50 protein-coding genes and 2 tRNA genes (1 of these 52 running past the window's edge) are annotated in these 56,196 nt (G+C 68.6%); 19 read left to right on the top strand and 33 right to left on the bottom strand.

The window, feature by feature from the left end:
• Positions 1 to 47: 47 nt before the first annotated feature.
• Genes cmk through aroA form a run of 4 tightly spaced genes read right to left on the bottom strand, consistent with a single transcriptional unit; the run spans position 48 to position 2,636 of the window.
• Positions 48 to 698 carry a (d)CMP kinase gene (gene cmk / locus ABC419_RS15290; protein WP_412876902.1) on the bottom strand — a complete coding sequence of 217 codons (651 nt, stop codon included), beginning with the start codon at positions 696 to 698 and terminating at the stop codon, positions 48 to 50.
• Positions 699 to 737: 39 nt separating this feature from the next.
• On the bottom strand, positions 738 to 1,028 hold the full coding sequence (locus ABC419_RS15295; RefSeq protein WP_412876901.1) for a hypothetical protein: 291 nt from the start codon (positions 1,026 to 1,028) through the stop codon (positions 738 to 740).
• Complete coding sequence (locus ABC419_RS15300; RefSeq protein WP_412876900.1) at positions 1,025 to 1,315, bottom strand: hypothetical protein; 291 nt, start codon at positions 1,313 to 1,315, stop codon at positions 1,025 to 1,027. The genes ABC419_RS15295 and ABC419_RS15300 overlap by 4 nt, the downstream gene beginning before the upstream one ends.
• The gene (gene aroA / locus ABC419_RS15305; RefSeq protein ID WP_412876899.1) at positions 1,308 to 2,636 is read right to left on the bottom strand and encodes a 3-phosphoshikimate 1-carboxyvinyltransferase; all 1,329 of its coding nucleotides are present in this window, start codon (positions 2,634 to 2,636) and stop codon (positions 1,308 to 1,310) included. The genes ABC419_RS15300 and aroA overlap by 8 nt, the downstream gene beginning before the upstream one ends.
• 133 nt (positions 2,637 to 2,769) lie before the next feature.
• Here aroA and ABC419_RS15310 point away from each other — a divergent pair, with 133 nt between their 5' ends.
• The 3 genes from ABC419_RS15310 to ABC419_RS15320 all read left to right on the top strand — a co-directional run bounded on the left by ABC419_RS15310 (position 2,770) and on the right by ABC419_RS15320 (position 3,609).
• Positions 2,770 to 3,234 (top strand): TIGR02300 family protein, encoded by a 465-nt coding sequence (locus ABC419_RS15310; protein ID WP_125901175.1) that lies wholly within the window; start codon positions 2,770 to 2,772, stop codon positions 3,232 to 3,234.
• Between the two features lie 131 nt (positions 3,235 to 3,365).
• Positions 3,366 to 3,441 (top strand) — tRNA-Ala (locus ABC419_RS15315).
• A 92-nt stretch (positions 3,442 to 3,533) separates the two neighbouring features.
• Positions 3,534 to 3,609, top strand: a tRNA-Ala gene (locus ABC419_RS15320).
• Between the two features lie 61 nt (positions 3,610 to 3,670).
• On the opposite strand, the gene ABC419_RS15325 is transcribed toward ABC419_RS15320, so the two are convergent.
• A complete protein-coding gene (locus tag ABC419_RS15325) occupies positions 3,671 to 5,287 on the bottom strand; it encodes an acyl-CoA dehydrogenase family protein (RefSeq protein WP_412876898.1) in 1,617 nt (538 codons plus the stop codon).
• 269 nt (positions 5,288 to 5,556) lie between these two features.
• Positions 5,557 to 6,486, bottom strand: coding sequence for an oxygen-dependent tRNA uridine(34) hydroxylase TrhO (gene trhO, locus ABC419_RS15330; protein ID WP_412877999.1), 930 nt, complete (start codon positions 6,484 to 6,486; stop codon positions 5,557 to 5,559).
• Between the two features lie 197 nt (positions 6,487 to 6,683).
• Between trhO and ABC419_RS15335 the strand changes: the two genes are divergently transcribed.
• Both ABC419_RS15335 and ABC419_RS15340 read left to right on the top strand, forming a co-directional pair.
• Positions 6,684 to 8,375, top strand: a complete 1,692-nt coding sequence (locus ABC419_RS15335) for an MFS transporter (RefSeq protein WP_412876897.1) — start codon at positions 6,684 to 6,686, stop codon at positions 8,373 to 8,375.
• Between the two features lie 153 nt (positions 8,376 to 8,528).
• A complete protein-coding gene (locus tag ABC419_RS15340; RefSeq protein WP_412877998.1) occupies positions 8,529 to 9,806 on the top strand; it encodes a D-amino acid dehydrogenase in 1,278 nt (425 codons plus the stop codon).
• A gap of 31 nt (positions 9,807 to 9,837) precedes the next feature.
• On the opposite strand, the gene ABC419_RS15345 is transcribed toward ABC419_RS15340, so the two are convergent.
• From ABC419_RS15345 to ABC419_RS15405, 13 genes are read right to left on the bottom strand one after another with little or no spacing between them, the layout of a single operon-like run.
• Positions 9,838 to 10,290, bottom strand: coding sequence for a chemotaxis protein CheE (locus ABC419_RS15345; protein WP_412876896.1), 453 nt, complete (start codon positions 10,288 to 10,290; stop codon positions 9,838 to 9,840).
• Positions 10,287 to 10,874, bottom strand: coding sequence for a response regulator (locus ABC419_RS15350; RefSeq protein WP_292058585.1), 588 nt, complete (start codon positions 10,872 to 10,874; stop codon positions 10,287 to 10,289). Before ABC419_RS15350 ends, ABC419_RS15345 begins: the two co-directional genes overlap by 4 nt.
• A 3-nt stretch (positions 10,875 to 10,877) precedes the next feature.
• Positions 10,878 to 11,252, bottom strand: coding sequence for a DUF8776 family protein (locus ABC419_RS15355; RefSeq protein WP_003166007.1), 375 nt, complete (start codon positions 11,250 to 11,252; stop codon positions 10,878 to 10,880).
• Between the two features lies 1 nt (position 11,253).
• Positions 11,254 to 11,799 carry a chemotaxis protein CheD gene (locus ABC419_RS15360; protein ID WP_412876895.1) on the bottom strand — a complete coding sequence of 182 codons (546 nt, stop codon included), beginning with the start codon at positions 11,797 to 11,799 and terminating at the stop codon, positions 11,254 to 11,256.
• Positions 11,796 to 12,185, bottom strand: coding sequence for a response regulator (locus ABC419_RS15365; RefSeq protein ID WP_003166009.1), 390 nt, complete (start codon positions 12,183 to 12,185; stop codon positions 11,796 to 11,798). The genes ABC419_RS15360 and ABC419_RS15365 overlap by 4 nt, the downstream gene beginning before the upstream one ends.
• 8 nt (positions 12,186 to 12,193) lie before the next feature.
• Positions 12,194 to 13,231 (bottom strand): protein-glutamate methylesterase/protein-glutamine glutaminase, encoded by a 1,038-nt coding sequence (locus tag ABC419_RS15370; RefSeq protein WP_412876894.1) that lies wholly within the window; start codon positions 13,229 to 13,231, stop codon positions 12,194 to 12,196.
• Complete coding sequence (locus ABC419_RS15375) at positions 13,228 to 14,094, bottom strand: CheR family methyltransferase (protein WP_412876893.1); 867 nt, start codon at positions 14,092 to 14,094, stop codon at positions 13,228 to 13,230. Before ABC419_RS15375 ends, ABC419_RS15370 begins: the two co-directional genes overlap by 4 nt.
• Positions 14,091 to 14,576: a chemotaxis protein CheW gene (locus ABC419_RS15380; RefSeq protein WP_200168005.1), complete on the bottom strand. Its 486-nt coding sequence runs from the start codon at positions 14,574 to 14,576 to the stop codon at positions 14,091 to 14,093. Before ABC419_RS15380 ends, ABC419_RS15375 begins: the two co-directional genes overlap by 4 nt.
• Before the next feature lie 4 nt (positions 14,577 to 14,580).
• Positions 14,581 to 16,884: a chemotaxis protein CheA gene (locus tag ABC419_RS15385; RefSeq protein WP_412876892.1), complete on the bottom strand. Its 2,304-nt coding sequence runs from the start codon at positions 16,882 to 16,884 to the stop codon at positions 14,581 to 14,583.
• A 12-nt stretch (positions 16,885 to 16,896) separates the two neighbouring features.
• Positions 16,897 to 17,262, bottom strand: coding sequence for a response regulator (locus ABC419_RS15390; protein ID WP_040346123.1), 366 nt, complete (start codon positions 17,260 to 17,262; stop codon positions 16,897 to 16,899).
• A complete protein-coding gene (locus ABC419_RS15395; protein WP_200216410.1) occupies positions 17,259 to 17,540 on the bottom strand; it encodes an STAS domain-containing protein in 282 nt (93 codons plus the stop codon). Before ABC419_RS15395 ends, ABC419_RS15390 begins: the two co-directional genes overlap by 4 nt.
• The gene (locus tag ABC419_RS15400) at positions 17,540 to 19,534 is read right to left on the bottom strand and encodes a methyl-accepting chemotaxis protein (RefSeq protein WP_412876891.1); all 1,995 of its coding nucleotides are present in this window, start codon (positions 19,532 to 19,534) and stop codon (positions 17,540 to 17,542) included. The genes ABC419_RS15395 and ABC419_RS15400 overlap by 1 nt, the downstream gene beginning before the upstream one ends.
• A gap of 49 nt (positions 19,535 to 19,583) precedes the next feature.
• Complete coding sequence (locus tag ABC419_RS15405; RefSeq protein ID WP_412876890.1) at positions 19,584 to 20,291, bottom strand: TorF family putative porin; 708 nt, start codon at positions 20,289 to 20,291, stop codon at positions 19,584 to 19,586.
• A gap of 293 nt (positions 20,292 to 20,584) precedes the next feature.
• Here ABC419_RS15405 and ABC419_RS15410 point away from each other — a divergent pair, with 293 nt between their 5' ends.
• The 5 genes from ABC419_RS15410 (at position 20,585) to ABC419_RS15430 (ending at position 29,588) form a co-directional block, all read left to right on the top strand.
• Complete coding sequence (locus tag ABC419_RS15410) at positions 20,585 to 21,967, top strand: two-component system sensor histidine kinase NtrB (protein ID WP_412876889.1); 1,383 nt, start codon at positions 20,585 to 20,587, stop codon at positions 21,965 to 21,967.
• Positions 21,964 to 22,566, top strand: coding sequence for a response regulator transcription factor (locus ABC419_RS15415; protein ID WP_200168001.1), 603 nt, complete (start codon positions 21,964 to 21,966; stop codon positions 22,564 to 22,566). Before ABC419_RS15410 ends, ABC419_RS15415 begins: the two co-directional genes overlap by 4 nt.
• A 76-nt stretch (positions 22,567 to 22,642) precedes the next feature.
• The gene (locus ABC419_RS15420; RefSeq protein ID WP_412876888.1) at positions 22,643 to 24,088 is read left to right on the top strand and encodes an NAD-dependent succinate-semialdehyde dehydrogenase; all 1,446 of its coding nucleotides are present in this window, start codon (positions 22,643 to 22,645) and stop codon (positions 24,086 to 24,088) included.
• Positions 24,089 to 24,250: 162 nt separating this feature from the next.
• Entirely contained in the window at positions 24,251 to 25,921 is a 1,671-nt protein-coding gene (locus ABC419_RS15425; RefSeq protein ID WP_459562596.1) for an MFS transporter, read from the top strand.
• Between the two features lie 292 nt (positions 25,922 to 26,213).
• The gene (locus tag ABC419_RS15430; protein ID WP_412876887.1) at positions 26,214 to 29,588 is read left to right on the top strand and encodes a hybrid sensor histidine kinase/response regulator; all 3,375 of its coding nucleotides are present in this window, start codon (positions 26,214 to 26,216) and stop codon (positions 29,586 to 29,588) included.
• 166 nt (positions 29,589 to 29,754) lie between these two features.
• Here ABC419_RS15430 and ABC419_RS15435 read toward each other — a convergent pair whose 3' ends face one another.
• Positions 29,755 to 30,369 (bottom strand): response regulator transcription factor, encoded by a 615-nt coding sequence (locus ABC419_RS15435; RefSeq protein WP_200167997.1) that lies wholly within the window; start codon positions 30,367 to 30,369, stop codon positions 29,755 to 29,757.
• Between the two features lie 182 nt (positions 30,370 to 30,551).
• On the opposite strand from ABC419_RS15435, the gene ABC419_RS15440 reads away from it, so the two are divergent.
• The 3 genes from ABC419_RS15440 (at position 30,552) to ABC419_RS15450 (ending at position 35,142) form a co-directional block, all read left to right on the top strand.
• Positions 30,552 to 31,901, top strand: coding sequence for a DcaP family trimeric outer membrane transporter (locus ABC419_RS15440; RefSeq protein ID WP_412876886.1), 1,350 nt, complete (start codon positions 30,552 to 30,554; stop codon positions 31,899 to 31,901).
• A gap of 36 nt (positions 31,902 to 31,937) precedes the next feature.
• Positions 31,938 to 33,875 carry an acetate--CoA ligase gene (gene acs / locus ABC419_RS15445; protein WP_412876885.1) on the top strand — a complete coding sequence of 646 codons (1,938 nt, stop codon included), beginning with the start codon at positions 31,938 to 31,940 and terminating at the stop codon, positions 33,873 to 33,875.
• A 208-nt stretch (positions 33,876 to 34,083) separates the two neighbouring features.
• A complete protein-coding gene (locus tag ABC419_RS15450) occupies positions 34,084 to 35,142 on the top strand; it encodes a CaiB/BaiF CoA transferase family protein (protein ID WP_412876884.1) in 1,059 nt (352 codons plus the stop codon).
• Positions 35,143 to 35,285: 143 nt separating this feature from the next.
• Here ABC419_RS15450 and ABC419_RS15455 read toward each other — a convergent pair whose 3' ends face one another.
• Positions 35,286 to 36,866: a GNAT family N-acetyltransferase gene (locus ABC419_RS15455; RefSeq protein ID WP_412876883.1), complete on the bottom strand. Its 1,581-nt coding sequence runs from the start codon at positions 36,864 to 36,866 to the stop codon at positions 35,286 to 35,288.
• Positions 36,867 to 37,088: 222 nt separating this feature from the next.
• On the opposite strand from ABC419_RS15455, the gene recA reads away from it, so the two are divergent.
• The 3 genes from recA to alaS all read left to right on the top strand — a co-directional run bounded on the left by recA (position 37,089) and on the right by alaS (position 41,924).
• Positions 37,089 to 38,168, top strand: a complete 1,080-nt coding sequence (recA, locus tag ABC419_RS15460) for a recombinase RecA (RefSeq protein WP_412876882.1) — start codon at positions 37,089 to 37,091, stop codon at positions 38,166 to 38,168.
• Between the two features lie 496 nt (positions 38,169 to 38,664).
• Positions 38,665 to 39,147, top strand: coding sequence for a ribonuclease E activity regulator RraA (rraA, locus tag ABC419_RS15465; RefSeq protein ID WP_412876881.1), 483 nt, complete (start codon positions 38,665 to 38,667; stop codon positions 39,145 to 39,147).
• A gap of 131 nt (positions 39,148 to 39,278) precedes the next feature.
• A complete protein-coding gene (gene alaS, locus ABC419_RS15470; RefSeq protein WP_412876880.1) occupies positions 39,279 to 41,924 on the top strand; it encodes an alanine--tRNA ligase in 2,646 nt (881 codons plus the stop codon).
• 221 nt (positions 41,925 to 42,145) lie between these two features.
• Here the strand turns inward: alaS and ABC419_RS15475 are convergent, their stop codons facing one another.
• Positions 42,146 to 42,697, bottom strand: a complete 552-nt coding sequence (locus ABC419_RS15475; RefSeq protein ID WP_412876879.1) for a DUF2939 domain-containing protein — start codon at positions 42,695 to 42,697, stop codon at positions 42,146 to 42,148.
• 325 nt (positions 42,698 to 43,022) lie between these two features.
• The gene (locus ABC419_RS15480) at positions 43,023 to 44,243 is read right to left on the bottom strand and encodes an NADP-dependent isocitrate dehydrogenase (protein ID WP_412876878.1); all 1,221 of its coding nucleotides are present in this window, start codon (positions 44,241 to 44,243) and stop codon (positions 43,023 to 43,025) included.
• A gap of 194 nt (positions 44,244 to 44,437) precedes the next feature.
• Here ABC419_RS15480 and ABC419_RS15485 point away from each other — a divergent pair, with 194 nt between their 5' ends.
• Positions 44,438 to 45,559, top strand: coding sequence for a DUF1176 domain-containing protein (locus tag ABC419_RS15485; protein WP_412876877.1), 1,122 nt, complete (start codon positions 44,438 to 44,440; stop codon positions 45,557 to 45,559).
• 81 nt (positions 45,560 to 45,640) lie between these two features.
• On the opposite strand, the gene ABC419_RS15490 is transcribed toward ABC419_RS15485, so the two are convergent.
• The 8 genes from ABC419_RS15490 to ABC419_RS15525 form a co-directional block, all read right to left on the bottom strand.
• Entirely contained in the window at positions 45,641 to 47,437 is a 1,797-nt protein-coding gene (locus ABC419_RS15490; protein WP_412876876.1) for a DUF885 domain-containing protein, read from the bottom strand.
• 93 nt (positions 47,438 to 47,530) lie between these two features.
• Positions 47,531 to 49,354: a DUF885 domain-containing protein gene (locus tag ABC419_RS15495; protein WP_412876875.1), complete on the bottom strand. Its 1,824-nt coding sequence runs from the start codon at positions 49,352 to 49,354 to the stop codon at positions 47,531 to 47,533.
• 127 nt (positions 49,355 to 49,481) lie between these two features.
• Positions 49,482 to 49,709, bottom strand: coding sequence for a hypothetical protein (locus ABC419_RS15500; RefSeq protein WP_125901118.1), 228 nt, complete (start codon positions 49,707 to 49,709; stop codon positions 49,482 to 49,484).
• 5 nt (positions 49,710 to 49,714) lie between these two features.
• Positions 49,715 to 50,548, bottom strand: a complete 834-nt coding sequence (gene fghA / locus ABC419_RS15505; protein WP_412876874.1) for an S-formylglutathione hydrolase — start codon at positions 50,546 to 50,548, stop codon at positions 49,715 to 49,717.
• Between the two features lie 19 nt (positions 50,549 to 50,567).
• On the bottom strand, positions 50,568 to 51,119 hold the full coding sequence (locus ABC419_RS15510) for a hypothetical protein (RefSeq protein WP_412876873.1): 552 nt from the start codon (positions 51,117 to 51,119) through the stop codon (positions 50,568 to 50,570).
• 11 nt (positions 51,120 to 51,130) lie between these two features.
• On the bottom strand, positions 51,131 to 51,517 hold the full coding sequence (locus ABC419_RS15515; protein ID WP_292060476.1) for a VOC family protein: 387 nt from the start codon (positions 51,515 to 51,517) through the stop codon (positions 51,131 to 51,133).
• Between the two features lie 92 nt (positions 51,518 to 51,609).
• Positions 51,610 to 52,074 (bottom strand): GFA family protein, encoded by a 465-nt coding sequence (locus tag ABC419_RS15520; RefSeq protein ID WP_412876872.1) that lies wholly within the window; start codon positions 52,072 to 52,074, stop codon positions 51,610 to 51,612.
• A 16-nt stretch (positions 52,075 to 52,090) separates the two neighbouring features.
• Positions 52,091 to 53,197 carry an S-(hydroxymethyl)glutathione dehydrogenase/class III alcohol dehydrogenase gene (locus tag ABC419_RS15525; protein WP_412876871.1) on the bottom strand — a complete coding sequence of 369 codons (1,107 nt, stop codon included), beginning with the start codon at positions 53,195 to 53,197 and terminating at the stop codon, positions 52,091 to 52,093.
• 200 nt (positions 53,198 to 53,397) lie between these two features.
• On the opposite strand from ABC419_RS15525, the gene ABC419_RS15530 reads away from it, so the two are divergent.
• Positions 53,398 to 54,099, top strand: a complete 702-nt coding sequence (locus ABC419_RS15530; protein ID WP_412876870.1) for an NAD-dependent deacylase — start codon at positions 53,398 to 53,400, stop codon at positions 54,097 to 54,099.
• Positions 54,100 to 54,250: 151 nt separating this feature from the next.
• Here ABC419_RS15530 and ABC419_RS15535 read toward each other — a convergent pair whose 3' ends face one another.
• Positions 54,251 to 55,036: an RNA methyltransferase gene (locus ABC419_RS15535; protein WP_412876869.1), complete on the bottom strand. Its 786-nt coding sequence runs from the start codon at positions 55,034 to 55,036 to the stop codon at positions 54,251 to 54,253.
• A gap of 105 nt (positions 55,037 to 55,141) precedes the next feature.
• Between ABC419_RS15535 and ABC419_RS15540 the strand changes: the two genes are divergently transcribed.
• Positions 55,142 to 55,813: a DsbA family oxidoreductase gene (locus ABC419_RS15540; RefSeq protein WP_412876868.1), complete on the top strand. Its 672-nt coding sequence runs from the start codon at positions 55,142 to 55,144 to the stop codon at positions 55,811 to 55,813.
• Positions 55,814 to 55,943: 130 nt separating this feature from the next.
• Here the strand turns inward: ABC419_RS15540 and ABC419_RS15545 are convergent, their stop codons facing one another.
• A protein-coding gene (locus ABC419_RS15545; RefSeq protein ID WP_412876867.1) for a hypothetical protein crosses the window boundary here: on the bottom strand, positions 55,944 to 56,196 show its final stretch. It continues 596 nt past the right edge of the window; the window shows 253 of its 849 coding nt (coding positions 597–849); the start codon falls outside the window, past its right edge — the gene reads right to left on this strand; it ends in the stop codon at positions 55,944 to 55,946.

A 56,196-nucleotide genomic window follows, 5' to 3' on the forward strand; every position in this document is an offset into this window, starting at 1 on the left:
GCCCGCGGCCGTCGAGGAGATCGGAGCGTTGGATTCGCCCGGCGGGATCAGATCCCGGCCCTGGCTCGCGCCGCCTCGACGATACGGCGGGCCGCATCGAAGGCGGCCTCTATACCCAGATCGGTCGTATCCAGCAAGACGGCGTCGTCGGCCTGGACCATCGGGGCGTCGTCGCGGCCGGCGTCGCGGGCGTCGCGGCGGCGGATATCCTCCAGCATGTCCTCGAAGGCGATGACCTCGCCGCGCGCGGTCAGCTGCTTCCAGCGGCGCTCGGCGCGCACTTCGGGGCTGGCGGCGATATAGAGCTTGGCCGGAGCGTCCGGCGCGATCACCGTGCCTATGTCGCGGCCGTCCAGCACCGCCCCGCCAGGTTGGGCGGCGAAGTCCTGCTGCAGCTTCAGCAGAGCCGCCCGCACCCCCGGATGGCTGGCGACGCGGCTGGCCGCCTCGCCCGCGCCGCGATCGGTCAGTCGGGGGTCATCGCTCAGGCTCGCCAGGTCGAGCGCCCGCGCAGCCTGCGCCGCCGCCTCGGCGTCGCCCAGATCGCCGCCCGCATCCAGCACCGCCAGACCCACGGCGCGATACAGCAGGCCGGTGTCCAGGTACGGCAGGCCGTAATGGGCGGCCAGGCGCGCGGCGATGGTGCCCTTGCCCGATGCGGCGGGGCCGTCGACGGCGATGACCAGGTTCTTGTTCAAATCAGAGTTCCTTCAAAGCGCTGCCGCGCCCTGTGCTTCTCACGGCTTCGGCTTCAGGACGCAAGCGACCCAGAAGCATCCGAGGCCGAAAACCAGCAGAACCGCGCTGGACGCCAGCATGGTTCCTATGCGCCGCCGGAACAGATGGGTCGCGACCGCTTCCGACAGGTCCAGGGAGGCGTGGCCGTCCATACGGCCATCGGCGAGGTCCAGCATGCCTTCGCCGAAGAAACCGACCGCGAACAACAGGAAGGCCGCGGCCAGAACCAACAGACTAACGCCGAGCGCCTTGAACACCACATAGGGCGGGAGAGAAGGCCGCGCCGTCATCGCCCCACGCCCCGCTTCCGCACGTCCTGAAAGGCCAGCGCCAGGCAGAAGACGGCGAATCCGACGCCCGCCAGAACAGCGACCCCGTAGAAACCGTTCAGCGCCCAGAAGACCAGCGGCCTGTCGCTGAGCGCCACGTCCGGCCCCTTGCCGTGACGCAGCAGCCCGGTTTCAAGCGCACGCCACACCTCGGACCCGCCCTTATAGCTGCACCAGGCGACGAAGGCGGCGGCGAGGACGAATTGCAGCCAGGACCAGAGCCCGGACGTCTTGCGGCTCTCAGCCACCCTGGCCGATCTCCGCCCCCAGCCCGTTCATCATCTCGACAAAGCCGGGGAAGCTGGTGGCGATCATCTCGGGATCGCGGACCGAGACGGGCTGTTCCGCCGCCAGGCCCAGCACCAGATGGCTCATGGCGATGCGATGGTCGTGGGCGGTATCGACGGTCGCGCCGCCCTTCACCGCGCTGGGCGCGCCGGTGACGATGAAGCCTTCCGGCTCCTCCTCAACCTGAACGCCGCAGGCCGACAGACCTGCGACCATCAGGGCGATGCGGTCGCTTTCCTTGACGCGCATCTCGCCGATGCCGCGCATGACGGTCGCACCGTCCGCAAAGGCGGCGGTCACGGCCAGGATCGGGTATTCGTCGATCATGGAGGCCGCGCGCTCCTCCGGGACCACGATCCCCTTCAGCGCCGAATGGCGGGCGGTGATGTCGCCGACCTCTTCGCCGCCGGCCATGCGGCGATTGGCGATGGTCAGGTCCGCGCCCATGTCCATCCAGGTCTGGAACAGGCCGGTGCGAAGCGGGTTCAGCATCACCCCCTCGACCGTCACCTTCGAGCCCGGAACCACCAGGGCCGCCGCCAGGGGGAAGGCCGCCGAGGACGGATCGCCCGGCACGGCGACATGGGTTCCCTTCAGCGTCTGGCCGCCTGGCAGGCGGATGCGCCAGCCGGCGCCCTCTTCCGTCACCTCGACCTCGGCGCCGAAGGCGCGCAGCATCCGCTCGGTGTGGTCGCGGCTCTTCTCCGGCTCGACCACGACGGTTTCGCCCGCCGCGTTCAGCCCGGCCAGAAGGATGGCCGACTTGATCTGGGCCGAGGCGACGCTCTGCACGAAGGTCACGCCCTTCAGCCCGCCCCCGTGCAGCATCAGCGGCACCCGGTCCTCGGCCGCGTTCCAGTCGAAGCGCGCGCCCATGTCGGCCAGCGGCCCGGTGACGCGCTTCATCGGCCGCTTGCGCAGCGAAGAGTCGCCGTCGAAGGTCGCCGTCAGATCATAGCCCGCGACCGCGCCCATCAGCAGGCGCACCCCGGTCCCGGCGTTGCCGCAGTCGATGACCGCCTCGGGCGAACGCAACGGCCCGCGCCCCTCGACCCGCCAGCGCCCCTCGCCGATCCGCTCGACCGAGGCGCCCAGCGCCTGCATGGCGCGGCCGGTGGCCAGGATGTCGTCGCCTTCCAGCAGGCCCTCAATTTCCGTGACGCCCTCGGCCATGCCGCCGAAGATCAGAGCCCGGTGCGACATCGACTTGTCGCCCGGCGCGCGGACCACGCCCTTGAGGTCGAAAACGCCGGACGCGGTGAAGGTCTGGGGAGTGCTCACCCTGATGCAGGCTCCGAATGTCAGGAAAGCCGCGCAGGCGCGGAAAAGAAGGCTTTTGACAGCGGCCCCCGCCGGTGGCAAGGGAGCCGCCCGTTTTCCAATTTTCCCTTAAACCCGCCGAAGGTCTAATCACGTGGCCAATCCCGAACTGGGCCAAAAGCAGGTCTGCCCGAACTGCCAGGCCAAATTCTACGATCTGAACCGTCGCCCGGCGCACTGCCCCAAGTGCGACACCGAGTTCGATCCGATGGAAGAAGCCGTCCGCAGCCGCCGCGTGCGCCGCGGCGCCGGCTACGCCGCTGACGAAGAAGAGTCCGAAGATCAAGTCGCCGACAAGTCGGTCGACGGCGACGAGGACGAAGAGGACGCCGAAGGCTCCACCCCCGAAATCGATCAGGAAGGCCACGAGCCGATCCTGACCCCGGACGACGACGACGGCGAGCCGGGCGGCGACGACGCCGGCATGGGTTCGTCCGACGGCGACGATGACGACGACGTCCTGGACGACGACGATGACGATTCCGTGCCCTTCATCGAGGACGAAGACGACGACGATCTCGACGAAGAGCTGGCCAAGCCGTCGCGCGACGACGACTAAGCGGCAAAGGTCGGAAAAATAAGCGGAAAAAAATCTGTCAGACCCGCTTGATCTTCAAAACGGCCTGACCTAGTTTCCGCGCCTCGCCGGGGGGCGACATTCTCTCCCCGGCGAGACCGACCGAAAGGTTCGGGGCTTTAGCTCAGTTGGTAGAGCGCTTGCATGGCATGCAAGAGGTCAGCGGTTCGACTCCGCTAAGCTCCACCATCGAAGGCCTCGCGGAACGCCCGCGGGGCCTTCGTCCTTTCCAGACGCCTCAGTCTGATCCGGTCGACGACATAACCCAGCCGATATGGCCTGGGGCTTTAGCTCAGTTGGTAGAGCGCTTGCATGGCATGCAAGAGGTCAGCGGTTCGACTCCGCTAAGCTCCACCACCGAAGGCCTCGCGGAGCCCCCGCGAGGCCTTCGTCCTTTCCGGCTCCTCTTTCCCGACATTCAGGCGGGCATCGCCCGCTCCAGCACCGCCCGCTGATCCACCTGCGCCTCATAGGCCCCATAGGCCATGCCGCGTGGGCGCAGACGAAGGGCGATGAAGGCCTCGGCCGAGGGACTGTCCATCTCCAGCAGGGCCGCCGCCTGGGCCGCCAGCGCCAGCCGCTCGACCGCCAATCGCGCGCCCGCCTCGTTCGTCGCCACGTCCAGCCCGGCGATAAAGCGGTCATAGTCGGCGGACTTCCCCGCCTGCGACGCCAGCCAGTCGCGCAGGGCCTCCACGCCTTCCGGCTCGCGTCCCGCCGCGCGCAGCACGTCCAGGGCGATGACGTTGCCCGAACCTTCCCAGATGGCGTTCAGCGGCGACTGGCGGAACAGGCGCGGCATCGGCCCGGTCTCGACATATCCGGCGCCGCCCAGAGCCTCCATCGCCTCATAGATCATGTTCGGCGCACGCTTGCAGACCCAGTATTTGGCGACCGGCGTCAGCAGACGTCCCACGGCGTCATCGGCATCGAACGTCGCCGCCAGCCGCATCGCCAGGGCCGTCGCCGCCTCGCTCTCCACCGCCAGATCGGTCAGGACGGCGGCCATCATCGGCTGGTCGATCAGCCGCTTCTGAAAGACGGTGCGGTGGGCGGCGTGCCACACGGCCTGCGCCAGCGCCCCGCGCATCTGCAGCGCCGAGCCGACCACGCAGTCCAGCCGCGTGTGCTGGACCATGCGTATGATGGTCGCCACGCCCCGCCCCTCTTCGCCCAGCCTCTTAGCCAGCGCGCCGTGATACTCGACCTCGGACGAGGCGTTGGAGCGGTCGCCCATCTTGTCCTTCAGCCGCATGACGCGGAAGCCCGCATTGCGCGTCCCGTCCGGCAGCCAGCGCGGCAGGATGAAGCAGGTCAGCCCGCCCGGCGCATAGGCCAGCGTCAGGAAGGCGTCGCACATCGGCGCCGAACAGAACCATTTGTGCCCGGTCAGACTGTACCAGCCGTCCTCGCCGACCGGCTCGGCGCGGGTGGTGTTGGCGCGCACGTCCGAGCCGCCCTGCTTCTCAGTCATAGCCATGCCCAGCGTCACGCCCGCCTTCTCGCTCGCCGGACGCACCGCCGGGTCATAGCGGCCGGACAGCACGCCCCCGATCCACGGCTCGCCCGCCGCCGGATCGGCCTGCAGCGCCGCCACCGAGGCGTAGGTCATGGTCATGGGACAACTGGTTCCCGAATCCGCCTGCCCCGTCAGGAACAGGATGGCCGCGTGCTGCAGATGCCCGTTCGGCGTCCCGTCCCAGGCGCCGGCGGCGAGGCCCGCGCCCAGCCCCAGATCCATCAGCTGATGATAGGCCGGATGAAACGTCACCTCGTCGATGCGGCGGCCGTAGCGGTCGTGCGTATCCAGCACCGGCGGCACGCGATTGGCCTGCACGCCCCAGTCGATCACCTCGGCTGAGCCACAGCGGCGGCCCAGATCGCTCAGCCGCTCGACATGCCCGGCCCCGCCCCAATGGCGCACGGCGTCGTGCAGCGCCCTGTCGCCGGTGAACAGGTCGACGCCCTCCAGCGGCGGAACCTGATTGGACACCTCATGGGTGTCCAGGCGCTCGACGGGACGAAAGGCGGACATGGGCGGGCCTCCTGACTGAAGCGAGGCCGGGAGGATGGCATGGGCGGGCGCCGCCCGCGACCCTCTGAGACTGGTCCGTCGCCACATACGCCCCGTCCACCGCCACACATGCCGTCATCCTCGGGCTTGACCCGAGGATCCAGTCCCGCGCCGGTCGGCCGATGCTGGATCGCCCCCTGCGCGCCACGATACGACGACAGCTTGCGGCAAGGCTGGATCCTCGGGTCAAGCCCGAGGATGACGGCGGAGGAGAGAGGGAGGAGCGCCTCCTAACCCTTCTGCGTCGCTCCCACGTGCGCCACGCCGCGGGCGCGGGCGATCTCCATCTGCTTCTGCCGTTCGGCGTAGCCTTCGCGCTGGACCGCGTCGCGGCTGCCCCAGCAGCGGTCGCAGGACACGCCCTCGACATAGCGCGCAGAGCGACGCCCCTCGGAGCTGACCGGCATGCGGCAGGCCCGGCACAGGCTGTGGTCGCCCTCGACCAGGCCGTGCCCCACGGCCACTCGCTCGTCGAAGACGAAGCACTCGCCGCGCCACAGGCTTTCCGGCTCGGGCACCGTCTCCAGATACTTCAGGATGCCGCCTTCCAGGTGATGCACGTCGCGCACCCCCTCGGCCTTCAGGAAGGCGGTGGCCTTTTCACAGCGAATGCCGCCGGTGCAGTACATCGCCACCTTGGGCGGCGTCGGCCGATCCAGCAGGGCGCGGCCCTCGGTGCGGAACCAGTCGGCGAACTCGCGGAAGGTGCGGGTGTTGGGTTGGACGGAGCCCGCAAAGGCGCCGATCTCGCCCTCATAGTCGTTGCGGGTGTCGATGACGACCGTGTCCGGGTCGGCGATCAGGGCGTTCCAGTCCTGGGCCGAGACATAGGTTCCCACGCCCTCGACCGGGTCGATGTCGGGTTGGCCCATGGTGACGATCTCGGCCTTCACCCGCACCTTCATGCGGTGGAAGGGCATGGCCTGCGCCGTCGAATACTTCAGCTCCAGCCGCTCGAACCCCGGCAGGGCGCGCACGCCGTCGATCACGCGGGCGACGTCGGCTTCGGGGCCGGCGATGGTGCCGTTGATCCCCTCATGCGCCACCAGAAGCGTGCCGCGCACCTCGGCCCCGCACAGGTCCAGCAGGTGCAGACGCAGCGCCGCCGGGTCGGCCACGGGCGCGAAACGATACAGGGCGGCGACGGTGAAGGGGGCCAAGGGCGACATCGGGGGAACGGCTGGGACGGTCACGGCCTTCCTATAGCGTCCCGCCGCCGCCCTCGCGACGCCAATAATCCGGAACCCAGAGTGACCGCTTCGCGTCTTGCTTCCCCCGTCGAAGCCGTGTGCATTGACCGCATGGTCGTCGTCGGTTCCCGCCTGCTCCGTATCGTCCATGCGAGGGGGCGCCCCGCATGAGTTCGACCGCCGACGCCTCTCCTTCCAATCCGCCGTCCGCCCCGCCGGAGCGCCCCTCGGCCCTGGCGCCGCTGCGGCATCCGATCTTCCGGGCGGTGTGGATCACCAGCCTGGTCACCAATTTCGGCGGCCTGATCCAGTCGGTCGGCGCGGCGTGGATGATGACCTCCATCGCCTCGGCGCAGATGGTCGCCCTGGTGCAGGCCTCCGTCACCCTACCGATCATGCTGCTGTCGCTGGCGGCGGGCGCGCTGGCCGACACGGTGGACCGGCGCAAGATCATGCTGGCGGCCCAGACCTTCATGCTGCTGGTCTCGGCCGGTCTGGCGGTCATGACGTGGATGGGGTGGATCACGCCCTGGGTGCTGTTGACCTTCACCTTCCTGATCGGCTGCGGCACGGCCTTCAACGGCCCGGCGTGGCAGGCGTCGGTCGGCGACATGGTCCCGCGTGAGGATCTGGCCGGGGCCGTGACCCTGAACTCCATGGGCTTCAACATGGCCCGCAGCGTCGGTCCGGCGCTGGGCGGGCTGATCGTGGCGGCGGCGGGCGCGGCGGCGGCCTTCGCCGTCAACGCCGTCAGCTATCTGGGCCTGCTGGTCGTGCTGTTCCGCTGGAAACCCGAGCGGCCCAAGCAGACCCTGCCGCGCGAAGGCCTGCTGGCGGCCATGGCGGGCGGGGTGCGTTACGCCTTCCTGTCGCCGCGCGTGACGGCCGTGCTGCTGCGCGCCGTGGTGTTCGGCGTCGGCGCCAGCGCGGTCCAGGCCCTGATGCCCGTCGTCGCGCGCGAAGGCGGCGGCGGCCCCCTGGCGTTCGGTCTGCTGCTGGGATCGTTCGGCATCGGCGCGGTCGGCGGGGCGCTGTTCGTCGGGCGTCTGCGCGCGAAATACGAGACCGAGACCATCGTCCGCGTCGCCGCCCTGGCCTTCGCGGCGGCGGCCCTGGGTCTGGCCTACATCCCCTGGCTGGCCGTCACCCTGCCGGCCCTGATGTTGGCGGGGGCGGGCTGGGTGCTGGTGCTGTCCAGCTTCAACGTCACGGTGCAGATGTCGGTGCCGCGCTGGGTCGTGGCGCGGGCGCTGGCGCTGTATCAGATGGCGGCCTTCGGCGGCATGGCGGGCGGCAGCTGGCTGTGGGGCGGCCTGGCCCAGACCCATGGCGTCGACGTCGCCTTGGGGGTCTCGGCGGGGGTGCTGTTTTTGTGCGTGCTGATCGGCCTGAAAGTGCCCCTGCCCTCGACCGCCAACCTCAACATGGACCTGCTGCGCCGCTGGACCGAGCCGCAGACCGCCCTGGCCATCGAGCCGCGTAGCGGGCCGGTCATCGTCTCCATCGCCTATCGTATCCTCGAGGAGGACATCGACGCCTTCCTGGCCCTGATGGACGAACGACGCCGCATCCGCCGCCGCGACGGCGCGCGACAATGGCGCCTGATGCGCGACTTGGCTGAACCGCAGATCTGGGTCGAGAAATACCAGACGCCGACCTGGCTGGACTACATCCGCCACAACCAGCGGATCACCCACGCCGACGCCGCCGTCAACGAAGGCATCCGCGCCCTGCATCAGGGGCCGGACCGGCCGGTCGTCCACCGCCTGATCGAGCGGACCACCGCCCCCCTGGCCGCCAATCTGCACGGCGACCGCCACTACGGCGAGCCGCTGACCGACCCGACCCGGTCGTCGTAGAGCCAGCTTGTCGCGCATGCCTGATATAGCGAGCAAATAATCAACCGTGATCGGCTGAACACAGGCAGTCCTTATCAACCCTGTCGATATTGCGGCGCACACAAACTGCGACTTGCGCGACGGGCGCAAAATCTGGTCTAGGGGGCCACGCGTCTGGTTCGCGTAAGGTCAAGACCCATGAAGATCGCAATCCTCGGCGCCGGTGTCATCGGCGTGACCACCGCCCACTACCTGGCCCGCCAGGGGCACGAGGTCACCGTCATCGACCGCCAGAGCGGTCCGGCGCTGGAGACCAGCTTCGCCAATGCGGGCGAGATCTCGCCCGGCTATTCCTCGCCCTGGGCCGCGCCGGGCATTCCCGCCAAGGCGGTGAAGTGGCTGTTCATGCGCCACGCCCCGCTGATCCTGCACCCCCAGATCAACGCCCCGACCGTGCGCTGGCTGCTGGCTCTGCTGCGCAACTGCACCTCCAGCCGCTATGCCCTGAACAAGGCGCGCATGGTGCGCCTGGCCGAGTACAGCCAGGTGGTGCAGACCGCGCTGAACGAAGAACTGGGCCTGGAATACGACCACCGCACCCAGGGCACGCTGCAACTGTTCCGCACGCAAAAGCAGTTGGACGGCATCTACAAGGACACCGAGGTTCTGCGCGAAGGCGGCGTCCCGTTCGAGGTGCTGGACCAGGACGGCTGCATCCGCGCCGAGCCGGGGCTGAAGGCCACGCGCGACCTGTTCGTCGGCGGCCTGCGCCTGCCGCGCGACGAGACCGGCGACTGCTTCAAATTCACCAACGCCCTGGCCGACCATGCGACGGCGCAGGGCGTGACCTTCCAGTACGGCACGACCATCCAGGGCCTGATCGCCGAGGGCGGCCGCATCACCGGCGTCAAGACCGACAAGGGCGTGGTCACGGCCGACGCCTATGTGCTGGCGCTGGGCTCCTACTCGCCGCAGATGGTCAAGCCGCTGGGCATGACCCTGCCGGTCTATCCGGTGAAGGGCTATTCGATCACGGCCCCGATCATCGACGAGCCCGCCGCCCCCGTCTCGACCATCATGGACGAGAGCTACAAGGTGGCGATCACCCGCCTGGGCGACCGCATCCGCGTCGGCGGCATGGCCGAGATCTCGGGCTACAACAACGTCCTGCCGGAACAGCGCCGCAACACGCTGGAGCATTCGGTCGGCTCGCTGTTCCCCGGCGCGGGCGACCTGAAGGCGGCCAGCTACTGGTCCGGCCTGCGCCCGATGACGCCCGACGGCACCCCGGTCATCGGCAAGACCAAGCTGGACAATCTGTTCCTGAACACGGGCCACGGCACCTTGGGCTGGACCATGGCCTGCGGCTCGGCCCGCGTCATCGCCGACCTGATCAGCGGCCAGACCCCGGACATCGAAACCGCCGACCTGGGCATCGCGCGCTACGGCTGATCCGACCCTTCTCCCCTTGAGGGAGAAGGAATTAGGCGCGCGTCTTCACCGCTACGGCCTTCAGTCCGGCCAGCAGATGATCCGTGGCCGCATTGCGCTCGCAACCGGCCTTGAGGATCAGCCGCAGAGGCTGAACATGAACTTGAACCGGCGGCCAGTCCCAGGCGTCGGCCGTCGCCATGCGGTCCGACACGTCGGCCAGGCTGTAGGCTGCGTCGAACAGCGGGCCGGTGTCGAAGAAACCCGCCACGTCCAGAATGCGCGACGCCAGCCGATAGACCTCGGCGGCCGACGCCTCAGACCGCGCGGCGCACAGCCCCTCCAGCCCCGCGACGGCGGCTTCGATCTCGGCCATGACCTCGGCCTTGTGGCGGCCCAGGCGCTCATTGGCGCGGCGTTCGACATCCGCCAGCGTCCGCCCGCCCGGCTGGGCCATCTGCTGCGCCAGGGACGTCCTGACCTTCTGTGTCCGGACCTCGCTCACAGCGACACCCTCTGCGGCTTCAACAGCATGTCGATATCGGCCTGATCCATGTTTTCCTCAACCGCGTGGCCGACGTGGGCCGACAGGTCGCCCTTGCGTCGCCCCGTCATGCCGACCGGCGGCCCGAAGTTGCGCACCCGGCGATCAGGGCCGACGTAGGTCTCGCACTCGACGAACTCGCGCTCGTCGCCCGCCAGCCACAGGATGCGCTTCAGCAGCACCGCAGGCGTCAGGGGCTTGGCGACAACGAAGCTGACGCCGCAGTCGCGCCCTTCCTGAACCTTGGCCTGCGAGGCGTGGCCCGTCACCAGGATGACAGGGGTGTAGCGCAGGGGTGCGGGCGTCTCGCGCCGCAGCCAGCGGGTGAAGGCGTAGCCGTCCATCTCCGGGTCGCCGCAGTCGATGACGATCAGATCGACCGGGCGCTGTTGCAGGATCTTCACCGCCTCGACGGCCGAGGGGCATTTGATCTGCTCCTTGACGCCGAAGCCCTGGAAGATCGAGCCCAGCATGTCGAGCGCCTGCGGCGCGTCGTCCACCAGCAGGACCGTCGATTGCTCCAGATTGATGCGGTCCTCGGCCATGGGTCAGAACAGGTGCAGCACGCCCGCCGTCGCGACGGGCTCGGTGTCGTCCGCGTCTGCGATCGGGGCGGCGCCGGGCCGGGCGCGGTGCGCCGTCTCCTGCATCCGCTCGGCCATCTCGGCCAGGGGCAGGGCGGCCAGGGCGGTGTCCATCGGCTGATCGTCGGCCACGGCCTGGGCCAGGCCCGACAGGGCCTCGATGCGCTGCGACAGGACGTCGAAGCTCTGGCTGCGCGTCAGATAGCCCAGCCGCGCCTCGGCGGGCAGTTGGCGCAGGACTTCGGACACCAGGCCGCCCGCCGCCTCGATCTCAGCGCGGATATCCGCCAGCTCCGCAGCCATGGCGGCCAACAGATCGCGGTTGTCGTTCTCGCCCATGTCAGAAGAGCTCCAGATCGCCGGTCGCGACGGACGGCGGCGGCGGCGTCGCGGGCGGCAGGATCGCGCCGTCCGTCACCACGCGCTGACGCGCCCGACCGCTGACCGGCCAATAGTGAATGCGGCGCCCGCCCGCGCCTCTCAGACTACGGCTGACTACGGGGATGCCCTCGTCGGCCAGGAATTTCTCGGCGAAGTCAGCGTTGGCGGCGCCCACGTCGCTGAGGCTGTCGAACATGCGGCCGCCGCCGAACAGCTTGGCCTCCAGCCGGTCGCGTCGCCCGCCCGCCTTCAGCACGTCGTTGATCAGCACTTCCATCAGATAGGCGCCGTAGCGGCGGCTGGCGTCCGTTCCCGACCCCGAACCTTCGGGCAGCAGGAAGTGGTTCATGCCCCCCACCCCGGCCGCCGGATCGCGCAGGCACAAGGCCACGCAGCTGCCCAGGACGGTCGTCAGCACGACATCGGGATCGGACGACACATGATGATCGCCCTGCCCCACGTGCAGACGCCGCTCGACCGGCTGCTGAGCGGCCCCGCCGCTCACGTCAGCGTGCCGAAGACCGCTTCCAGCTTCTCTTTCAGCTGGGCGGTGGTGAAGGGTTTGACCAGGTAGTTGTTCACGCCGAACTGCACGGCGCGCTGGACCAGCTCGCGGTCGGCCCGGCCGGTCAGCATGATGAAGGCCGTCTTGGAGATCGGCGGGTGCGCCCGGATGGCCCGCAGCAGGCTGAGCCCGTCCAGGTTCGGCATGTTGAAGTCCGAGATCACCAGATGCACCGGCTGGACCAGCAGGGAGCGCAGGGCCGCCTCGCCGTCGGGCGCCTCCTCGATGTCGCGCACCCCGATCTGTTGCAGACTGGCGCGGACTAAGGAGCGCATCGTCAGCTGATCGTCGACGACAAGGGTGCGGATAGCGGAAGCGGCGGGCATGAACGTCCTTACGCAACAGACTGGGGCGCGCCCGAACGGGCGGCGCAGGATTCGAGAATGGCCGAAGCCATGCGGGACAACGGCAGCTGACGCTCGACGGCGCCCAGCTCAAAGGCGGCGCGGGGCATGCCGTAGACGACGCAGGACGCCTCGTCCTGGCCCAGGGTGCGGGCGCCGGCCTGGCGCATGGCCAGCAGACCCTTGGCCCCGTCCTTGCCCATGCCGGTCAGGATGACGCCTGTCATCGGCCGCCCCAGTTGGGCGACCGAGCCGAACAGCACGTCGACCGAGGGGCGGTGGCCGTTGACCGGATCGGCGGCGACCAGGCGGCAACGCCCGCCCGACACGGCCAGATGGGTCTCGCCGCCCGGCGCGATGTAGACATGGCCCGGCTTCAGCGGCGCGCCGTCCTCGGCCTCGCTGACCGTGGCGGCCGAGACCTTGTTCAGGCGGGCGGCGAAGCTCCTGGTGAAGCTGGCGGGCATATGTTGGGTGATGACCGTCGCCGGGCAGTCCGCCGGGAAGGCTGACAGAATGGTCAGCAGGGCCTCGACCCCGCCGGTGGACGAGCCGATCGCCAGCACATGATTGGGGTCGGCGTGATAGACGCCCTCGTGCCCCCGGACCGCGCGATCCTCCAGCGGGCGAACACGAGACCGCGCGGCGACCTTCACCTTCTCGGCCAGGTCGGCGAAGGCCTCGGCGGCGGGCACACCCGGCGCGGGCTTGGCCACGGCGTCGACCGCCCCGACCTCCAGCGCGGCCAGGGTCACGTCCGTCCCCGCCTGGGTCAGGGTCGAGACCATGACCACCGGCATGGGCCGCAGCCGCATGATCTTCTCCAGAAACTCCAGCCCGTTCATATTGGGCATCTCGACGTCCAGGGTGATGACGTCGGGGTTCAACTCCTTGATCTTGGCGCGCGCCTCCAGCGGATCGGCGGCCGTGCCGACCACGTTGATCTCCGGATCGCGGCGCAGGACGGCGCTGATCAGGCTGCGCATGGTGGCGCTGTCGTCCACCACCAGGACCGAGACCGCGCTCATGCCCCCGCTCCCTTGACGTAGGTGGTCAGTCCGGCCGGTTGCAGCTGTTGCGCCGCCGGGCCCGTCACCCGTTCCGAGTGGCCGATGTAGAGGACGCCGCCGGGGTTCAGGATCGGCGTGAACCGGCCCCAGACGCGTTCCTGGGTCGCGTCGTCGAAATAGATGACCACGTTGCGGCAGAAGATGACGTCGAAGCGGCCGCGCATCGGCCAGTCGCCGATCAGGTTCAGCTCCTTGAACGCCACCAGACGGCGCAGCGTCGCATCGGCGCTGAACCGGCCCGGCGCGCCCGCGACCGGCGCGAAATGCTTGCGCGACGCGGCCGGGACCGGGGCCAGAAGATCGTCGGAATAGACCCCCGCCGCGCCCTCGGCGACCATGTTGGGGTCGATGTCCGTCGCCAAGATGCGCACGTCCAGTTCCGCCGCTTCCGGCAGAACGTCCAGCACCGTCATCGCCATGGAATAGGGCTCCTGCCCGTTCGAGCAGGCGGCCGACCACAGGCGCACGCGCCCGCCCGCCCGCGCCTTGGCCGCCAGTTCCGGCATCACCTTGTCGCGCAGGTGATCGAAGTGGTGCGGCTCGCGGTAAAAGCGGGTAACGTTGGTGGTCAGGGCCGCCATCATCGCCTGGCGTTCGTCCACGCCCTCCACGCCGTCGATCAGGGCGCAGTAGTCGCGGAAGCTGCGCAGTCCCAGCACGCGCAGCCGCTTGGCCAGGCGCGAATAGACCAGCGCCGCCTTGCCTTCGCTGAGGGCGATCCCTGCGTGAGCGTGCAGGGTCTGGGCGATGTGGCGGAAATCCTCGGCCGTGAAGACGAACTCGCCTTCAACCAGGGCTTCCCGCCCGGCGAGGGTCGTCATGCCGCTGCAGCCTCGCTTTCCGGCAGGACGTGGTCCAGGTCGATCAGGCTGATCATGCGGCCGCCCTCGACGGCGAAGATGCCCTTCACGAAGGACTTCACCTGGTCGCTGGCTACGTCCGGCGTCGGCTGGATGGCCGCATCGGACAGCTGCACGATGTCCGACACCGCATCGACCAGCAGGCCGACCAGGCGCGAGCCGACATGGGCCACCATGATGACGTGCCGCTCGGTCGGCTCGTTCGTGGCCAGGCCGAAACGCGCGCCCAGGTCGATGATCGGCAGGACCACGCCGCGCAGGTTGATGACGCCCTTCATATAGGCGGGCGAGCGCGGCAGGGGCGTGGCGGGGGTCCAGCCGCGGATCTCGCGCACGCTCATGATGTCGACGCAGAATTCCTGCTCGCCGATGCGGAAGGCGATCAGCTCGCGGTCGGTCCCGGCGACATTGGGGGTCAGGGTCTGTTGTTCAGTCGGGGTCATGGTCTCAGCTCGCCATTTGCAGGTCGGAACGCGACGGGGTTCGGGAACGCTTGGCGGTCACTAGGGCGTCGATGTCGAGGATCAGGGCCACGCGGCCGTCGCCCAGAATGGTGGCGGCGGCCACGCCCTCGACGTGGCGGTAATGGGTTTCCAGGCTCTTGATGACGACCTGGCGCTGGCCATGGATGGCGTCGACCAGCAGGGCCGCGCGCTGGCGGCTTTCGGTCTCGACGATCATCACCACCCCGCCCTTCAGCTCGGTCGGGGCGTCGCGGAAGCCCATGACCAGGCCGACGTCCACCAGCGGCACGAAAGCCTCGCGGAAGCGCAGCACGGGATCGACGCCGCCGACGTAGTGGATGTCGCCCTCGTTGGGCGTCAGGCTCTCGACGATGGCGGCGAGCGGCGCGACCAGGGTCTGATCGGCGGCGCCGACCACCATGCCGTCCAGCACCGCCAGCGTCAGCGGCAGGCTGAGGGTGAAGGTCGAGCCCTTGCCCGGATTGGAGGTGATGGAGATGCGCCCGCCCAGCGACTGGATCGAACGGCGCACCACGTCCATGCCGACGCCCCGGCCCGACAGGTCCGACACCTCGGTCGCGGTCGAGAAGCCCGGCAGGAAGATCAGGTTGTCGATCTCGTCGTCCGAAAGCACCGCATCCTCGGCGATCAGGCCGCGCTCGACGGCGATGCCTTTCACGCGCGGGCGGTTGATGCCCTTGCCGTCGTCGGAGATCTCGATGACGATCCGGCCCGAGCGGTGCAGGGCCGCCAGACGCACCGTCCCCTCTTCCGGCTTGCCCGCCGCCAGACGGTCCGCCGGGCTTTCCAGCCCGTGGTCGATGGCGTTGCGCAGCATGTGGGTGATCGGCTCGGCCAGGCGCTCGACCACGGTCTTGTCGACCTCTGTGTCCTCGCCGGACGTGACCAGCTTCACCTTCTTGCCCGTGGCCTCGGCCGCCTCGCGCACCAGGCGCGGCATGCGCTGGAACACCGACTTCACCGGCTGGGCGCGGATGGCCATGACGCTGTCCTGAATCTCGCGCGTCAGCAGTTCGAGGTCTTCCAGACCCAGGCCGATGTCGGACGAGCGGGCCAGGCCGCTTTCGGTCACGCGCTGGGCCAGCATGGCCTGCTGGATGACCAGTTCGCCGACAGCATTGATCAGGCGGTCCACCCGCTCCAGATCGACGCGGATGGTCACGGGCGCCGCAGCGGCGGGGGCCGTCGCCTGCACAGGCGCCGGAGCGGCCGGCGCGGGCGCAGGCTTGACCGGCGGCGGCGCGACCGGCGCGGCGGGCGGAGGGGTCACGGGCGCGACGGCGACAGGCGCGGGCGCCTCCGTCGGCGCGACGCCGACCGAGGCCAGCAGGGCGGCGATGTCCAGTTCCGGCGCGGCCGCGCGGGCCAGGGCCGAGGCGTCGCTGCCGTCCTCGTCGGTCATGGCGGCGGGCGCGGCTTCGACCGACGCCGCATCACCCAACGGCGTGACGCTGAGGTCGCAATCCATCTCCACGAAGTCGAAGACCTCGCGCACCTCGGCCTCGCTGACGTCGGCGTCCAGTTCGATGGTCCAGATCAGATGGCTGTCGGTCGGTTCCAGCGCGTCCAGCAGCGGCAGGCCGCTGTCGTCCATCTGCACCCGCGTCGGACCCAGACGGCCCAGTTCGCGCAACAGCAGACCCGTCTCATTGGCGCTGGCGTAGAGGCGCGGATGCGGACGGAAGACGACCCTCCACCCCTGCGATGCGCTCGGCGCCGACAGATCGGGCAGCGGCGGCAGGTCGGGAAGGTCGGGAAGGTCGGGAAGGTCCGGCAGGCCCGCCGGAGCCTCGAACGCCCCAAGGTCCATAGCCACCGGCGTGAAGCCGAAATCGTCCTCTTCCGGTTCGGCCGCCGCGACCGGCGCGACGCCGCCGTAGGTCAGGGCTTCCAGCTCGGCGACCAGACCGGCCGAGCGCACGGGATCAACGGGCGCGCCCGCGCCGCGCGCGGCGGCGACGTGGTCGGCCAGCACGTCCGCGGCGCGCAGCAGGGTCTTCACCGTCGGCTCGTCGCACGGCTTGCGGCCCGAGCGCAGCTCGTCCATCAGCGTCTCGAAGACGTGGGCGAAACGCACCAGGTCTTCCAGCCCGAAGGCCCCCGCCCCGCCCTTCACCGAATGGACGGCGCGGAAGACGGCGTTGATGACCTCGATATCCGTCGATCCGGACTCCAGCGTCAGCAGATTGCCTTCCAGATCGGCGAGCAGCTCCTCGCATTCCTGGAAGAAGGTCGCCTTGATCGCCTCGAACGGATCGTCGCTCATCGTCTCAGATCCTCAGGCCGCCACGCGGCGCACGGCGTCGACCAGACGCACGGGGTCGAACGGCTTGACGATCCAGCCGGTGGCCCCGGCCTCGCGGGCGCGCTGCTTCTTGGCGGCGTCGCTCTCGGTCGTCAGGACCAGCACGGGGACGGCGCTGAACGCCGGGTCGGCCCGCATGCCCTCGATGAAGCCGAAGCCGTCCATGCGCGGCATGTTGATGTCGGTGATGACGATGTCGGGGTTCTCGGCCTGAAGCACCTCCAGACCGTGGACGCCGTCCTCGGCCTGAACCACGCGATAGCCCGCGTCCTTGAGCGCCAGCATCAGCATGTCGCGCATGGTGCGTGAATCATCGACGGTCAGAACGGTCTTGGTCATTGGGGGGCGTCCTGTGCGGAGAGATCGGAGGGCGAAGCGCCGAAGGCGCTCCATTGGGTCGTCAGCGCCTCGGACGCATTGACGAAGGTCAAAGCCTGGCCGTCGGCGCGCCAGGTGCGGATCGCCGACAACAGCAGCTGAAGGCACAGCCCGCCCAGCCGCTCGACGGCCGAACCGTCCAGCGTCAGGGCCTGACCGCGCGCCGCCAGAAGCTCGCCCTTCAGCGGCTCGGCCGCGCGCAGGTCCAGAACCGGGGCCAGAACGACCGTGGCCGTCATCAGAACTCCTCCCAGCCGTCTTCGATGGCTTCAGGCTTCAGGGCCGCGCCGCCGCGTCCCATGGTCTTCAGGGCGGCGACCGTTTCGGACACCGGCCGGGCGACGCGCGGCGTCGGCTCGGCAGAGGTTGCAGGGGCGGCGGCGACAGGAGCGACGGGGGCCTTCGGCGCGACGGGCCTGGGGGCCGCCGCAGGACGCGACGGCGCCGCCTGGATCACCTTGAAGTGCGCCACCGAGGCGGCCAGCACGTCGGCCTCCTGGGTCAGGGAGTGGCTGGCGGCGGTCGATTCCTCGACCATCGCAGCATTCTGTTGCGTGACCTGATCCATCTGGTTCACGGCCGCATTGACCTGCTGCAGGCCGGTCGCCTGCTCCTGGGCCGAGGCCGAGATTTCCGACATCAGACCATCGATCTCGGCCACCCCGGCGACAATGCGTCCCAGCGCCTCGCCGGTCTGGCCGACCAGGGCCACGCCCTGCTCCACCTGACGACCGGACGCCGTGATCAGAGCCTTGATCTCCTTGGCCGCACCGGCCGAACGCTGCGCCAGAGCCCGCACTTCAGAGGCCACCACGGCGAAGCCGCGACCGGCGTCGCCCGCGCGCGCCGCCTCGACGCCCGCGTTCAGCGCCAGCAGATTGGTCTGGAAGGCGATCTCGTCGATCACGCCGATGATGGCGCCGATCTGGTCGGACGACTGTTCGATGGCGGTCATGGCGGCGACGGCGTCGCTGACCACCGCGCCCGAGGCTTCCGCCTCGCCGCGCGCCTGCTGCACCACGCCGGCGGCCTGGCGGGCGCCGTCGGCGGTGCGGTTTACCGTGGCCGTGATCTGGTCCAGGGCGGCGGCGGTTTCTTCCAGGCTGGCGGCTTGCTGCTCGGTGCGGCGCGACAGGTCGTCGGAGGCCTGGCTGATCTCGCCCGAGCCCGAACGGATGGCCGCGACATTGGCCGTCACGGCGGCGATGGCCTTCTCCAGCTGGGCGATGGCGGCGTTGAAATCGGCCTTCAGCTGCGCCGCCTTGGGCGCGAAGGCGACGTCGATGCGATGGGTCAGGTCGCCGTTGGCCATGGCGCCCAGACCCTGGGCCAGGGCGGTGATGGCCACCTTGTCGTCTTCAGCCTCGCGGGCCTTCTCGGCTTCGACGCGTGCGCGCTCGTCCTCAGCGGCCTGACGCTGGGCGACGGCTTCGGCCTCCAGGCGGTCCTTGGCGATGGCGGCGTCCTTGAAGGTCTGGACGGCGGCGGCCATCTGGCCGACCTCGTCCTTTCGGCCGGCGGCCGGCACGGCCACCGAGGTGTCGCCCGACGCCAGGCGGCGCATGGCCGCCGTCATCGCCGTCAGCGGCTTGGCCAGGATATTGGTCAGCATCACGGCCATGCCGGCCGCCAGCGCCAGCGCCAGCACCAGGCCGCCGATCAGCACCATGCGGGCCGTCTTGGCGACCGACACCTGAGTCTCGGCATAGATGCGGCTTTCCTGGACCTTTTTCTCGATCAGGCCGTTCAGGGCGCTTTCGGCCGGGTCGATGAATTTGTCAGCCTCGCCGTTGCGGCCGACCATGGCGATGGCCTGCATCCAGCCGGCCTGATCCACGACCAGGGCCTGGCCGCGCTGGACCACCTGCTTGTTCCACTCGTCTGCGGCTGTCCGAGCCGCGCGCACCTGCGTGGCGCTGGCGCGGTCCAGCTGCGTCACGCGATCGAGGCTCTTATTGAAGCTCTGCCGGTGCTCTTCCAGCCGTTGCAGATAGTAGGGGTCGCGCGACACCAGGAAGCCGCGATAGCTGGCCTCCTGTCGCGCCAGATAGAATTGCGCCGCCTCGGCCTCGCGCTGGACGACGCCCGCGCGCGCTCGGTCCGCCCGCGCCGCATCCAGGGCGTTGATCTGCAAAAACACCGTCAGCCCCATGGCGACGATGGCCAGGATGACGACCGCAAAGGCCGCCATCAGTTTCTTTTCGATCTTAAGGTCGCTCAGCATGGCGTCCATCTAACTCACCCCCCGTGAAGATTCTCTTGAGAGCCGAACCGGCTTTCGATCAGAAGTTGAAGCTGAGCGCCCCCACCAGGCGCCCGTCGTAGTTGTCGCCAAGTGCATGGCTGTCGGTGTCGTACCAGCGCGCGTCGATGGCCCATCGCTCGCTCAGGTTGTGCTTCACGCCCAGATTCCAGGCGTTGTAGTCCGCCCCGCCGTCCGCCGATCGCACGCCGAAGGCGGCCGACGCCTTGGTGCGCGGCCCCAGGGCCGTCGACGCCTGGGCCTCGATCCACCAGGCTTCCTTGGTCGCGGCGAAACCGTCGGGCGTGTAGTTGATCCGCAGCCGTCCGGAGACGCGCCCGAACTTGCGGGCGGCGTCGGCCTGATATTCCCAATAGTTGGCGTCGACGCCTGACCGCGTGCCCGGCAGGTCGCGGTTCACGACCGACAGATCGAAGGCCACGCCCGGCGCCTTGGGCCGCCAGCCCAGCGCCGTCACGATCTCGGCGTCGGAGCCTTGAGACAGCTTGGCCGTCGAGGCGAAGACGCTGCCGTAGAAGTCGCCGTAGGACGCCTCAAGGCTGGCGTTCAGACTGGGATCGCCGGCGCTCTTGCCCAGGCCCTTGCCGACGTATTCGCTGGCGAGGCCCAGCTGGCCGCTGATGGATTGAGCCTGCACCGGCGTCGCGGCGCAGACCACGGCGATCAGCGTCGCCGTACAAAGCCCGCGCGCGCCGTTCTGGCGGGGGGCTGAAATTTGAAAGGACATTCGGACCTCTTGAACGTGAAGCCTTCTTGCCGCAGACATCCGTATGCAATCGTAAACTGAACCGTACGTAGAAATCCGCATTCTGCGGCCGAAACGCCGCAAGTCTATGCAGAACCCTTCTCGCAAGATGATCTACGATCACCTTGCAGGCGGCTTTCAGCAACAAAGTTAAAAAACCATATATACCGACGTTATATAGAGAAACGTCGCTTTCTGTGATCTCATTCTCCATTGGAGCCGATTGCTACTCCGACAGTGAATATTTAAAAGCGCGCCACGTCTTGATTCTGACGATGCCGTTGCGGAAGGTCTCGGCCCTGGTCTGGCGGGCGCGAGGAGGACTTTCGATTTATTCCGCATTGGACCGCCGCCACCCCGTCGCGTCCCGTCGCAAGCCCAGCGCCTCGGCGACGGCTCTGGCCTTCTCCGTGCTGACGATCGGCGCCCTGCTGTTCGCCTTCATCGCTCCCGCGACAGCGACGACGCGTCTCTCCCTTCTCTTCGCCGCAGCCTTCACCTTGTTGTCGATCGCCAGCCTGATCACGGCCTGGCGTCAGGACCGCGACATGGCCCGACAACTGGCGGCGAGAGACGCCATGCTGCACGCCGCCTTCCTGTCCACGCCCGCCCTGACCCTCAGCCGGGACGGCCTGGTGCGGAGGATGAACGGCGCGGCCGTGGCCCTGTTTGGCCTTCCGCGTGAGGCGGCGCGCGGCCGCGCCTTCTCTGACCTGACGCCCGAATTCGACATGACCGTCGTGATGCAGGCGGGTACGCAGGCCGGCCCGCTGGAAGCACGCCACGGCCACTGGACCGGACGCCGCTCCGACGGCTCGACCTTCCCTCTCAGCCTGCGCTTCGGTCTCATTCCCCATGCGCCAGGCGACGAACACGTCGCCCTGGCTCTGACCGATCTGACGCGTTCGCACGTCGCCGAGGCCCAGGCGCGCGAGCTGCACGCCCAGCTCAACAAGGTCTGGCGGCTGAACTCCCTGGGCGAGATGGCCGCCACTCTGGCGCATGAACTGAACCAGCCGCTCAGCGCCGCCACGACCTATATGCACGCCAGCCAGGCCGAGATGCTGAAGGCGGGCCCCGCGGCGGACAGCGCCCGGCGCCCGCTGGACCTCGCCAAGGGCCAGTTGCTGCGCGCGGGCAAGCTGATCCACCGGATGCGCGAACTGCTAACCATCGAAACCAGCGTGCTGGGACGCGAACGCGTGTCTTCCATGATCGAGGATCTGTCGCCCATCCTGCAGATGATCGGCCAGGACAAGCAGGTCGAGATCAGGCTTGACGCAGACCCACAGGACGACGGGGTGCGCGCGGATCGCATCCAGTTCCAACAAGCCCTCGTCAACCTGGTGCGCAATGCGGTCGAGGCGGCGGCGGAACGCCCGGATAACGGGGAAGTCAGCGTGACCGGCCGTGTTGAAGGCCCCGTCTATTGCATCACCGTCGAAGATAACGGCCCAGGCATCGCCGAGGCCGATGTTGAACGCATCTTCCAGCCCCTGACCACCACCAAGTCCGGCGGCATGGGCCTGGGCCTGTCGGTGACGCGGACCATTGTCGAACGCCACGGCAGCGCCCTGTCGGCGCGCCGCAGCCAGGCGATGGGCGGCGCAGCCTTCTCTTTCGCCCTGCGCCGACACGAGGAAGCGACCGCGTCATGAGCCGTTCCGTCTTCGTCATCGACGACGACCCCGCCGTGCGGGACTCCCTGCTGACCCTTTTGCGAGCGGACGGCGTCCGAGCGCGCGGTTTCGCCGGCGGGATCGACTTCTTCGCCGCCCTGCCCGAAGACGCCGCCGCCTGCGTCGTCACCGACGTGCGGATGCCGGGCATGGACGGAGCCGAGGTGGTGCGCCGCCTCATCGAACTGCGCGGAAACGCCTGGCCCGTCATCGTCATCACCGGCCATGCCGACGTGACCATGGCGGTGCAGATGATGAAGACCGGTATCGTCGACTTCATCGAAAAGCCCTTCGACCCCGAACGCCTGATCGAGGCGGTCCGCGCCTGCCTAAATCGGCTTGACGACCTGGACGTGCGCCAGCAGGCCCGCCAGTCGGCGCAGATGCGGCTGGGCCGCCTGACCCCGCGCGAGCGCCAGGTCTTCGACGCCCTGATCGCCGGCCTCTCCAACAAGGAGATCGCGCTGAATCTGAAGATCAGCCCCCGCACGGTCGAGGTCTTCCGCGCCAAGGTCATGGCCAAGATGGAGGCCGACAGCCTGTCGGCCCTGGTCCGCATGGGGCTGATGCTCAGCTAGACGTTTCGTCATCTTGCAGCCGCGCCCGCTCCGGCGCGTTATGTCGGCTCCCCGACCGCGACCAAGGAGCCGCCCCATGTCCGATCCCGCCCGACTGCTGCGTCATCAGGCCTATATCGACGGCCGCTGGATCGACGCCGACGGCGGCGGGACGATCGAGGTGACCAACCCGGCCACGGGCGAGGTGCTGGCGACCGTCCCCGATATGGGCGCCCCTGAGACCCGCCGCGCCGCCGCCGCCGCCGAAGCCTCGATGAAGCCCTGGGCCGCGAAGACGGCGGGCGAGCGCGCTCGCATCCTGCGCCGCTGGTTCGACCTGATGATGAGCGAGCAGGACGCTCTCGGCCGCCTGCTGACCCGCGAACAGGGCAAGAGCCTGACCGAGGCCAAGGGCGAGATCGCCTACGCCGCCAGCTTCATCGAATGGTTCGCCGAAGAGGGCAAACGCACCTATGGCGAGGTCATCCCCAGCCATGACGTCTCCAAGCGTCTGGTGACGCTGCGCCAGCCGGTCGGCGTGGTGGGGGCCATCACCCCGTGGAACTTCCCCGCCGCCATGATCACCCGCAAGGTCGGCCCGGCCCTGGCTGCGGGTTGCGCCGTCGTGCTGAAGCCCGCCAGCCAGACGCCGCTGTCGGCCCTGGCCCTGGCCGTTCTGGCGGAAGAGGCGGGCCTGCCGCCCGGCCTGTTCAACGTCGTCACCGGCTCGGCCTCGGCCATCGGCGGCGAACTGACGTCCAATGAGACAGTGCGCAAGATCAGCTTCACCGGCTCGACCGAGATCGGCCGCCTGCTGATGCAGCAGTCGTCGCAGACCATCAAGAAGATGAGCCTCGAACTGGGCGGCAACGCCCCCTTCCTGGTCTTCGACGACGCCGATGTGGACGCGGCCGTGGCGGGGGCCGTGGCCTCCAAATACCGCAACGCAGGCCAGACCTGCGTCTGCACCAACCGCTTCTACGTCCAGGCCGCCGTCCACGACGAATTCGTCGAGAAGCTGACCCGCGCCAGCCAGGCGCTCAAGGTCGGAAACGGCCTGGACGACGGCGTCCAGATCGGCCCCCTGATCGACGAAAAGGCGGTGAAGAAGGTCGAGGAACACGTCGCCGACGCCCTGGCCAGGGGGGCGACCCTTTTGACCGGCGGTGAACGCCACGACCTGGGCCGCACCTTCTACCAGCCGACGGTCCTGGCGGGCGTGACCCAGGACATGCAGATGTGCCGCGAAGAGACGTTCGGTCCCGTCTCCGGCGTCGTCCGCTTCGAGACGGAGGAGGAAGGGATCGCCCTGGCCAACGACACCATCTTCGGCCTGGCGGGCTATTTCTACGCCCGCGACCTGAGCCGCGTCTGGCGCGTGGCCGAAGCGCTGGAGACCGGCATGATCGGCGTCAACACCGGCCTGATCTCCACCGAGGTCGCGCCGTTTGGCGGGATCAAGCAATCCGGCCTCGGCCGCGAAGGTTCCAGCCACGGCATCGAGGATTATCTGGAGATCAAATACCTCTGCATGGGGATTTAATCCCTCTCCCGATGGGAGAGGGAAGCATGATTATTCGACCAAGGTCGCTCTGCGCAAACCACCGTTCCTGCTGTCACTCTCCCTTCCGACGTCCGGCGCAAAGCACGCCGGGCGCGAGGGAAACGCGCCGCGCATCGCGGCCGCACAGGAAGGGAACTGCCCATGACCGACCGCACCATGGGTGCGGCGGACGGCGGCGAGCACACGGTCGACAAGAACGACCGGCTGGTGATTCTCGCCTCCTCCGTCGGCACCGTCATCGAATGGTACGACTTCTATCTTTACGGCTCGCTGGCCGCGATCATCTCCGCCCAGTTCTTCTCGGGCGTGAACGAGACCACCGGCTTCATCTTCGCCCTGATGGCCTTCGCCGCAGGCTTCGCCGTGCGCCCGTTCGGGGCCATCGTCTTCGGCCGCATGGGCGACCTGTGGGGGCGCAAGAACACCTTCCTGGTGACCATGCTGCTGATGGGCATTTCGACCTTCGTGGTCGGCCTGTTGCCGCCCTATGCGGCCATCGGCATCGCCGCGCCGATCATCCTGGTGCTGATGCGCCTGATCCAGGGTCTGGCGCTGGGCGGTGAATACGGCGGCGCCGCCACCTACGTCGCCGAGCACGCCCCGCACGGCAAGCGCGGCTTCTACACCTCCTTCATCCAGATCACCGCCACCGTGGGCCTGCTGCTCAGCCTGATGGTGATCCTGGGCGTGCGCTTCGCTCTGGGCGAGGAAGCCTTCGTCGAATGGGGCTGGCGCATTCCCTTCCTGGTCTCGATCCTGCTGCTGGGCGTGTCCCTGTGGATCCGTCTGAAGCTGTCGGAAAGCCCGGCCTTCAAGCGCATGAAGGCCGAAGGCAAGGGCTCGACCACGCCCCTGAAGGACAGCTTCATGAAGTGGCCGAACCTGAAGCTGGTGCTGATCGCCCTGTTCGGCCTGGCTGCCGGTCAGGCCGTGGTCTGGTACACCGGCCAGTTCTACGCCCTCTTCTTCCTCGAGAAGACGCTCAAGGTCGATCCAGCCCTGGCCAACATCCTGATCGCCGCCGCCCTGGCGCTGGCGACGCCCTTCTTCATCTTCTTCGGCTGGCTGTCGGACAAGATCGGGCGCAAGCCGATCATCCTGGTCGGCTGTCTGCTGGCCGCCCTGACCTATTTCCCGCTGTTCAACGCCCTGACCGGCGCCGCCAACCCGCGCCTGGCCGCCGCCGTGGCGGAGTCGCCGGTGACCGTCTACGCCGATCCGGCCGACTGCCACTTCCAGTTCGACCCGGTGGGCAAGACCGTCTTCAACAGCTCGTGCGACCTCGCCAAGACCCACCTGGCCAAGGCCGGCGTCACCTATGTCAACGAAGCCGCCCCGGCCGGAACCGTGGCCCAGGTGCGCATCGGCGACCAGGTGGTCGACAGCTTCAACGGCAAGGTCATGCCCAAGGCCGATTTCGACGCCCAGAAGAAGACCTGGGACGCCGGCCTGACCGCCGCCCTGACCCAGGCCGGCTATCCGGCCAAGGCCGACAGCGCCCTGGTCAACAAGCCCATGGTGATCGGCATCCTGTTCCTGCTGGTCCTGTATGTGACCATGGTCTACGGCCCGATCGCCGCCGCCCTGGTCGAGATGTTCCCGACCAAGGTGCGCTACACCTCCATGTCGCTGCCCTATCACATCGGCAACGGCTGGTTCGGCGGCTTCCTGCCGACCACGGCCTTCGCCATGGTCGCGGCCACGGGCAATATCTACTACGGCCTGTGGTACCCCATCGCGATCGCCGTGCTGACCCTGATCGTCGGCGTCCTCTTCGTGAAGGAGGGCAAGGACGTGGATATCCACGACTAAGGCGCGACACCTTTCCTTCTCCCCTTGTGGGAGAAGGTGGCTCGCGGAGCGAGACGGATGAGGGGTGCAGGCGCCCCCCTTGTCCCGGCGCGCGCAGGACTGTCGGAGAACGACTTCAAGAGCGTTGCGTCGCCACCCCTCATCCGAGCGCCTCCGGCGCCCACCTTCTCCCACAAGGGGAGAAGGGTCACGGCGGCGCCAGTATTTCGCCAACCTGCGGGCGGTCCGGCTTCGGCCTGGCCGCCTTCTTTTTCACTTGCCCGCGTGAGCGCGCCCGGCCCAGATGACGCCCATGTTCAGCCTCGCCACCCTGGCCCTGACGGCCTTCTACATGGCCGCCCTGTTCGGCATCGCCTGGTGGTACGAGCGGCCGCAGATCAAGGCGCGGCGCGGGATGCTGGGGCCGTCGCTCTACGCCCTATCGCTGGCCATCTACTGCACCTCGTGGACCTATTACGGCGCCGTCGGCACGGCGGCGCGCGACGGGTGGGAGTATCTGCCCATCTACGTCGGGCCGATCCTGGGGCTGACCCTGCTGCTGCCGCTGTGGCGGCGCATCGCCTCGGCCGCCCGGCGCGAGAACGTCGGCTCGATGGCCGACTTCATCTCGTCGCGCTACGGCAAGAGCCCGGCGCTGGGCGCGGCGGTGGCGGGCGTCGCCATCCTGGGCTCGGTCCCCTACATCGCCCTTCAGCTCAAGTCGCTGTCGATGGCGGGCGAGATGATCACGGCGGGCACCCCCGTCGCCGGGTCCGAGAGCCTGACCGTCCTGGTCATGGCGGCGGTTCTGGCCGGGTTCGCCATCCTGTTCGGCGCGCGACGGCCCGACCTGACCGAGCACAACCGCGGCCTGATCCAGGCCATCGGCATCGAGTCCATCGTCAAGCTGGCCGCCCTGCTGGCCGTCGCCGTTTTCGCCGTCGTCCTGCTGGCCGCCTCGCCCTCGCGTCAGGCCGCAGCCGACAGCCTGGGCCAGTTGGGAACGTGGCCGCACATCGATGCCCGCTTCATGGCCATCACCCTGGTGGCGACCCTGGCCATCTTCTGCCTGCCGCGTCAGTTCCACGTCGCCTTCGTCGAGGGCGGCGATCCGGCCCAGGTACGCCGCGCGCGCTGGATCTTTCCGCTGTATCTGATCCTGACCACCCTGGCGGTCCTGCCGCTGGTGGCGGCGGGCGGGCTGTTCCGGCCCGAGACCAACCCCGACCTGCTGGTGCTGGCCCTGCCGTTCGGCGCGGGGCAGAGCTTGCTCACCGCCGTGGTCTTCGTCGGCGGCTTCTCGGCCGCCACCGCCATGGTCATCGTCGAGGCCGTGGCCCTGTCGGCCATGGTGTCCAACAACCTGGTGCTGCCGTTGATGGCCGCCGGACGGCGGCGCGGCGCGGCCCCGCCGGACATGGCCCGGGCCCTGCTGAACATCCGCCGCCTGGCCATCGTCGGCCTGCTGCTGCTGGCCTGGCTCTATTATCTGGCGATGGACCGCTCCAGCGGCCTGGCGGCCATCGGCCTGGTGTCCTTCGCCGCCCTGGCCCAGTTGGCGCCGTCGCTGTTCGGGGCGGTGCTGTGGCGCGGCGGGCGGGCCAGCGGCGCCCTGGCGGGACTGGCGGCGGGGATGGCGGTCTGGGCGGTCATGCTGGCCGCGCCCCAGCTGGCGCCCGGCTTCGGCCTGAACGTCCCGGCCATGCTGGGGCTGGAAGATCCATTCGCGGCGGGGGTCTTCCTCAGCCTGACGCTGAACCTCGGGGTCTTCGTGGTGGTGTCGCGGGCGCGGCCGCCGCGCCTGATCGACCGGGTTCAGGCCCGCGCCTTCGTCGACCGGCTCGGCCCCGACTGGCTGGAGGGGCGCGGCGGCTCGGCCGGGGCCTCGGTCGGCGACCTGCGCGCCCTGGTCGCCCGTTTCATCGGCGACGAGCGGGCCGAGCGCGCCTTCGCCGCCTGGGCGCGCGAAACCGATGTCAGGCTGAAGGACGCCGACCCGGCCGACGCCGCCCTGGCCCGCGCGGCCGAGCGGATGCTGGCGGGGGCCGTCGGCGCCGCCGCCGCCCGACGCGTCCTGGCCGCCGCCCTGGCCGCCGGGGGCCGCGCGCCCGAGGACGTGGTGCGGATGCTCGACGAGGCGTCTCAGGCCGTCCAATTCAACCGCGACCTGCTGCAGACCACGCTGGACAACATCGATCAGGGCGTCAGCGTCGTCGACGAAGACCTGCGCCTGACCGCCTGGAACCGCCGCTATGTCGAGATGTTCGACCTGCCTGCGGGCTTCGTCCACGTCGGCCTGCCCATTGCCGCCGTCTATCGCCTGAACGCCGAGCGCGGCGAGGCGGGCGTGCCGGATCACGAGATCGACGCCTGGGTCGAACGGCGGCTGGAGGCCCTGGCCCGCCGCATCCCCCACGACCACGAGCGCGAACAGCCCGACGGCCGCATCCTGCGCTCGTCCGGGGCGCCCATCCCCGGCGGCGGCTACGCCACCAGCTACACCGACATCACCGCCCTGCGCCGCGCCGCGCGCGAGCTGGAAGAGGCCAATGAACGGCTGGAGGCCCGCGTCGCCGACCGCACCGAGCGGCTGGAGGAGGCCCGCCGCGCGGCCGAGGACGCCACCGCCTCCAAAACCCGTTTCCTGGCCGCCGCCAGCCACGACCTGCTGCAGCCGCTGCACGCCGCGCGCCTGTTCATCGCGGCCCTAAGGGAAGACGCCGATCTGGCCGGATCGCCCGCACGCGGCCTGGCGACCAACGCCGACCGCGCCATCGACAGCGCCCACCGTTTGCTGACCGCCCTGCTGAACCTGTCCAAGCTGGAGGCGGGCGGGGTCCAGCCCGCCGTGGCGCCGCTATCGCTGGGCGGCCTGTTCGACGAACTGGCGCGCGAGTTCGCCCCCGTCGCCCGCGCCAAGGGGCTGACCTTGAAGGTGGCGCCGTCGGCTCTGTGGATCGCCTCGGACCGCGACCTGCTGCGCTCCATGCTGCAGAACCTGATCGCCAACGCCATCCGCTACACCGACCACGGGCGGGTGCTGATCGGCGCCCGGCGCGACGGCGAGCGGGTGCAGATCCTGGTCAGCGACACGGGGCGCGGCATCGCCGAGGCCGACCGCCAGGCCGTCTTCGGCGAGTTCGTCCGCCTGCCCGGCGCCCCGGTGGACGAGCCGGGCGCGGGTCTGGGCCTGGCCATCGTGCAGAAGCTGTCGGACCTGCTGGGCCATCCCCTGTCGCTGGCCTCGCGCGTCGGGCGCGGCACGACCTTCCGCGTCGCCGTGCCGCGCGCGGCCGCCCGCTCCGAGCCGGAGACTGTCATCGACGACCGCCGCCTTCCGCTGGCCGGGCTGCGGGTGTTGTGCGTGGACAACGAGCCCGCCATCCTCGACGCCCTGACGGCCCTGCTGGACCGCTGGGGCGCGCAGGCCGTGACGGCGCGCTCGGTCGCGGATGCGCGCGCGGCGGTCGGCCCGTTCGACGCGGCCCTGGTCGACCTGCATCTGGGCGATGACGAGCCGGACGGCCTAGCCGCCGTGGACGGACTGCGCGCGCGGGGGGTCAGGCGCATCGCGCTGGTGACAGCCGACACCCGCGACGGCCTGAAGGAAAAGGCGGCGGCTGCGGGCGCCGTTCTGCTGCCCAAGCCGGTCAAACCGGCGGCGCTGAAGGCGTTCCTGAGGAGCTGATCTTTCTCCCTCCCCTTCATGGGGAGGGTGGTCGAAGCGAAGCGGAGACCGGGTGGGGAAGGCCGAGCGATACACAGCACGACATCTGACGAACCAAGCCGCCCCACCCGACTTCGGCCTGAAGGCCTCAGCCACCCTCCCCATGAAGGGGAGGGAGAAATCGCGCCTAGAGATCCAACGACTGAGCCAAAATCACCGCCTGGGTCCGGTTCTGCACGCCCAACTTGCGGAAGACGCTGGTCAGGTGCGCCTTGATGGTGGCCTCGGTCACGCCCAGATCGAAGGCGATCTGCTTGTTCAGCCGCCCGACCTTCAGCCCCTCCAGAATGCGCAGCTGTGACGGCGTCAGGCTGGCGATGCGGGCCTGAAGATCGACCTCTTCCTCGCCCGCCGCCTCGACCTCGGGCGCCCAGGTGTCGCCTTCGAGGATGACCCGGATGGCCTCGACCATGGTCGGCAGGGCCGCCGACTTGGGGATGAAGCCCGCCGCCCCCAGCGACAGGGCGCGACGGATGGTCGGCGCCTCCTCGCTGGCCGAGACCACGGCGACCGGGACCGCCGGATGATCGGCGCGGATCAGGGTCAGGCCCGTCATGCCGTCCACGTCCGACAGCTTCAGGTCCAGCAGCAGCAAATCGACCGGCGCCGCGCCCAGGGCGGTCTGCGCCTCGGCCAGGCTGGCGCATTCGACGATCTGGGCGCCTTCGGACGCCTTTTCGACAGCCGACTTCAGCGCCGCCCGAAACAGGGGGTGGTCGTCGGCGACGACGATGCGATCCATGAGTGTCCTTCCCACGCGCGGTTCTTGTTTCGTCGGCCGCGTCGCGACGACACCATGCCGCGCCTCGACTTTGGTCGAAACTAGACGAATGGCTAATGGCCGCAAACCCGGAGCGCGCGGAATGCTGCCGTCCTGAGGCCTGCGACAGACGGGTCCGGAACAACGGTCTGGGAGGACCACGCATGGGAAGCTGCCGTTTGTTCGGCGGCGTGGCTGCGGCCGCGCTGCTGCTCGCGCCCGGCGCCGCACTGGCTCAAGACGCCAGCGCCGCCCTGGAAGCCCGTATCGCCCAGCTCGAAGCCGAGCTGAACAGTCTTAAGTCCGAAGTCGCCGCCGCGCGAACGCAGCAGGCCTCGCAAGCTCAGGACATCATCCGCCTGGAGACGCGGCCGGCGCCTGCGCCGACGCCGGTCTCCGCCCCGGCGGCGCCTTCGGACGGCTTCCGCATCGGCGACCACACGGTGAAGTTCGGCGGCTTCATCAAGGTCGACGCCATGGCCTCCAGCTATTCCGGCGGCGACCCGGCCAACGGCGACGCCCTGCGGGACTACCACCTGCCCGGCTCCATCCCGGTCGGCGGTGCGGACGAAGACGTCGCCACCGACTTCAACGCCCGCCAGACCCGCTTCTGGCTGACCACCGACGGCGTGGTCGGCGGTCGCAAGATCGGCACGCGGCTGGAGATGGACTTCCAGACCCTGCCCGGCTCGGGCGACCAGCGCACGACCAGCGGCTCGAACCCCGCCCTGCGCCGCGCCTTCGTCACCATCGACAACTGGCTGATCGGTCAGGAGTGGACCAACTTCCAGAACACCGCCGTCCTGCCGGAATCGGCGGACTTCGTCGGCGCGGCCGAGGGCACGGTCTTCGCCCGTCAGGCCCAGGTCCGCTACACGCGCGGCCCCTTCTCCATCGCGCTGGAGAACCCCGAGACCACCGTTACCCCCTTCGGCGGCGGCGCCCGCATCGTGGCCGACGACAACAGCCTGCCCGACCTGACCGCCCGCTATGCGCTGAGCCGCCCGTGGGGCGACGTTCAGCTGTCCGGCCTGGTGCGCCAGCTGAAGTATCAGAACCCGGCGACCAACATCGATTCCACCGCCACCGGCTGGGGCCTGTCGGCCTCGGCCAAGTTCAAGGTCGGGGCGCAGGACGACATCCGCCTGATGCTGACGGGCGGCGAAGGCATCGGCCGCTATGTCGGGCTGAACTTCTCCAACGACGCGGTGCTGGACGCCTCGGGCGATCTGGAGGCCATCGGCGTCGTCGCGGGCTTCGCCGCCTATCGCCACGTCTGGGCGCCCGGCTGGCGCTCCAGCCTGATCTGGTCGACGCAGAAGGTGGACAACGACACGGCCCTGACCGGCACAGGCGTCAACCGTTCGGCCCAGAGCCTTCACGCCAATCTGATCTGGTCGCCGGTCACGGCGTTTGATGTCGGCGCCGAGGTGATGTTCGCTGACCGCAAACTGGAGTCAGGGCTGGACGGCGACATGACCCGTCTGATCCTGTTCGCCAAATACGGCTTCTGAAGTCGCAAAAGAAAAAGACTGCTGGAGGAAAATCGCGTGTCTGATCCGGAAATCTATCCCGTCCCCGCCGAACTGGCCGCCCGCGCCCACATGGACCGCGCCGGCTATGAAGCGGCCCGGATGCAGGCGCGCGAGACCCCTGAGGCCTTCTGGGCCGAACAAGCCGAACGTCTCGACTGGATGACCTTCCCGACCAAGATCAAGGACGTCTCCTTCAACAAGGCCGACTTCCGCATCCGCTGGTTCGAGGACGGGGTGCTGAACGCCTCGGTCAACTGCATCGACCGCCACCTGCCCGCCCGCAAGGACGAGGTCGCCATCCTCTGGGAAGGCGACGAGCCGACCGACAGCGAAGCCGTCACCTTCGGCCAGCTGCACGAGCGCGTCTGCCGCCTGGCGAATGTGCTGAAGGCCAACGGCGTCCAGAAGGGCGATCGCGTCACCATCTATCTGCCGATGATCCCCGAAGCGGCCTACGCCATGCTGGCCTGCGCCCGCATCGGCGCCGTGCATTCGGTCATCTTCGGCGGCTTCTCGCCCGACAGCATCGCCGGGCGGATCGAGGACTGCGAATCTGCGTTCGTCATCACCGCCGACGAAGGCTGCCGCGCCGGCAAGCGCGTGCCGCTGAAGGCCAATGTCGACAAGGCGTTGGAGAAGGTCGAGGGCGTGAAGACCGTCATCGTCCTGCGCCACACCGGCGCCGAGGTGCCCTTCGTCGCGGGCCGCGATCTGGACTGGGGCGTCGAGACGGACAAGGCCTCGCCCGACTGCGCGCCCGAGCCGATGAACGCCGAAGACCCGCTGTTCATCCTCTACACCTCCGGCTCGACCGGAAAGCCCAAGGGGGTGCTGCACACCACCGGCGGCTATCTGTTCTGGGCCAGCTATACGCATGAGCTGGTGTTCGACTATCGCCCCGGCGAGGTCTTCTGGTGCACCGCCGACGTGGGCTGGGTCACGGGCCACACCTATGTGGTCTATGGCGCCCTGGCCAATGCGGCGACCACCCTGATGTTCGAGGGCGTGCCCAACTATCCCACCGTCAGCCGCTTCTGGGAGGTGGTGGACAAGCATCAGGTCAACATCTTCTACACCGCCCCCACGGCCCTGCGCGCCCTGATGCGCGAGGGTGACGCCCCGGTGAAGGCCTCCAGCCGCAAGTCCCTGCGCCTGCTGGGCACCGTCGGCGAGCCGATCAACCCCGAGGCCTGGCGCTGGTATCACGAGGTCGTCGGCGAAGGCCGCCTGCCCATCGTCGACACCTGGTGGCAGACCGAGACGGGCGGCGCCCTGATCTCGCCCCTGCCCGGCGCCACGGACCTGAAGCCCGGCTCGGCGACCAAGCCCCTGCCTGGCGTCGAGCTGCAGATCGTCGACGCCGAGGGCGCGGTTCTGGAGGGCGCGACCGAGGGCAATCTGTGCATCACCGACAGCTGGCCGGGCCAGATGCGCACCGTCTATGGCGACGACCAGCGCTTCTTCGAGACCTATTTCTCGACCTATCCGGGCAAGTATTTCACCGGCGACGGCTGCCGTCGGGATGAAGACGGCTATTACTGGATCACCGGGCGGGTCGATGACGTCATCAACGTCTCGGGCCACCGCATGGGCACGGCCGAGGTCGAGAGCGCGCTTGTCCTGCACGACGATGTGGCCGAGGCCGCCGTCGTCGGCTTCCCCCACGACATCAAGGGCCAGGGCATCTACGCCTATGTCACCCTGAACAAGGGGATCGAGCCCAGCGACGCCCTGCGCAAGGCCCTGATCGCCCAGGTCCGCGAGGAGATCGGCCCCATCGCCGCCCCCGACGTGATCCAGTGGGCACCGGGCCTGCCCAAGACCCGCTCGGGCAAGATCATGCGGCGCATCCTGCGCAAGATCGCCGAGAACGAACTGGGGGCGTTGGGCGACACCTCGACCCTGGCCGATCCGTCGGTCGTGGACGATCTGGTGAAGAACCGGGCGGCCTAGACTTAATATATCCGCTCATCCCGGCAGACGCCGGGATCCAGTGAGAGCAACGCGCGCCTCGCCAACCGGCACGGTCGCGCCCCTCGGCCAAAGCACTGGCCCCCGGCGTCCGCCGGGGTGAGCGGGTTCATCATTCAGTTCCCCCGGAGAGGCGGTTCCGCACAGCGCAAGCTGGACGGGGCCGCCCGCCTCGGCTTCAGTGGCGGGCATGAGCGGAACCCTCGACGGCCTGACCATCATCGAAATCGGCGGCATCGGCCCCGCCCCCTTCTGCGGCATGATGCTGGCCGATCACGGGGCGGAGGTGGTGCTGATCCACCGCCCCGGCGCGGCCCCCGACCCACGCGATCCGCTGAACCGCAGCCGCGCCCGCCATGTCGAGGCCGACCTGAAGACGCCCGAAGGCGCCGCCCTGATCCGCGATCTGGCCGGCGCCGCCGACGGCCTGATCGAGGGCTTCCGTCCCGGCGTGATGGAGCGCCTGGGCCTCGGCCCCGACATGCTGCTGGCCGACAATCCGCGCCTCGTCTACGGCCGCATGACCGGCTGGGGTCAGGACGGACCGCTGGCCCCGGCGCCGGGCCACGACATCGACTACATCGCCGTCACGGGCGCGCTGCACGCCTTCGGGCGGGCGGGCGAAAAGCCGACCCCGCCGATCAACATGGTCGGCGATTTCGGCGGCGGCGGGATGCTGCTGGCTTTCGGCATGGTCGCCGGTCTGCTCAAGGCCCAGCGCACCGGGCGCGGCGACGTCATCGACTGCGCCATGACCGACGGCTCCTCCCTGCTGATGAGCATGATCTGGGGCTTCCGCCAGACCCTGCCCGCGCCCCTGCCGCCCAGCCTGGCCTGGCGCGACGAGCGCGGCGTCAACCTGCTCGACACCGGCGCGCCGTTTTACGAGGTCTATGAGACGTCGGACGGCAAGTACGTCGCCGTCGGCGCCATCGAACCGGCTTTCTACATCGCCCTGATGCGGCTGACGGGGCTGGCCGGCGATCCCGACTTCGCCATGCCCTTCGACCCGGACCAATGGCCGAGGCTGAAGGACAAGCTGGCCGCCGTCTTCCGCACCCGCACGCGCGACGACTGGTGCAATGATCCGGACGCCCAGGCCGCCTGCGTCGCCCCCGTCCTGTCCATGACCGAGGCCCCCGACCACCCGCACAACCGCGCCCGCGACGCCTTCGTCACCGCGCAGGGCGTGATGCAGCCCGCCCCTGCGCCGAGGTTCCGGGATAGCCCTGCGCGGCGGCCGGAATAAAAGGCAGGTCACGAAATCACCGCTCACCCCGGCGGACGCCGGGGCCCAGTGCTTTGGCCTCAAACGCGCGGCTTGAATAGGCAAGTCCTGTGCGCGCGGCTCTCACTGGATCCCGGCGTCCGCCGGTATGAGCGGGGGTAAGGTCAGCCCCCGTCCGTCCACACCGTCTTGTACAGATCAAACCGTCGATCCCGCAGGTTCCGCACCGTCCCCTGCGCCTTGGCCCAGGCCAGATCGGACAGGTCCAGGTCCGCCACCGTCACCGTCTCGACGTTCTCGCTGGCCTCGGCCGCCACCCCGTCGCGCGCGAAGGGAAAGTCGCACGGCGTCAGGATGCACGACTGCGCATACTGGATGTCCATGTTCTCGACGTTCGGCAGGTTGCCGACATTGCCCGACAGGACGACGTAGCACTGGTTCTCGATGGCCCGCGCCTGCGAGCAGTAGCGCACCCGCAGATACCCCTGCCGGTTGTCGGTGCAGAAGGGGGTGAACAGGATGCGCGCCCCCTCGTCCGCCAGACGCCGCGCCAGTTCGGGGAACTCGGAATCGTAGCAGATCATCACCCCGATCGGCCCGCAGTCGGTGGGGATGGCGTGGACGCGGTCGCCGCCCTTGATGTTCCACCAGTGCCGCTCGTTCGGCGTCGGGTGGATCTTCTCCTGCTCATGCACCGAGCCGTCGCGCAGGAAGACATAGGCGACATTCTGGATCTCGCCGTCCTCGGTCCGCGTCGGGTGCGAGCCGCCGATGATGTTGACGTTGTAGCCGACCGCCAGCTCGCGCATCGCCTCGACGAAGCGCGGCGTATAGCGGGTCAGGGCCTCGATCGATTCCGCCGGGGTCAGCTTCTTCGTCTCCAGCGACAGCAACTGAAGCGTGAACAGCTCGGGGAAGACCACGAAGTCGGCGCGATAGTCCGAGACCACGTCGACGAAATATTCGACGTTGTCCATGAACTCGCCGAAGCTCTCGACCTTGCGCATCTGCAGCTGGACGGTGGCGACGCGCACCGTCTCCTTGACCGCAAAGGCCGCCCCCTTGCCCGTCGCCTCAACATAGTAGGGGTTGCGCCAGACCCAGCGCGCCGCATGGCCCAGCGACGCCTTGTCCGACGGCAGATAGTTCAGCAGCACCCCCGCAGGCTCGAACCCGGAACGCTGGTGAAAGGCCATGATCGGATCCTTCACCTTGCGGTCGCGCACCGCCTCGACATAGGCGTTCGGGTCCGGATAGGCGGCCCGGCGGCGCGCCAGCCCCGGCATCCGGCCGCCGAAGACGATCCCCTTCAGGTTCTGCGCCTCGCACAGGTCGCGGCGCGCGTCATACAGGCGCTGGCCGATGCGCAGGCGGCGTCGGGCGGGGTCGACGCAGACCTCCATCCCATACAGCCACGCGCCCGCCGGATCGTGCCGCGCGCCATAGCCGCCGCCGGTGATCTGGTCCCAGGTGTGCGGCCCCATGGCCGACGCCTCGTCGATGCGGAAGCTGGCGGCGTAGCCGACGATCTCCCCCTCGAACTCGACCACGAACTGCCCATCGGGATAGGTGGCGATCTGGCCGCGCAGCATCCCCGGCGTATAGGGCGGCATGTCCTTGTAAACTCGCGCCACCAGGGCGTTGACCCCGGCGACATCGCCCATGCGGGCGTTGCGGATGGTCAGGACGGCGGGCTTGGCCGGCTCGGCGGGCGGGACGGTTTGGGCGGTCTGAAGATCAGTCATCCCCTCCTAACGCGCGAGCTTGGCTGTTGGGTCATCACCGTGGGCAAAAGAAAGAACATACGTCATACTCGGTCGCATCGCGATAAATGTTCTCGTTCAGTTCACGAGAACATCTTGCGAACAAGAACAAACCATGTCCATAGTCCGGCTCAACGAGGGAGCGGGTCCGTGGCGGGTCTCTCCCGAAGTCAGATGGGAATCATGGCAAGGGAGAGAAAACCAATGTCACAGGCGGCACTGAAGCTCGTGGGTAAAGAAGACGGCGACAAACAACGCGCTCTTGAGGCGGCGATCGCACAGATCGATCGCGCCTTCGGCAAGGGCTCGGTCATGAAACTGGGCAAGGCTGGCGTGGTGGCCGAGATCGAAAGCGTCTCGACCGGCTCGCTGGGCCTCGACATGGCGCTCGGCATCGGCGGCCTGCCGGTCGGCCGGGTGATCGAGGTGTTCGGCCCCGAATCCTCGGGCAAGACGACGCTCGCCCTGCACACCGTGGCCGAGGTCCAGAAGAAGGGCGGAGTGGCCGCCTTCGTCGACGCCGAACACGCGCTCGATCCCGTCTATGCGCAAAAGCTGGGCGTCAATCTCGACGACCTGCTGGTGTCGCAGCCCGACGCGGGCGAGCAGGCGCTGGAGATCGTCGACACCCTGGTGCGCTCGGGCGCCGTGGACATCGTGGTGGTCGACTCGGTCGCCGCCCTGACGCCCCGCGCGGAAATCGAGGGCGAGATGGGCGACAGCCTGCCCGGCCTTCAGGCCCGTCTGATGTCGCAGGCCCTGCGCAAGCTGACGGCCTCGATCTCCAAGTCGAAGTGCATCGTCCTGTTCATCAACCAGATCCGTCACAAGATCGGCGTAATGTACGGCTCGCCGGAAACGACGACGGGCGGCAATGCGCTGAAGTTCTACGCCTCGGTGCGCCTCGACATCCGCCGCACCGGCGCGATCAAGAACCGCGACGAGGTGGTCGGCAACACCACCCGCGTCAAGGTGGTCAAGAACAAGGTCGCCCCGCCGTTCCGAGAGGTCATCTTCGACATCATGTACGGCGAAGGCATCTCCAAGATCGGCGAGATCATCGACTTGGGCGTCAAGGCCAACATCATCGAGAAGTCGGGTTCGTGGTTCTCCTACGACTCCACCCGCATCGGCCAGGGTCGCGAGAACGCCAAGGAGTTCCTCAAGAACAACCCCGACATGGCCCTCGCCATCGAAAAGGCCGTGCGCCAGTCAACGGCCAAGATCGCCGACGACATGCTGGGCGCGCCCGAGCCGGACGAAGGTCAGGATATGGAGGGCTGATCCGCCACCCCCAACGCCGTCATCCTCGGTCTTGACCCGAGGATCCAGCCAGGCAGCGTCCTCTTCCTTTCCAGTCGGGATCGCGCGGACGATCCGATCCTCGTGTCAAGCCCGAGGGTGACGGCGGGAGGCAAGGGCACTCTGACGGCCAGAGCTTCTCCGTTCGCCGCCTCGCGACCCGCCTACCGACCCCGCGGGGCCGGTCGAACGGAGACCGGCCCGCCCGACCTGCTTCGGGCGGGCCTCTTTTTTGCTCGCTCAAGACGCCGCCCCGCCTCTCTCCCGCTCATCCCGGCGGACGCCGGGATCCAGTGAGAGCGCCGCACGCATCGCCACCCATTGCCCCTCGCGCCCCGAAGCCAAAGCACTGGATCCCGGCTTCCGCCGGGATGAGCGGATGTTGAGATACGCCCGTCAAACGCGTTTCTCGGTGCAACGGCCTTGTTTCCCTTCGGCGCCTACGGGCAGAGTCCCCGCGATCCAACGGAGCCTCCCCATGACCTTCGCCACCGCCGACCTGTGCGACGCCCATCCTGACGTGGTGAAGGTCTGCCAGACGCCTTTCCGCAGCTTCGGCCAGGTCACGGCCTTCCACGGCCCGGTCCGCACCCTCAGCGTGCTCGATGACAACGCCCTGGTCCGCCAGACGCTGGAGCGCCCTGGCCGGGACGCGGTTCTGGTCGTCAACGGCGGCGGTTCGCTGAAGCGCGCCCTAGTCGGCGACAACCTGGCCAAGCTGGCCATCGACAACGGCTGGGTCGGGATCGTCGTCCACGGCGCCGTGCGCGACACAGCCGTCATCAACACCATGAACGTCGGCGTCAAAGCCCTGGGAACCATCCCCCTGCGCGCCGATCGCGACGCCATCGGCGAGATCGACATTCCCACCGCCTTCGGCGGCATCATCTTCACGCCCGGCGACTGGCTCTACGCCGACGAAGACGGCCTGATCGTCTCGCCGCATCGCCTGCACGATTAAAGCGCTCCTGACCCTAAAAACGCGCCCGCGCCCGCATGATCACGCGCCAGTGATGCGTTCGGCGCAAAATCCCTATATGACGCCGGTTCCGACATTCCTCCCGCGCGCCCGAGTTCCAGAGCGATACGCCCATGACCAGCCTGAAGCAGATCCGTTCCACCTTCCTCGACTACTTCGCCGCCGACGGCCACGAGAAGGTGCAGTCGGCTCCGCTCGTGCCGCAGAACGACCCGACGCTACTATTCGTCAACGCGGGCATGGTGCCGTTCAAGGACTATTTCACCGGCGCCGCCACCCCGCCCTACAACCGCGCCACCAGCTCGCAGAAATGCGTGCGCGCGGGCGGCAAGCACAACGACCTGGACAACGTCGGCTATACCGCGCGCCACCACACTTTCTTTGAAATGCTGGGCAATTTCTCGTTCGGCGACTACTTCAAGGACCACGCCATCGAGCGCGCCTGGACCCTGCTGACCAAGGAGTTCGGCCTCGATCCCAAGCGCCTGCTGGTCACCGTCTATCACACAGACGATGAAGCCTTCGACATCTGGAAGAAGATCACCGGCTTTTCGGACGACAAGATCATCCGCATCCCCACCGCCGACAACTTCTGGGCCATGGGCGACAGCGGGCCGAGTGGCCCGTGCACGGAAATCTTCTACGACCACGGCGACCACATCTTCGGCGGCCCTCCCGGTTCGCCGGACGAGGACGGCGACCGCTTCGTCGAGATCTGGAACAACGTCTTCATGCAGTTCGAGAAGGAGAACGACGAGATCGTTCGCGAACTGCCCAAGAAGTCGGTCGACACCGGCATGGGTCTGGAGCGCATCGCCGCCGTCCTGCAGGGCGTCCACTCCAACTATGAAGTGGACCTGTTCCGCAATCTGATCGCGGCATCGGAAGAACTGACTTCGACCAAGGCCGAGGGCGAGCGCGCCCCGTCGCACCGGGTCATCGCCGACCACCTGCGTTCGACCGCCTTCCTGATCGCCGACGGCGTGACCCCCTCGAACGAGGGCCGGGGCTATGTCCTGCGCCGCATCATGCGCCGCGCCATGCGCCACGCCCACCTGCTGGGCGCCGCCGATCCGCTGATGCACCACCTGGTGCCGACTTTGGTCGAGGAGATGGGCGAGGCCTACCCCGAGCTCGGCCGCGCCCAGGCCTTCATTGAGGACACGCTGAAGCAGGAAGAGATCCGCTTCCGCACCACGCTGGGTCGCGGCATGAATCTGTTCGATCAGGCGACCAGCGACTTCAAGGCCGGCGACATGCTGGACGGCCAGACGGCCTTCACCCTGTACGACACCTACGGCTTCCCGCTGGACCTGACGCAGGACGAGGCCCGCCGTCGCGGCTTCAGCGTCAACGTCGACGGCTTCGAATCCGCCATGGCCGAGCAGCGCGACCGCTCGCGCGAGCACTGGAAGGGCTCGGGCCAGACGGCTTCGGCCGGCGCTTGGCTGGCCCTGCGCGACCAGCACGGCGGCACGGAATTCACCGGCTATGAGTCCGAAACCGGCGAAGGCAAGGTCATCGCCATCGTCAAGGACGGCGCCGAGACGGCGTCCGCCGCGACCGGCGAGACGGTCGAGGTGCTGCTGGACAAGACCCCCTTCTACGGCGAAGGCGGCGGTCAGGCGGGCGACAAGGGCGCCTTCGTCTGGAGCGGCGGCGAAGGCCGCGTGCTGGACACCAAGAAGCATGGCGGCGACCTGCACGTTCACACGCTGGAAGTGACCAAGGGCTCGCTGTCCACCGGCGCCGTCGTGACCGCCACGGTCGAGGAAGGCTCGCGCCCGACCACCCGCGCCAACCACTCGGCCGCCCACCTGTTCCACGCCGCCGTCAAGAACGTGCTGGGCGCTCACGTCGCCCAGAAGGGCCAGATGGTCGACGCCGAGCGGATGCGCTTCGACTTCAGCCACAACGCCCCGATGACGGACGAGGAGATCGCCCGCGTCGAGGACGAGGTGAACGCCGTCATCCGCCAGAACGTCCCGGTCACCACCGAACTGATGACGCCCGACGCCGCCATCGCGGCGGGCGCCGTGGCCCTGTTCGGCGAGAAGTACGGCGACGAGGTTCGCGTCCTGACCATCGGCCGCGCCTTGTCGGGTCCGGGCGCCTATTCGGTCGAGCTGTGCGGCGGCACCCACGTCTTCCGCACCGGCGACATCGCCCTGTTCAAGATCGTGTCCGAAGGCGGCGTGGCCGCCGGCGTGCGCCGCGTCGAGGCCCTGACCGGCGAGGCGGCCCGCCGCTTCCTGCTGGATCAGGCCAATGTCGCGCGCCATCTGGCCCAGGGCTTCAAGATCCAGCCCGTTGAGGTTCCGGCTCGCGTCGAGGGTCTGCAAGCCTCGGTCAAGACGCTGGAGAAGCAGGTCGCCGACCTGAAGAAACAGCTCGCCCTGGGCGGCGGCGCGGGCGCCAATGCGGCCCCCGAAGAGATCGGCGGGATCAAGCTGATCGCCCGCGTTCTGGACGGCGTCGACGGCAAGGGCCTGCGCGGCGTGGCCGAGGACTTCAAGAAGCAGATCGGCTCGGGCGTCGTCGCCCTGGTCGGCGTCACCGACGGCAAGGCGGCCATCACCGTCGCCGCGACGCCGGACATGGCGGGCAAGGTCAATGCGGCCGATCTGGCCCGCGACGCCGTCATCGCCATGGGCGGCAAGGGCGCAGGCGGCAAGCCCGACTTCGCCCAGGGCGGCGCCCCGGACGGATCGAAGGCCGAGGACGGCCTGAACGCCATCCGCGCCGCGCTGAAGGGCTGATCACCCTGACAGGCTGAAACAGGAAAGGGCGGCGCATCGGATGCGCCGCCCTTTTCTTTAGGCCGCTCGCGTATCGAGGGTTGAGCGCTGCCCCAACCCCGCTCATCCCGGCGGAGGCCGGGAACCAGAAAGAGCGCCACACGGCGTCCTTTCCATTTCAGCAAAGCGCTTGAAGCCAAAGCACTGGATCCCGGCCTCCGCCGGGATGAGCGGAGTATGGCTTACTCTGGCGTCCCCAGATCAATCGCCGCCAGCTTCCAGCCGAACAGGTTGCGGCGCTTCATCAGCAGGGACACCTGCTCGTCCGGCTGGTCGTCGCGGGTCAGGGTGACGGCGAAGGTGTCCAGGTCGCGATAGCCCCACGACTGACGCACGCGGTCATGGTCGCTCTTCGCCTTCGGCTCCGTCTCGACCGAGAGAGCGGGCTTGGGCGTGCGACCCTCCTGCACCATCATCGAGATCGCCTGCGGGGTGACGAAGGCGTCGACCGCCCCGCCGACGATGGCGGGCGCCAGCAGCATGCCCAGACCCGACAGGCCGCTGTCGGCCATGCGCGGATCGTTGCGCATCTCGGCCATCATGCGGGCGTTCAGTTCGTCCTTCAGACTGGCGCGGAAGGCGGGAAAGTCCACCTGGCGCTCCAGCCCCGTTTCATCCCCGGCCTTCGCCGCCTGCACCAACGATCGCGCCGCCAGCAGCGGCGACGCGGCGTAGGCGACCACAAGGACTGCGGCGGCCGCCACCCCCAGACGAATGATCAGTTTGCGGTTCATCGGCCCTCCCCTGCCTTACGAACGCGACGAGACGACGACGAAACGGCGTCAAAATCCCCAAGAGTATTAGGGACATGGATCGTAGGCGGGTTCAATGCGTGTTTTCACGCGACTCCGTCCCCCTGTCCCTCTGTCCCACGCCGTCATCCTCGGGCTTGACCCGAGGATCCAGCCATCCGCGTGCGGGACATGGGCAGGATCGAGCGCGTCGCCCCCCCTGGATCATCGGGTCAAGCCCGAGGATGACGGCGAATGTGGGGGATAACGCCCAACAAAAAGCCCGCCGGATCGCTCCGGCGGGCCTTGATGTCGTTCTGAGCTAAGCTCAGCCGATGCCCGGCAGGGCCTTCTTCAGGTTCTCGGACACCTTGTCCAGGAAGCCTTCGGTCGTCAGCCAGGACTGCTGATCGCCGACCAGCAGGGCCAGATCCTTGGTCATGAAGCCCGACTCGACGGTCTCGACGACCACGCGCTCCAGCGTATCGGCGAACTCGGCCAGCTCGGCGTTGCCGTCCAGCTTGGCGCGGTGCTTGAAGCCGCGGGTCCAGGCGAAGATCGAGGCGATCGAGTTGGTCGAGGTGGCCTCGCCCTTCTGATGCTGGCGGTAGTGGCGGGTCACGGTGCCGTGGGCGGCCTCGGTCTCCATGACCTTGCCGTCCGGCGTCATCAGCACCGAGGTCATCAGGCCCAGCGAGCCGAAGCCCTGCGCCACGATGTCCGACTGCACGTCGCCGTCGTAGTTCTTGCACGCCCAGACGAAGCCGCCCGACCACTTGATCGCGGCCGCGACCATGTCGTCGATCAGGCGGTGCTCATAGGTCAGGCCGCGCTTCTTGAATTCCTCGGCGTAGTCGGCGTCGAAGACTTCCTGGAAGATGTCCTTGAAGCGGCCGTCGTAGGCTTTGAGGATGGTGTTCTTGGTCGACAGATAGACCGGGTAGTTGCGCTGCAGGCCATAGGCGAACGAGGCATGGGCGAACTCGCGGATCGAGGCGTCCAGGTTGTACATGCCCATGGCGACGCCGGCGCCCGGCGACTTGTAGACCTCGTGCTCGATGACCTGGCCGTCGTCGCCGACGAACTTGATGGTCAGCACGCCCGGTCCCGGCATCAGGAAGTCGGTGGCCTTGTACTGGTCGCCGAAGGCGTGACGGCCGACGACGATCGGCTGGGTCCAGCCCGGCACCAGGCGCGGGACGTTCTTGCAGATGATCGGCTCGCGGAAGACCACGCCGCCCAGGATGTTGCGGATGGTGCCGTTCGGCGACTTCCACATCTTCTTCAGGCCGAATTCGGCGACGCGCGCCTCGTCCGGGGTGATGGTGGCGCACTTCACGCCGACGCCGTGCTTCTGGATGGCGTGGGCCGCGTCGATCGTGATCTGATCGTCGGTGGCGTCACGGCTTTCCATGCCGAGGTCGTAATAGTCGAGTTCGAGGTCCAGGTACGGGAAGACCAGCTTGTCCTTGATCATCTGCCAGATGATCCGGGTCATTTCGTCGCCGTCGATGTCCACGATGGGATTGGCGACCTTGATCTTGGCCATGCTTTCGCCTCTGTCTCTCAATCAGGGAAGGAATTCAGTGCAGGGGATATAGCGACCCCGGCGCGCGGGCGCAAAGGGGACGAAAGCCGCACGGCGGGAACGAAGCCGCCGGAACGAAACGGCGGCTTGGCCGCTAGGCTTTTTCACGGCTACGCTTGGCGTCGCCAGTCGATCAAGAACGCATGGAACGCCTGATGACGCTTCGCCGCCTGCGGTTCGCCGCCTCTGTCGCCCTCCTCCCCCTGACCCTGATCGCCTGCAAGGGACGCGAGGCCGCCGCCACGCCCGAAACCCCGGCCGCGCCGGCCCCTGCAGAAGCGGCCGCCGCCCCCGCTGTCCAGGCCGCCGCCGCCAACCCGCCCAGCGTGACGCGCGAGTTCCGCGACTGGACCGCCACCTGCGACAACACCAACCACTGCGTCGCCTTCGGACCGGGCGAGAATGAGATGGGCTTCGCCCTCGTCTCGCTCGCCCCCGGACCGGACGCCCGGCCCGTGGTTCATATGGGCGGCTGGGGCCTGGAGGACGGCGAGGGCGACGTCTACGCCGAGATCGACGGCCGGCGCCATGCGGGCCAGAACACCAAGATGGACGAGGAAGGCGACGTCATCGCCTTCAACACGCCCTCGGCCCAGCTGATGCAGGGTCTCGGCAACGGCTCCTTCATGGCGTTAAGGCGCGGCGACAAGCAGATCAAGGTCAGCCTGGGCGGGGCCGCCGCCGCCTTCCTGTGGATCGACGAGCGTCAGGGGCGGCTGGGCACGACCACCGCCCTGATCCGTCGCGGCGACCGTCCGGCCTCCAGCGTCCCCGCCGCGCCGGCCGCCCCGCGCGTGACGATCGCCGCCGCCGCGCCGCAGAACGGTCTGGTGCATGACGACCTGTCGCCCGCGCTGCTGGCGCACCCCAAGGTAAAGGAATGCCTGGCCGAAACCCGCAAGGGCGAGCGGTTCGAACCGGACGTCGAGGTCTTCCGTCTGGCCGACGACAAACTGCTGTGGGCCGTGCCCTGCGGCGAAGGCGCCTACAACTTCAACCAGGTCTATTTCATCACATCGGCTGACCGAACCTCGCCCCAGCTGGTCAGCTTCTCCACGGCGACCGGCAGCGAAGAAACCCTGGTCAACAGCCGCTATGACCCCAAGACCCGCACCCTGTTCGCCTTCGGTCGGGGACGCGGCATCGGCGACTGCGGCCGCATGGGCACCTGGGCCTGGACCGGCGAACGCTTCGCCCTGCTGAACGAGAAAAACATGCCCAGCTGCACCGCCATTCCGCAGGATCTGTGGCCGACCACCTGGCGCGCGGCGACCTGACGACGGCTCGACGCCAGACGTGAAAACGGCCCGGACGCGCGAACGTCCGGGCCGTCATTCGTTTCAGGCTTCAGTCACGCCTCAGGCGCGCATCCGCCCTTCCAGCACCGCCAGCGGCAGGGAGCCGCTGCCCAGCACCTTGTCGTGGAAGGCGCGCAGGTCGAAGCCGGGCTTGGCTTCCGCCTCTTCGCGCAGGCGCGCGATGACCGTGTGGCCGACCTTGTAGGAACAGGCCTGGCCCGGCCAGACCGAGTAGCGGTTGATCTCGCTGTTCGAGGCGTCCAGCGGCTTGGCGCCTGAGGCCGCCATATAGTCGACCGCCTGTTCGCGGCTCCAGCGTTCGGAGTGGATGCCGGTGTCGACTACCAGGCGCACGGCCCGGAACAGATAGGACATCAGGAAACCCACCCGGCCCAGCGGATCGGTGGCGTAGGCGTCCAGATCGTCCGCCGCGACCGCCTCGGCGTACAACGCCCAGCCTTCATTGTAGGCCGAGAAGCCGCCCGCGCGGCGCCATTGCGGCAGCTCGCCCGACTCGCGCTGCAGGGCGACCTGCAGATGGTGGCCCGGCGAGGCCTCGTGATAGGTCAGGGTCGGCAGGGCGAACTTCGGCCAGTTCCCGCTGTCACGCAGGTTGATGTAGTAGGCGCCCGGACGCGACCCATCCAGCGGCGGGCCCTGATAATATCCGCCCGGCGCGCCCGACTGGATCGACACCGGCACGCGGCGCACCTCGACGTGGGTCTTGGGCAGACGGCCGAAGACGGCGGGCAGCTTCGGCTCCAGCGCGGCGACCTGCTCGTTCAGCCACTTCAGCAGCTCTTCCTTGCCCGCGTCGGTGTTGGGGAACAGCTGGGCCGGATCCTTGTTCAGGGCCTGAACCCGCTCGCCGACCGTGCCCTGGGTCATGCCCTGCGACTTCAGGATGCCGTCGATCTCGGCGGTGATCTCGGCCACCTGCTCGCGGCCCATGGCGTGGATCTCCTTGGCCGAGAGCGTGGTCGTCGTGTTCGACTTCAACCCGGCGGCGTAGAAGGCCTCGCCGTCCGGCAGGCGCCACACGCCCGCGTCGTGCACGGCGTCGGGGCGGATCTTCTCCAGCGCCTCGATCTGGCGGGCCAGGGCGGGCTTGATCTTCTGATCGACCAGGGCGACGGCGCGCGCGTCATAGCCCGACAGGTTCAGCGCCCCGGCCTTGCGGGCCAGCGACTTGATCATGGCCATGTCGGCGGCCGAGGTATCGCGCAGGGTGCGGATCTGCGGCAGCATCCGGTCGATGATGAAGTCCGGCGGAATGACGCCCAGCCCGGCGTCCTCGCGGATCTTGGCCGTCTCGCCGTTCAGCACGCCGGCGAAGGCGTCCAGGCGCGACAGGAAGGCGTCGGCGCCCGCCGCGTCGTCGATGCGGTGCTGATTGTCCATGAAGTCCGGCATGGAGAAATAGCCGCCCGACAGCTGGGTCACGACATAGGGAGAGGGGCGGCCCGGCCCGGCGCCGTAGTCGAAGCGCGCCGTCTCGGCCGAGGTCTGACGCCCGAAGGCGGCGATGGCGTAGTTCAGCGCCCCGGCCTCGGACAGGCCGGTCTGATCGAAGGCGCGCAGCTCGGCCCAGCGGCTGACCGCCTTGTCGCGATCCTTGCGGATGGCGTCCGGCCCGGCTTCGCTCAGCTTGGACGACAGGCCCGCGCGGGCGCCCTTGTCCAGACCCAGGTTGGTGGCGCGCTCGGGCGACTCGTCGATGTCAGCCTCGAACCAGCCGTCCAGCAGGGCGTTCAGACGCGCATCGGCATCGGTCACAGCGGCGGCGGCTTGCGCCAGCGAAGGCGCGGCGACAGCGGTCGCGGCGGCGGTCAGAAGAAGGCGGCGGCGGTCGATCATTCGGATATTCCCCCAACAGAGCCGCGCCGCGCCGGACGCCGCTCCCAAAGCTTACTGAATGACGGACCGGCGCGCCCGTAAGAGGTCCAGCCGTCAGGCCGGGGTCCAGGCGTTCATGGTCCGCTCCAGAACCGTCAGCGGCACCCCGCCCAGGCTCAGGCCGGTGTCATGGAAGCCCTTGATGTCGAAACGCGATCCCAGACGCTTCTTGGCGTCTTCACGCAGGCGCACCCAGGTGGTGTGGCCGACCTTGTAGCTGGAGGCCTGGCCCGGCCAGACGCAGTAGCGCTCGACCTCGGTGGCGATGCTGGATTCCTGATCGCCCAGCGTATCGACCATGTAGCGGATGCCCTGTTCGCGGCTCCAGCGCTTGTGGTGCAGACCCGAGTCCACGACCAGACGCGCGGCGCGGAACATCAGCGACTGCAAATAGCCGATCTGACCGAAGGGATCGTTCTCATAGGCGCCGATCTCGTCCGCCAACTGCTCCGAATACAGGCCCCAGCCCTCGGAATAGGCCGAGAAGCCCATGACCTTCATCAGCAGCGGGGTGTCCGGCTGCTCCATCTGCAGGGCGATCTGGAAGTGATGGCCCGGCACGGCCTCGTGATAGGTCAGGGTCGGCAGGGTCCATTTGGGCCACTCCGCCGTGTCGCGCAGATTGATGTAGTAGGCGCCCGGACGCGACCCATCCAGGGCCGGCGCCATGTAGTAGCCGCCCGGCGCGCCGGCCTCAGTGGCCTTGGGCACGCGGCGGATGTCGCACGGCGACTTGGGCAGGCGGCCGAAATAGTCCGGCATGCGGGCCTGCATGGCCGCCATCTGGACATTCAGTTCCTTCAGCAGCTCTTCCTTGGCTTCGTCGGTGTTCGGATAGACGAAGCGCGGATCCTTGCCGAGGGCGGCGATGCGCTGGCCGACCGCGCCTTGCGTCAACCCCTGCGCCTTCAGCAGGCCGTCGGCGCGGGCCGAGATTTCGGCCACCTGATCCAGCCCCATCTGATGCACCTCATCCGGCGTCATCGAGGAGGTGGTGTAGTTCTTCAGTCCATAGCGATAGTAGGCCTCGCCGTCCGGCAGGCGCCACACCCCGCCGTCGTGCGACGCGCCCGCGCGCACCGCCTTCAGGGCGTCCGCCTGGCGCTGGATCGCCGGATAGACCTCTCGGGTCAGGATCGTCTGCGCCCGCGCGGCCCAGTCGCCGGGGATGTTCTTCTCGCCCGTGCGGCGGGCGATCGACTGGCTCATGGCCGAGTCGGCCACGGCCGTGCCGGTGATGGCGCCCATCTGCGTCAGGGTGCGGTCGATGACGAAATCCGGCGGCACGGCCCCGGCGGCGTAGTCGATCCGCATCCGCTCGCGTTCGTCGTCCAGACTGCGGGCGAAGTCCGACAGGCGCGACAGATAGGCCTCGGCGTCGTCCGCCGCCTCGATGCGGTGCTGGCTGTCGAGGAAGTCCGGGATCTGCTGGTACGAACCGCCCAGCTGGCTGACCGTATAGGGCGAGGGGAACATCCCGCCGCCATAGGGGAAGGCGTAGCCCTCCTTCACCGTCTCGCCGAAGAAGGTCAGGGAGTCGTGATAGATCTGTTCCTTGGCCGGCAGGGCGGCGCGGTCGATCGCCGCCATATCCTTCATTCCGGTGATGAATTTCGCCTTGTCCGCCTCGACCTTGGCCTGGCTGCGGTCGCTCAGCTTGAAGCGGGCGTCGGCGTGTTCGCCCCGGTCCATGCCCAGCATGGTCAGAGATTCCGGGTCCGTCAGGAGCATCTCCTGCGCGATCCGGTTCATCAGGGCGTTGAAGTCGGCCGAAGCGGTCTGCGCCACAGCGCCGGGGGCGAGGGCGCGAACCGGGCCGACAGCGGCCAGCGCTCCCCCCGCGGCGACCGACATCAGCAGGCGGCGGCGATCCATCATGAGCTTCCTCCCAAAAGCGATGGGCCGGGATGCTATCCGAGCGGCGAAAGCCCGCAAGCCATGATCGTCACGCGGCTGATGTTTCCTTCACGCGCCGCCGCCTGCGAGCGGCGGCGCCTCAGGCCCGTCACCGCTGAACGTGCGCCTTGATGCAGTCGCGCACGGCGCGCTTCAGATCGCCCGGCGCGTTCGGCTCGTCCACGCCCTCGGCGGCGAAGACGGCGCGCATGGCGGCGTCCAAGCCCTTGGGCAGGGCGTCGATCACTTTCTTCTGCCCCTTTTCGTGCAGGCAGAAGCCGACCTGGTTGCACAGGTCGGCGAACATGGCGTCGAAATCGGGGGCAGCGTCGGTCATCACACTCAGGCTTTCAGCCGCTTGGCGTGGAAGGCCACATGATCGTCCACGAAGCTGGCCATGAAGAAGTAGGAATGGTCATAGCCCGGCTGCATCCTCAGGGTCAGCCCCTGTCCGGCCTTTTGCGCCGCCGCCTTCAGCAGTTCCGGCTTCAGCTGATCGGTCAGGAAGGAATCCGCGTCGCCCTGATCCACCAGGATGTCGTCGAAAACGCCCTTGGCCGCCCCGCCCTCGATCAGCAGGGCCGCGTCATGTTTCGCCCATTCCGCCCGGTCCCCGCCCAGATAGGCGGTGAAAGCCTTCTCGCCCCAGGGGCAGCGCGTCGGCGAGGAAATCGGCGCAAAGGCCGACACCGACCGGAACAGTTCGGGATGCCGCAGGGCCAGCGTCAGCGCCCCATGCCCGCCCATCGAATGGCCGAAGACGGAGCGCGTCTTCGTGGTCGGGAACTCACCGTCGATCAAATCGATCAGCTCGCCCGCGACATAGCTCTCCATGCGGAAATGCGGCGCCCACGGCGCTTCCGTCGCATCGACATAGAAGCCCGCGCCCTGCCCCAGATCATAGGCCGCGTCGTCGGCCACGCCTTCCCCGCGCGGCGAGGTGTCGGGCGCGACGATGATGACGCCGTGTTCGGCGGCGGCCTTATAGGCCCCGGCCTTGGTGGTAAAGTTGTCCTCGGTGCAGGTCAGACCCGACAGCCAGATCAGGACCGGAAACGGCCCCTCCCCCGCCGGAACGAAGACCGACAGCGTCATGGGCGTGCCCGTCGTCGCGCTGTCGTGCTTCAGATAGCGCAGCGTCCCGCCGTGAACGACGTGGCTCTTGACCGTTTCCATCAACTCGAACTCCTGAAGATCAGTCCGGCCAGACCCTGGCCATGAAGGCGTCATCGAGGACGCCGCCATCCTTGGAAAAATGCGCGTACCAGTCGCGCGGGATCGGGGCGACCGCCCCCTGGGGCTGCGCGCCGCCGCCCCAGGCGTCGAACTGCAGGCCGACCAGGATCGGCCCCTCGCGCACCGACGGCGCCGGAACCGCCCCGGCGGCGGCGACGATGGCCTCGACCGCCTCCGGCTTCATCGACGGCTCTCCGGTGACGACGAAAGCCCTGGATCGTTCGCCCGGCTTGACCATCAGCAACAGCATGCCCGAGGCGCCGGGCTGCGAGGACTGCGCCTTTGCTGCAGCGGCCACAGCCTCATCGACGGCCTTCAGATAGGGAGACAGGTCGGCGATCTCGACCCTCTGCTTCATGACCGGGTCGGGCAGGTAGAGCACCACCTTCTTCTGGGCCCAGGCCTCCGCCGGCGCCGCAACGGGCGCATCCGCCCCGCCCGGCGTGCAGGCGGCGAGCGCCGTGACGGCCAGAACGGCCATGATCGACGCAGTCGCCGCCTTCATCTTCATCGCCTCAATCCTCAGCCCGGCCGGTGCACGGCGCAGATCTTGTTGCCCGACGGATCGCGCAGATAGGCCAGGTGCATCGCGCCGAAAGGCGTGTTGCGCGGCCCGGCCGGATCCTCGATCGCCACGCCGCCCGCCGCAACCCCGGCCTCGGCGAAGGCGACGACCGCCTCGGGGCTGCTGGCGAAAAAGCCGATGGTGCCGCCGTTGGCGTGGCACGCCGCCTGGCCGTCGCGCGGCTTGACCACGCCCAGCATCCCGCGCGGGGTCATGTACCAGACGCCCGGCATGGGCGCGTCGCTGGGCGTGCCCGGCTGGTGGCCCAGCGCGCCCAGAACGGCGTCATAGAATTTGTGCGAGGCTTCGAGGTCGTTGGCCCCGACAGTGACGTGCGTAAACATGGTGATCCTCCCAGATCCGCCCGATCATAGCGCCGGGCGCGGCAAGCTAAGCCGACAAGGTTTCGTTTGGCAACGAACTTTGCTGCACCTGCTCAGTCGGGCCGCGCGCCCTCGCGGGCGTAGCCGCCCATCAACTCTGCATAGTCCTCGGGCGGCGGGAACTCAGGATAGCCGAGCTTGGCCCCCGACTGAGCGCCGGGCAGGCGCTCCGTCGTCCAGGTGTCGGCATAGGGAACGAACCACGCCCCGTCGTCCAGCAGGCTGGGCCTCAGGTTGACGAACTGCCCGCCGGCGATGCCGCGCGTGAACAGCCAGGTCTTGCACGACGGACAGAAGTGATGCTCCGGCACGGGATTGTGCAGGCCGCCGATCTCCGTCTCGCCCTCGACCGTCAGCCCTTCGCTGGGCAGCATCAGGCTCAGGGAATAGGCGCCGCCCGTCAGCTTCTGACAGGCCCGGCAGTGACAGGCCGCCGCGAAGACCGGGGCCTGGGCGACCTGAACTTTCACTCGCCCGCAGAGGCAGGCCCCCGTCCACGGCAGTTTCCAGTCGCCCATGGCTGAATCCCACTCGTTAGAAGACGATGACCGAACGAATGCTCTTGCCTTCATGCATCAAATCGAAGGCCTCGTTAATCCGCTCCAGCGGCAGCGTATGGGTGATCATCGGGTCGATCTCGATCTTGCCGTCCATGTACCAGTCGACGATCTTCGGCGTGTCGGTGCGGCCGCGCGCGCCGCCGAAGGCCGAGCCCTTCCAGACGCGGCCGGTGACCAGCTGGAACGGACGGGTGGCGATCTCCTTGCCCGCCTCGGCCACGCCGATGATGACGCTCTCGCCCCACCCGCGGTGACAGGCTTCCAGCGCCTGACGCATGACCACGGTGTTGCCGGTGCAGTCGAAGGTGTAGTCGGCGCCGCCCCCGGTCAGCTCGACCAGATGGGTCACCACGTCCGACACGTCCTTGGGATTGACGAAGTGGGTCATGCCGAAGCGACGGCCCCACTCCTCCTTGTCGCCGTTGATGTCGACGCCGATGATCATGTCGGCCCCGACCATCTTCAGCCCCTGGATGACGTTCAGGCCGATGCCGCCCAGACCGAAGACCACGGCGTTGGCGCCCGGCTCGACCTTGGCCGTGTTGACCACGGCGCCCACGCCCGTCGTCACGCCGCAGCCGACGTAGCAGGCCTTGTCGAAGGGCGCGTCCTTGCGGATCTTGGCCACCGCGATCTCGGGCAGGACCGTGTAGTTCGAGAAGGTCGAGCAGCCCATATAGTGGTGAAGGGTCTGGCCCTTGTAGGAAAAGCGCGAGGTGCCGTCCGGCATCAGCCCCTTGCCCTGCGTGCCCCGGATCGAGGTGCACAGGTTGGTCTTGCGGCTCAGGCACGACTTACACTGGCGGCATTCCGGCGTGTACAGCGGGATGACATGGTCCCCCACAGCCAGCGAGGTCACGCCTGCGCCCACCTCGACCACCACGCCCGCGCCCTCGTGGCCCAGGATCGAGGGGAAGAGCCCCTCGCTGTCCAGTCCGTCCAGCGTATAGGCGTCGGTGTGGCACACCCCCGTCGCCTTGATCTCGATCAGCACCTCGCCCGCGCGCGGCCCCTCCAGATCGACCTCGACGATCTCGAGCGGACGTTTGGCTTCGAACGCGACGGCGGCGCGGGTTTTCATGGGGCTAGTCCTTGGTCTCTTCGGTCTCTTCCTTCTCCCCTTGCGGGAGTAAGGTGACGGCCGCAGGCCGACGGATGAGGGGTCGCACCAGCGGCGACCAGTTTCAACCCCGCAAACGGCCACGAGCGGCGAGACCCTTCGTCCGACCCGCGGCACCAGCCGCCTTCTCTCTCAAGAGCAGAAGAGTTTAGACTGCCGCCATGAACCTCGTCATCCTGACCGGCGCCGGCGTCTCGGCCGAGAGCGGCGTGCCCACCTTCCGCGCCTCGGACGGCCTGTGGGAGGGGCATCGCGTCGAGGACGTCGCCACGCCCGAGGGCTTCGCCGCCGACCCGGCTCTGGTGCAGGACTTCTACAACCAGCGACGGCGACAGCTCGCCAGCGTACATCCCAACGCCGCGCACCGGGCGCTGGCCGATCTGGCGTCGCGGTGGAGGGGCGATTTCCTGCTGGTGACGCAAAACGTCGATGACCTGCACGACCGGGCGCACCTTGAGACGCCGCCCGCGCCGGGCTTCGAGCTGATCCACATGCACGGCGAACTGAAGAAGGCGCGCTGCACCGCCTCGGGTGTCGTCTGCGACTGGACCAGCGATCTGGAAACCCGACACGCCTCGCCCCATCACCCGCACGGAACCTTGCGCCCGCACATCATCTGGTTCGGGGAAATCCCGCTGGAGATGGAGCGGATCGAGCGGGCGCTGGCGCGATGCGACATGTTCGTCTCCATCGGCACCTCCGGCGCGGTCTATCCGGCGGCGGGCTTCGTCCAGTTGGCGCGCATGGCCGGGGCGCGGACGGTGGAGATCAATCTGGAGCCGACGCAGGGCGCAGGCCTGTTCGACGAGGGCGTCTATGGCCCCGCCAGCGAGACCGTGCCGGGGTTCTTCGAGACGCTGTAAGGCTCCCCCTCACCGTCATCCTCGGGCTTGACCCGAGGATCAAGGCAAGCGGCGCGCTCATGCTTTCCAAGCGGCCGCTGGCGGACAACCCGATCCTCGGGTCAAGCCCGAGGATGACGGCAAACGGCGGCGCAAACGAGCACAGGATCCCTTACTCCTCCTTCTTCGCCGCCTCGGCCCGTTCCGCCGCCAGCTTGGCCAGCACCCGGCCACGGCCCTTGGCCAGGGCGTGGATGGCGCCGCGCATGGTGGCGACCTCCTGTTCGGTGAAGGCGGCGCGGCCCAGCATGACGCGCAGGTTCTGGCTCATCGAGCGCTTCTTCTCGGGCGGATAGAAGAAGCCGCCGTTGTCCAGCTCCGCCTCCAGATGCTCGTACATGCCGACCAGCAGGTCGTTCGACGCGGGCGGCTCGCCCTCGCGGAAGCGCGGCGGCGGGGCGTCCAGGATCAGGGTGCGCCACTCATAGGCGTTGATCGCCACCGCCTGCGCCAGGTTCAGCGAGTGGTGCCTGGGGTCGATCGGAATGGTGGTGATCCCGGCGCACAGGGCGATGTCGCCGGTCTCCAGCCCCGCGCGCTCGCCGCCGAACAGCAGGCCGGTCTTCAGCCCCGACGCCGTGTCGTCATACAGGATGCGGGCGCTCTCGCGCGGGGTGCGCACCGGCTGACGCGTCTCGCGCGGGCGGGCGGTGGTGGCGAAGACGGTGTTCAGGTCGGCGATGGCCTCGGCCACGCTGTCGAACACCTTGACCCCGTCCAGCACCCAGTCGGCGCCGGACGCCGTGGCCCAGGCGCGGTCCTGGGGCCAGCCGTCGCGCGGGCTGACCAGCCGCAGCTCCGACAGTCCGAAATTGGCCATGACGCGGGCGACCGCGCCGATATTGTCGGCCATCTGGGACTTGTCGAGGACGACGACGGGGGGCGTGAGTTCAGTCATGGGCGGTGTGTAATCTTTCCTGCCCCGCGCGAGAAGGCGCGCTTGCCTCCTTCTTCATCGCCCCCATATCCTCGTAACACACGCTGTTCCAGAAAGCCGTCCTCCATGACCGACGCCGCCCCGCTCAAGCCGCTGAAGATCGACTTCGTCTCCGACGTCATGTGCCCGTGGTGCGCCGTGGGGCTGGGCGGACTGGAGCAGGCGCTGGAGCGGCTCCAGGGCGAAGGGATCGCCGCCGACATCGCGTTCCAGCCGTTCGAGCTGAACCCCGACATCGCCCCCGAGGGCGAGAACATGGGCGAGCATCTGGCCCGCAAATACGGCTCCACCCCCGAACAGTCGGCCGCCAACCGCGCCGCCATCACCGCCCGCGCCGCCGAGGTCGGGGTCGAGATGAACTTCCGCGACGACAGCCGCATGTGGAACACCTTCGACGCCCACCGCCTGCTGCACTGGGCCGGGCTGACGGCGCCGGACAAGCAGGCGGCGCTGAAGCACGCCTTGTTCGGCGCCCACTTCACGCAAGGCCGCAACGTCTCGGACGCGGGCGTCCTGACCGAGGCGGCCGAGGCCGCCGGGCTGGACCGCGCCGAGGCGGCCGAGGTGCTGGCGTCCGGCCGCTACATGCAGGAGGTGCGCACGGCGCAGGCCCTGTGGCGCGCGCGGGGCGTCACCTCCGTCCCCGCCGTGGTGGTGGAGGACAAATATCTGATCTCCGGCGGCCAGCCGACGCAGGTGTTCGAGAACGCCCTGCGCGAGATCGCGGGCAAACGCTAATCCCCTTCTCCCCCTGTGGGAGAAGGTGGACGGCGAAGCCGGACGGATGAGGGGTGTAAGCGCCCCGTTTTCCAATCAACCCGAGGGAGAGAAAGCGCGTCATGTCGCGCCGACACCCCTCATCCGGCCCTTACGGGCCACCTTCTCCCACAAGGGGAGAAGGGTCGGGAAAAACAGAGTCCAATTCGTCTGAATCGTCTGAAATCGCCCCCTCTCCTTCCGGCGCGAGGCGGGCGCTGAGGACGGCGATGCGGGCCTCGACGGCGCGGCGGCCCGCGTGGTCGTCGGGAGCCAGACGGGCGGCGTCGCGGGCGACGGCGGCGACCGCCTTCATGTCGGCCTCCAGCGTGTCGAGGGGGTCAGGGTCAGGGTCAGGGTCAGGG

It is taken from the genome of Brevundimonas phoenicis, assembly GCF_047237745.1.
Lineage (GTDB): Bacteria > Pseudomonadota > Alphaproteobacteria > Caulobacterales > Caulobacteraceae > Brevundimonas.

What these genes read in the sequence shown, in the direction of transcription:
- ABC419_RS15295 (WP_412876901.1), bottom strand. Translation starts at nt 1,028, where the DNA reads ATGACGGCGCGGCCTTCTCTCCCGCCCTATGTGGTGTTCAAGGCGCTC.
- ABC419_RS15325 (WP_412876898.1), bottom strand. Translation starts at nt 5,287, where the DNA reads ATGTCCGCCTTTCGTCCCGTCGAGCGCCTGGACACCCATGAGGTGTCC.
- ABC419_RS15335 (WP_412876897.1), top strand. Translation starts at nt 6,684, where the DNA reads ATGAGTTCGACCGCCGACGCCTCTCCTTCCAATCCGCCGTCCGCCCCG.
- ABC419_RS15350 (WP_292058585.1), bottom strand. Translation starts at nt 10,874, where the DNA reads ATGGCCGAGGACCGCATCAATCTGGAGCAATCGACGGTCCTGCTGGTG.
- ABC419_RS15355 (WP_003166007.1), bottom strand. Translation starts at nt 11,252, where the DNA reads ATGGGCGAGAACGACAACCGCGATCTGTTGGCCGCCATGGCTGCGGAG.
- ABC419_RS15365 (WP_003166009.1), bottom strand. Translation starts at nt 12,185, where the DNA reads ATGCCCGCCGCTTCCGCTATCCGCACCCTTGTCGTCGACGATCAGCTG.
- ABC419_RS15370 (WP_412876894.1), bottom strand. Translation starts at nt 13,231, where the DNA reads ATGAGCGCGGTCTCGGTCCTGGTGGTGGACGACAGCGCCACCATGCGC.
- ABC419_RS15375 (WP_412876893.1), bottom strand. Translation starts at nt 14,094, where the DNA reads ATGACGACCCTCGCCGGGCGGGAAGCCCTGGTTGAAGGCGAGTTCGTC.
- ABC419_RS15380 (WP_200168005.1), bottom strand. Translation starts at nt 14,576, where the DNA reads ATGACCCCGACTGAACAACAGACCCTGACCCCCAATGTCGCCGGGACC.
- ABC419_RS15385 (WP_412876892.1), bottom strand. Translation starts at nt 16,884, where the DNA reads ATGAGCGACGATCCGTTCGAGGCGATCAAGGCGACCTTCTTCCAGGAA.
- ABC419_RS15390 (WP_040346123.1), bottom strand. Translation starts at nt 17,262, where the DNA reads ATGACCAAGACCGTTCTGACCGTCGATGATTCACGCACCATGCGCGAC.
- ABC419_RS15395 (WP_200216410.1), bottom strand. Translation starts at nt 17,540, where the DNA reads ATGACGGCCACGGTCGTTCTGGCCCCGGTTCTGGACCTGCGCGCGGCC.
- ABC419_RS15400 (WP_412876891.1), bottom strand. Translation starts at nt 19,534, where the DNA reads ATGGACGCCATGCTGAGCGACCTTAAGATCGAAAAGAAACTGATGGCG.
- ABC419_RS15405 (WP_412876890.1), bottom strand. Translation starts at nt 20,291, where the DNA reads ATGTCCTTTCAAATTTCAGCCCCCCGCCAGAACGGCGCGCGCGGGCTT.
- ABC419_RS15410 (WP_412876889.1), top strand. Translation starts at nt 20,585, where the DNA reads ATGCCGTTGCGGAAGGTCTCGGCCCTGGTCTGGCGGGCGCGAGGAGGA.
- ABC419_RS15415 (WP_200168001.1), top strand. Translation starts at nt 21,964, where the DNA reads ATGAGCCGTTCCGTCTTCGTCATCGACGACGACCCCGCCGTGCGGGAC.
- ABC419_RS15420 (WP_412876888.1), top strand. Translation starts at nt 22,643, where the DNA reads ATGTCCGATCCCGCCCGACTGCTGCGTCATCAGGCCTATATCGACGGC.
- ABC419_RS15425 (WP_459562596.1), top strand. Translation starts at nt 24,251, where the DNA reads ATGACCGACCGCACCATGGGTGCGGCGGACGGCGGCGAGCACACGGTC.
- ABC419_RS15430 (WP_412876887.1), top strand. Translation starts at nt 26,214, where the DNA reads ATGTTCAGCCTCGCCACCCTGGCCCTGACGGCCTTCTACATGGCCGCC.
- ABC419_RS15435 (WP_200167997.1), bottom strand. Translation starts at nt 30,369, where the DNA reads ATGGATCGCATCGTCGTCGCCGACGACCACCCCCTGTTTCGGGCGGCG.
- ABC419_RS15440 (WP_412876886.1), top strand. Translation starts at nt 30,552, where the DNA reads ATGGGAAGCTGCCGTTTGTTCGGCGGCGTGGCTGCGGCCGCGCTGCTG.
- ABC419_RS15450 (WP_412876884.1), top strand. Translation starts at nt 34,084, where the DNA reads ATGAGCGGAACCCTCGACGGCCTGACCATCATCGAAATCGGCGGCATC.
- ABC419_RS15455 (WP_412876883.1), bottom strand. Translation starts at nt 36,866, where the DNA reads ATGACTGATCTTCAGACCGCCCAAACCGTCCCGCCCGCCGAGCCGGCC.
- recA (WP_412876882.1), top strand. Translation starts at nt 37,089, where the DNA reads ATGTCACAGGCGGCACTGAAGCTCGTGGGTAAAGAAGACGGCGACAAA.
- rraA (WP_412876881.1), top strand. Translation starts at nt 38,665, where the DNA reads ATGACCTTCGCCACCGCCGACCTGTGCGACGCCCATCCTGACGTGGTG.
- alaS (WP_412876880.1), top strand. Translation starts at nt 39,279, where the DNA reads ATGACCAGCCTGAAGCAGATCCGTTCCACCTTCCTCGACTACTTCGCC.
- ABC419_RS15475 (WP_412876879.1), bottom strand. Translation starts at nt 42,697, where the DNA reads ATGAACCGCAAACTGATCATTCGTCTGGGGGTGGCGGCCGCCGCAGTC.
- ABC419_RS15480 (WP_412876878.1), bottom strand. Translation starts at nt 44,243, where the DNA reads ATGGCCAAGATCAAGGTCGCCAATCCCATCGTGGACATCGACGGCGAC.
- ABC419_RS15485 (WP_412876877.1), top strand. Translation starts at nt 44,438, where the DNA reads ATGACGCTTCGCCGCCTGCGGTTCGCCGCCTCTGTCGCCCTCCTCCCC.
- ABC419_RS15490 (WP_412876876.1), bottom strand. Translation starts at nt 47,437, where the DNA reads ATGATCGACCGCCGCCGCCTTCTTCTGACCGCCGCCGCGACCGCTGTC.
- ABC419_RS15495 (WP_412876875.1), bottom strand. Translation starts at nt 49,354, where the DNA reads ATGATGGATCGCCGCCGCCTGCTGATGTCGGTCGCCGCGGGGGGAGCG.
- ABC419_RS15500 (WP_125901118.1), bottom strand. Translation starts at nt 49,709, where the DNA reads ATGACCGACGCTGCCCCCGATTTCGACGCCATGTTCGCCGACCTGTGC.
- fghA (WP_412876874.1), bottom strand. Translation starts at nt 50,548, where the DNA reads ATGGAAACGGTCAAGAGCCACGTCGTTCACGGCGGGACGCTGCGCTAT.
- ABC419_RS15510 (WP_412876873.1), bottom strand. Translation starts at nt 51,119, where the DNA reads ATGAAGATGAAGGCGGCGACTGCGTCGATCATGGCCGTTCTGGCCGTC.
- ABC419_RS15515 (WP_292060476.1), bottom strand. Translation starts at nt 51,517, where the DNA reads ATGTTTACGCACGTCACTGTCGGGGCCAACGACCTCGAAGCCTCGCAC.
- ABC419_RS15520 (WP_412876872.1), bottom strand. Translation starts at nt 52,074, where the DNA reads ATGGGCGACTGGAAACTGCCGTGGACGGGGGCCTGCCTCTGCGGGCGA.
- ABC419_RS15525 (WP_412876871.1), bottom strand. Translation starts at nt 53,197, where the DNA reads ATGAAAACCCGCGCCGCCGTCGCGTTCGAAGCCAAACGTCCGCTCGAG.
- ABC419_RS15530 (WP_412876870.1), top strand. Translation starts at nt 53,398, where the DNA reads ATGAACCTCGTCATCCTGACCGGCGCCGGCGTCTCGGCCGAGAGCGGC.
- ABC419_RS15535 (WP_412876869.1), bottom strand. Translation starts at nt 55,036, where the DNA reads ATGACTGAACTCACGCCCCCCGTCGTCGTCCTCGACAAGTCCCAGATG.
- ABC419_RS15540 (WP_412876868.1), top strand. Translation starts at nt 55,142, where the DNA reads ATGACCGACGCCGCCCCGCTCAAGCCGCTGAAGATCGACTTCGTCTCC.